The 57,671-nt window shown below is 69.6% G+C and carries 40 protein-coding genes and 2 pseudogenes (1 of these 42 cut by a window edge); 24 read left to right on the top strand and 18 right to left on the bottom strand.

What is annotated here, in order from left to right; genetic code table 11:
• The 3 genes from ACFYW3_RS01960 to ACFYW3_RS01950 form a co-directional block, all read left to right on the top strand.
• Positions 1 to 184, top strand: the 3' end of a protein-coding gene (locus ACFYW3_RS01960) for a TIM barrel protein (protein WP_351751428.1). Its footprint begins 650 nt before the window's first position; the window shows 184 of its 834 coding nt (coding positions 651-834); its start codon lies beyond the left edge, outside the window; the stop codon is at positions 182 to 184.
• A 75-nt stretch (positions 185 to 259) separates the two neighbouring features.
• On the top strand, positions 260 to 1,159 hold the full coding sequence (locus ACFYW3_RS01955; RefSeq protein ID WP_351751429.1) for a 2-hydroxy-3-oxopropionate reductase: 900 nt from the start codon (positions 260 to 262) through the stop codon (positions 1,157 to 1,159).
• Between the two features lie 219 nt (positions 1,160 to 1,378).
• Positions 1,379 to 2,836, top strand: a complete 1,458-nt coding sequence (locus tag ACFYW3_RS01950; protein ID WP_351751471.1) for a catalase — start codon at positions 1,379 to 1,381, stop codon at positions 2,834 to 2,836.
• 437 nt (positions 2,837 to 3,273) lie between these two features.
• On the opposite strand, the gene ACFYW3_RS01945 is transcribed toward ACFYW3_RS01950, so the two are convergent.
• Genes ACFYW3_RS01945 through ACFYW3_RS01915 form a run of 7 tightly spaced genes read right to left on the bottom strand, consistent with a single transcriptional unit; the run spans position 3,274 to position 10,543 of the window.
• A complete protein-coding gene (locus ACFYW3_RS01945; RefSeq protein WP_389385257.1) occupies positions 3,274 to 4,077 on the bottom strand; it encodes an ABC transporter ATP-binding protein in 804 nt (267 codons plus the stop codon).
• Entirely contained in the window at positions 4,074 to 5,006 is a 933-nt protein-coding gene (locus ACFYW3_RS01940; protein ID WP_389385256.1) for an ABC transporter ATP-binding protein, read from the bottom strand. Before ACFYW3_RS01940 ends, ACFYW3_RS01945 begins: the two co-directional genes overlap by 4 nt.
• Positions 5,003 to 5,866, bottom strand: coding sequence for an ABC transporter permease (locus ACFYW3_RS01935; RefSeq protein ID WP_351751435.1), 864 nt, complete (start codon positions 5,864 to 5,866; stop codon positions 5,003 to 5,005). The genes ACFYW3_RS01940 and ACFYW3_RS01935 overlap by 4 nt, the downstream gene beginning before the upstream one ends.
• A complete protein-coding gene (locus tag ACFYW3_RS01930) occupies positions 5,863 to 6,828 on the bottom strand; it encodes an ABC transporter permease (protein ID WP_351751437.1) in 966 nt (321 codons plus the stop codon). Before ACFYW3_RS01930 ends, ACFYW3_RS01935 begins: the two co-directional genes overlap by 4 nt.
• Positions 6,828 to 8,456: an ABC transporter substrate-binding protein gene (locus ACFYW3_RS01925; protein ID WP_389385255.1), complete on the bottom strand. Its 1,629-nt coding sequence runs from the start codon at positions 8,454 to 8,456 to the stop codon at positions 6,828 to 6,830. The genes ACFYW3_RS01930 and ACFYW3_RS01925 overlap by 1 nt, the downstream gene beginning before the upstream one ends.
• A 42-nt stretch (positions 8,457 to 8,498) precedes the next feature.
• A complete protein-coding gene (locus ACFYW3_RS01920) occupies positions 8,499 to 9,506 on the bottom strand; it encodes a nitrilase-related carbon-nitrogen hydrolase (protein ID WP_389385254.1) in 1,008 nt (335 codons plus the stop codon).
• Positions 9,503 to 10,543 (bottom strand): agmatine/peptidylarginine deiminase, encoded by a 1,041-nt coding sequence (locus ACFYW3_RS01915; protein WP_389385253.1) that lies wholly within the window; start codon positions 10,541 to 10,543, stop codon positions 9,503 to 9,505. The genes ACFYW3_RS01920 and ACFYW3_RS01915 overlap by 4 nt, the downstream gene beginning before the upstream one ends.
• Positions 10,544 to 10,771: 228 nt before the next feature.
• Between ACFYW3_RS01915 and ACFYW3_RS01910 the strand changes: the two genes are divergently transcribed.
• A complete protein-coding gene (locus tag ACFYW3_RS01910; RefSeq protein ID WP_351751444.1) occupies positions 10,772 to 11,356 on the top strand; it encodes a TetR/AcrR family transcriptional regulator in 585 nt (194 codons plus the stop codon).
• 216 nt (positions 11,357 to 11,572) lie between these two features.
• Here ACFYW3_RS01910 and gcl read toward each other — a convergent pair whose 3' ends face one another.
• Positions 11,573 to 13,360, bottom strand: coding sequence for a glyoxylate carboligase (gcl, locus tag ACFYW3_RS01905; RefSeq protein ID WP_389385252.1), 1,788 nt, complete (start codon positions 13,358 to 13,360; stop codon positions 11,573 to 11,575).
• A 256-nt stretch (positions 13,361 to 13,616) separates the two neighbouring features.
• On the opposite strand from gcl, the gene ACFYW3_RS01900 reads away from it, so the two are divergent.
• Both ACFYW3_RS01900 and ACFYW3_RS01895 read left to right on the top strand, forming a co-directional pair.
• Complete coding sequence (locus tag ACFYW3_RS01900) at positions 13,617 to 14,489, top strand: hypothetical protein (protein WP_389385251.1); 873 nt, start codon at positions 13,617 to 13,619, stop codon at positions 14,487 to 14,489.
• Between the two features lie 130 nt (positions 14,490 to 14,619).
• The gene (locus tag ACFYW3_RS01895) at positions 14,620 to 15,108 is read left to right on the top strand and encodes a glutathione peroxidase (RefSeq protein WP_351751473.1); all 489 of its coding nucleotides are present in this window, start codon (positions 14,620 to 14,622) and stop codon (positions 15,106 to 15,108) included.
• Between the two features lie 138 nt (positions 15,109 to 15,246).
• Here ACFYW3_RS01895 and ACFYW3_RS01890 read toward each other — a convergent pair whose 3' ends face one another.
• Positions 15,247 to 16,926 (bottom strand): AMP-binding protein, encoded by a 1,680-nt coding sequence (locus ACFYW3_RS01890; protein WP_389385250.1) that lies wholly within the window; start codon positions 16,924 to 16,926, stop codon positions 15,247 to 15,249.
• Between the two features lie 45 nt (positions 16,927 to 16,971).
• Entirely contained in the window at positions 16,972 to 18,249 is a 1,278-nt protein-coding gene (locus ACFYW3_RS01885; RefSeq protein ID WP_389385249.1) for a winged helix DNA-binding domain-containing protein, read from the bottom strand.
• A gap of 403 nt (positions 18,250 to 18,652) precedes the next feature.
• On the opposite strand from ACFYW3_RS01885, the gene ACFYW3_RS01880 reads away from it, so the two are divergent.
• From ACFYW3_RS01880 to ACFYW3_RS01870, 3 genes are all read left to right on the top strand, one after another.
• Complete coding sequence (locus ACFYW3_RS01880; RefSeq protein ID WP_351751450.1) at positions 18,653 to 19,666, top strand: magnesium and cobalt transport protein CorA; 1,014 nt, start codon at positions 18,653 to 18,655, stop codon at positions 19,664 to 19,666.
• Between the two features lie 596 nt (positions 19,667 to 20,262).
• Positions 20,263 to 21,000, top strand: a complete 738-nt coding sequence (locus tag ACFYW3_RS01875) for a hypothetical protein (RefSeq protein WP_389385248.1) — start codon at positions 20,263 to 20,265, stop codon at positions 20,998 to 21,000.
• 164 nt (positions 21,001 to 21,164) lie between these two features.
• Complete coding sequence (locus tag ACFYW3_RS01870) at positions 21,165 to 21,692, top strand: SMI1/KNR4 family protein (RefSeq protein WP_389385247.1); 528 nt, start codon at positions 21,165 to 21,167, stop codon at positions 21,690 to 21,692.
• A gap of 733 nt (positions 21,693 to 22,425) precedes the next feature.
• On the opposite strand, the pseudogene ACFYW3_RS01865 reads toward ACFYW3_RS01870, so the two are convergent.
• Positions 22,426 to 22,656 (bottom strand): annotated as a pseudogene (locus ACFYW3_RS01865) (hypothetical protein); the annotation flags it as partial.
• A 217-nt stretch (positions 22,657 to 22,873) separates the two neighbouring features.
• Here ACFYW3_RS01865 and ACFYW3_RS01860 point away from each other — a divergent pair.
• The 7 genes from ACFYW3_RS01860 to ACFYW3_RS01830 all read left to right on the top strand — a co-directional run bounded on the left by ACFYW3_RS01860 (position 22,874) and on the right by ACFYW3_RS01830 (position 33,997).
• Positions 22,874 to 24,232 (top strand): hypothetical protein, encoded by a 1,359-nt coding sequence (locus ACFYW3_RS01860; protein WP_389385246.1) that lies wholly within the window; start codon positions 22,874 to 22,876, stop codon positions 24,230 to 24,232.
• Between the two features lie 450 nt (positions 24,233 to 24,682).
• The gene (locus ACFYW3_RS01855) at positions 24,683 to 29,338 is read left to right on the top strand and encodes an AAA domain-containing protein (protein WP_389385245.1); all 4,656 of its coding nucleotides are present in this window, start codon (positions 24,683 to 24,685) and stop codon (positions 29,336 to 29,338) included.
• Positions 29,335 to 30,246, top strand: coding sequence for a hypothetical protein (locus ACFYW3_RS01850; protein ID WP_389385244.1), 912 nt, complete (start codon positions 29,335 to 29,337; stop codon positions 30,244 to 30,246). The genes ACFYW3_RS01855 and ACFYW3_RS01850 overlap by 4 nt, the downstream gene beginning before the upstream one ends.
• A gap of 132 nt (positions 30,247 to 30,378) precedes the next feature.
• Positions 30,379 to 30,921, top strand: coding sequence for a hypothetical protein (locus tag ACFYW3_RS01845; protein ID WP_389385243.1), 543 nt, complete (start codon positions 30,379 to 30,381; stop codon positions 30,919 to 30,921).
• Positions 30,922 to 31,578: a hypothetical protein gene (locus ACFYW3_RS01840; RefSeq protein ID WP_389385242.1), complete on the top strand. Its 657-nt coding sequence runs from the start codon at positions 30,922 to 30,924 to the stop codon at positions 31,576 to 31,578.
• A 155-nt stretch (positions 31,579 to 31,733) separates the two neighbouring features.
• A complete protein-coding gene (locus tag ACFYW3_RS01835; RefSeq protein ID WP_389385241.1) occupies positions 31,734 to 32,516 on the top strand; it encodes a hypothetical protein in 783 nt (260 codons plus the stop codon).
• 434 nt (positions 32,517 to 32,950) lie between these two features.
• Positions 32,951 to 33,997: a hypothetical protein gene (locus ACFYW3_RS01830; RefSeq protein ID WP_389385240.1), complete on the top strand. Its 1,047-nt coding sequence runs from the start codon at positions 32,951 to 32,953 to the stop codon at positions 33,995 to 33,997.
• 55 nt (positions 33,998 to 34,052) lie between these two features.
• Here the strand turns inward: ACFYW3_RS01830 and ACFYW3_RS01825 are convergent, their stop codons facing one another.
• Positions 34,053 to 34,691 (bottom strand): hypothetical protein, encoded by a 639-nt coding sequence (locus ACFYW3_RS01825; RefSeq protein WP_389385239.1) that lies wholly within the window; start codon positions 34,689 to 34,691, stop codon positions 34,053 to 34,055.
• Positions 34,692 to 34,693: 2 nt separating this feature from the next.
• The gene (locus ACFYW3_RS01820) at positions 34,694 to 35,605 is read right to left on the bottom strand and encodes a nucleotidyltransferase (RefSeq protein ID WP_389385238.1); all 912 of its coding nucleotides are present in this window, start codon (positions 35,603 to 35,605) and stop codon (positions 34,694 to 34,696) included.
• Between the two features lie 1,060 nt (positions 35,606 to 36,665).
• Between ACFYW3_RS01820 and ACFYW3_RS01815 the strand changes: the two are divergent.
• Positions 36,666 to 36,848, top strand: a pseudogene (locus ACFYW3_RS01815) (CorA family divalent cation transporter); the annotation flags it as partial.
• Positions 36,849 to 36,877: 29 nt separating this feature from the next.
• On the opposite strand, the gene ACFYW3_RS01810 reads toward ACFYW3_RS01815, so the two are convergent.
• From ACFYW3_RS01810 to ACFYW3_RS01800, 3 genes are read right to left on the bottom strand one after another with little or no spacing between them, the layout of a single operon-like run.
• Positions 36,878 to 37,912: an RHS repeat domain-containing protein gene (locus ACFYW3_RS01810; RefSeq protein ID WP_389385237.1), complete on the bottom strand. Its 1,035-nt coding sequence runs from the start codon at positions 37,910 to 37,912 to the stop codon at positions 36,878 to 36,880.
• 18 nt (positions 37,913 to 37,930) lie between these two features.
• On the bottom strand, positions 37,931 to 39,100 hold the full coding sequence (locus ACFYW3_RS01805; RefSeq protein ID WP_389385236.1) for a serine hydrolase domain-containing protein: 1,170 nt from the start codon (positions 39,098 to 39,100) through the stop codon (positions 37,931 to 37,933).
• Between the two features lie 54 nt (positions 39,101 to 39,154).
• Positions 39,155 to 40,393 carry a serine hydrolase domain-containing protein gene (locus ACFYW3_RS01800; protein WP_389385235.1) on the bottom strand — a complete coding sequence of 413 codons (1,239 nt, stop codon included), beginning with the start codon at positions 40,391 to 40,393 and terminating at the stop codon, positions 39,155 to 39,157.
• Positions 40,394 to 40,534: 141 nt separating this feature from the next.
• Here ACFYW3_RS01800 and ACFYW3_RS01795 point away from each other — a divergent pair, with 141 nt between their 5' ends.
• The 7 genes from ACFYW3_RS01795 to drmB all read left to right on the top strand — a co-directional run bounded on the left by ACFYW3_RS01795 (position 40,535) and on the right by drmB (position 56,087).
• On the top strand, positions 40,535 to 41,779 hold the full coding sequence (locus tag ACFYW3_RS01795) for a sensor histidine kinase (protein WP_389385234.1): 1,245 nt from the start codon (positions 40,535 to 40,537) through the stop codon (positions 41,777 to 41,779).
• 212 nt (positions 41,780 to 41,991) lie between these two features.
• Positions 41,992 to 42,633 (top strand): response regulator, encoded by a 642-nt coding sequence (locus tag ACFYW3_RS01790; RefSeq protein WP_389385611.1) that lies wholly within the window; start codon positions 41,992 to 41,994, stop codon positions 42,631 to 42,633.
• Positions 42,634 to 42,921: 288 nt separating this feature from the next.
• Positions 42,922 to 44,163 carry an erythromycin esterase family protein gene (locus ACFYW3_RS01785; protein WP_389385233.1) on the top strand — a complete coding sequence of 414 codons (1,242 nt, stop codon included), beginning with the start codon at positions 42,922 to 42,924 and terminating at the stop codon, positions 44,161 to 44,163.
• A 726-nt stretch (positions 44,164 to 44,889) separates the two neighbouring features.
• Positions 44,890 to 49,605 (top strand): sacsin N-terminal ATP-binding-like domain-containing protein, encoded by a 4,716-nt coding sequence (locus ACFYW3_RS01780; protein WP_389385232.1) that lies wholly within the window; start codon positions 44,890 to 44,892, stop codon positions 49,603 to 49,605.
• Positions 49,602 to 51,122 (top strand): NERD domain-containing protein, encoded by a 1,521-nt coding sequence (locus ACFYW3_RS01775; RefSeq protein ID WP_351760646.1) that lies wholly within the window; start codon positions 49,602 to 49,604, stop codon positions 51,120 to 51,122. The genes ACFYW3_RS01780 and ACFYW3_RS01775 overlap by 4 nt, the downstream gene beginning before the upstream one ends.
• A complete protein-coding gene (locus tag ACFYW3_RS01770) occupies positions 51,119 to 54,295 on the top strand; it encodes a helicase-related protein (protein ID WP_389385231.1) in 3,177 nt (1,058 codons plus the stop codon). The genes ACFYW3_RS01775 and ACFYW3_RS01770 overlap by 4 nt, the downstream gene beginning before the upstream one ends.
• Entirely contained in the window at positions 54,276 to 56,087 is a 1,812-nt protein-coding gene (gene drmB, locus ACFYW3_RS01765) for a DrmB family protein (RefSeq protein WP_389385230.1), read from the top strand. Before ACFYW3_RS01770 ends, drmB begins: the two co-directional genes overlap by 20 nt.
• A gap of 274 nt (positions 56,088 to 56,361) precedes the next feature.
• Here the strand turns inward: drmB and ACFYW3_RS01760 are convergent, their stop codons facing one another.
• Together ACFYW3_RS01760 and ACFYW3_RS01755 are read right to left on the bottom strand one after the other, a co-directional pair.
• Positions 56,362 to 57,096, bottom strand: coding sequence for a tyrosine-protein phosphatase (locus ACFYW3_RS01760; RefSeq protein ID WP_389385229.1), 735 nt, complete (start codon positions 57,094 to 57,096; stop codon positions 56,362 to 56,364).
• Positions 57,097 to 57,248: 152 nt separating this feature from the next.
• Positions 57,249 to 57,599 (bottom strand): nuclear transport factor 2 family protein, encoded by a 351-nt coding sequence (locus ACFYW3_RS01755; protein ID WP_389385228.1) that lies wholly within the window; start codon positions 57,597 to 57,599, stop codon positions 57,249 to 57,251.
• Between the last annotated feature and the right edge of the window lie 72 nt (positions 57,600 to 57,671).

Below are 57,671 nucleotides of genomic sequence, written 5' to 3'. Positions count from 1 at the left end.
GCACGTCCAGATCGCGGACAAGCCCGGACGCGGTGCCCCCGGCACCGGCGAGCTGCCCCTGGAGGAGCTGCTCGACCAGCTGAGGAAGGCCGGATACGAGGGCTACGTAGGCCTGGAGTACAAGGCCGCCGACGCCGCCGCCTCCTTCGCGTGGCTGCCGGCCGAGGCCCGCGCCGCGAAGTAGGCGGACCAAGTCCGGGCGATCAGCCAGGCACCTCACGCACTTTTCGTACAAGGCTTCAAGAGAAGGACCCTCATCATGAGCAACCCCACCGCGCTCCCGTCGATCGCCTGGATCGGTCTCGGCATCATGGGCTCCCCCATGGCCGAGAACCTCCTGAAGGCCGGCTACTCGGTCACCGGCTTCACCCTGGAGCAGGACAAGCTGGAGCGTCTCGCCGCCGCCGGCGGGACCGCGGCCGGCTCGATCGCCGAGGCCGTCAAGGACGCCGACGTCGTCATCACGATGGTGCCCGCCTCCCCGCAGGTCGAGGCCATCGCCTACGGCGAGAACGGCATCCTGGAGAACGCGAAGTCCGGCGCGCTGATCGTCGACATGTCGTCGATCACCCCGCAGACCTCGATCGACCTCGCCAAGAACGCCGCCGAGAAGGGCATCCGCGTCATCGACGCCCCGGTGTCCGGCGGCGAGGCCGGCGCCATCGAGGCCGTGCTGTCGATCATGGTGGGTGGCGAGCAGGCCGACTTCGACGAGGCCCTGCCGGTCCTGGAGGCCCTCGGCAAGACCATCGTCCTGTGCGGCCCGCACGGCTCCGGCCAGACGGTGAAGGCCGCCAACCAGCTCATCGTCGCGGTGAACATCCAGGCGTGCGCCGAGGCCGTCGTCTTCCTGGAGAAGTCCGGCGTGAACCTCACCGCCGCCCTGGACGTCCTGGGCGGCGGTCTGGCCGGCTCCACGGTGCTGACGCGCAAGAAGGACAACTTCCTGAACCGCGACTTCAAGCCCGGCTTCCGGATCGACCTGCACCACAAGGACATGGGCATCGTCACCGACGCCGCCCGCAACGTGGGTGCGGCCCTCCCGGTCGGCGCGGTCGTCGCCCAGCTCGTCGCCTCGCTGCGCGCGCAGGGTGACGGTGGCCTGGACCACTCCGCCCTGCTCCGCGCGGTCGAGCGCCTCTCCGGCGCCCAGGTCTGACCACGGGTCTGAACGCCCTTCCCCCCAGGGGGACCTGAGTTTCCGGATGGTGCCGGTGCTGACACCTGTCCTGTCGCGCCCAAGCGCCGGCACCGTCCGGATTTCCTCTCCACACTCTTTCTTTCAACAAACTGTTGACGTCGAGTTCACGCCGAAATTAGGCTGTTCCGCATGACGGAAGATGCATTCCGTCAGCAGTTCCCCGTACGGAAGGTCACCATGTCGAAGCGCACGCTGACGACCGAGTCCGGCGCCCCGGTCGCCGACAACCAGAACTCCGCCACCGCCGGCGTCGGTGGCCCGCTCCTGGTCCAGGACCAGCAGCTCCTTGAGAAGCTCGCCCGCTTCAACCGGGAGCGCATCCCGGAGCGTGTGGTGCACGCCCGCGGCTCGGCCGCGTACGGCCACTTCGAGGTGACCGACGACGTCACCGCCTACACCAGCGCCGCGTTCCTGAACACGGTCGGCAAGAAGACCGAGACCTTCCTGCGGTTCTCCACCGTCGCGGACTCCCTCGGTGGCGCGGACGCCGTCCGCGACCCGCGCGGCTTCGCGCTGAAGTTCTACACCGAAGAGGGCAACTACGACCTCGTCGGCAACAACACCCCGGTGTTCTTCATCAAGGACCCGATCAAGTTCCCCGACTTCATCCACTCGCAGAAGCGCGACCCCTTCACGGGCAAGCAGGAGCCGGACAACGTCTGGGACTTCTGGGCGCACGCCCCCGAGGCCACGCACCAGATCACCTGGCTGATGGGCGACCGCGGCATCCCCGCGTCCTACCGCCACATGAACGGCTACGGCTCCCACACCTACCAGTGGACCAACGCCCAGGGCGAGGCCTTCTTCGTCAAGTACCACTTCAAGACCAACCAGGGCGTCCGCAGCCTCTCCAGTGACCAGGCCGCCGAGCTCGTCGGCAAGGACGCGAACTCGCACCAGACCGACCTGCTCCAGGCGATCGAGCGCGGCGTGAACCCGAGCTGGACCCTCTACGTCCAGGTCATGCCGGCCTCCGAGGCCGCGGAGTACCGCTTCAACCCGTTCGACCTCACCAAGGTGTGGCCGCACGGCGACTACCCGCTGCAGCGCGTGGGCCGTCTGGTCCTCGACCGCAACCCGGACAACGTCTTCGCCGAGGTCGAGCAGTCCGCGTTCTCCCCGAACAACTTCGTCCCGGGCATCACCGCCTCGCCGGACAAGATGCTCCAGGGCCGTCTCTTCGCGTACGCCGACGCCCAGCGCTACCGCCTCGGTGTGAACCACACCCTGCTGCCGGTCAACGCCCCGAAGGCGACCACGGCCGACAACTACGGCCGCGACGGCGTCATGGCGCTGCGCAACGGCTCGCGCCACGACAAGAACTACGAGCCCAACTCGTACCAGGGCCCGGCCGAGACCGGTCTGGCGCTCGGCGCCCCGAAGGCCGTCTCCGGCTACACGGGCACCCACGAGGCCCCGGCCCACACCAAGGACGACGACTTCTTCCAGGCCGGTGAGCTCTACCGCCTGATGTCGGAGGCCGAGAAGCAGCGTCTGGTGGCGAACATCGCCGGCGGCCTGTCCCAGGTCACCATCGAGGACGTCATCGAGAAGAACCTGGCTCACTTCCACGCCGCGGACGCCGACTACGGCAAGCGCGTCGAGGAGGCCGTCCGCGCCCTGCGCGACGCCTGAGCCGATTGGCTGTACCGGGGGCCTGACGGGAGGTCATGCCCCTGGTGCTGAGCCCGCACCGCGGACCCGGATGAGGGGTGGTACGCGGTGGGGGCAGGACGAGGACCGTGGCGGGCGTGCGAGCCAGTGCGGTGGTAATGGGTTCCGAGGCCCGTCTCTCGACCTGAGGGAGACGGCGCCGGAGTTCTCGTCGCCGCCCGCCGCGGTCCCAGCCTCTTCCTTCCGTACGGGGGCCACACACGAAGTCCCCTGTACCCGAGGAGGAACACCCTCCCCCATGCTCCGCCCGGCGGTGCGAACGTCCTGTCGCGCCAGCCTCGCACCGTCGGGCGGTCACAGCCGAAGCGCCGGGTCACGGACGGTCCCGTGACCCGGCGCTTTGTCGTGCGCGGGGTGCGTCACCGCCCCGACCGCCCCCCGGCGACCGGGGCCGGCGCTCAGTGGCCCACAGCCGGTCGCCGCCGGGCCGCGATGGCGGCCGGGTCCCAACCGGGGCGGGGCACCGAGTCCAGCAGCAGCCGGGTGTACGCGTGCCCGGGGGCGGACAGCAGCGTGGCCGTCGCGCCCTGTTCGACGATCCGGCCGGACCGCATGACGACCAGCGAGTCGGTCACCGCCCGTACGACGCCCAGGTCGTGGGTGATGAACAGGTACGCGATGTCCGTGCGGGCGCGGATCTCCGCGAGCAGGTTCAGGATCTGCGCCTGCACGGAGACGTCCAGGGCCGCCACCGCCTCGTCCAGCACCAGCACCGCCGGCTCCACCGCCAGCGCCCGCGCGATCGCGACCCGCTGGCGTTGGCCGCCCGACAGCTCGCGCGGTCGGGCCGCCGCCTCCCGCTCGCCGAGGCCCACCTGTTCCATGAGTTCCGCGACCCGGGGCCGGGGATCGCGGTCGGGGAAGTGCAGCCGCAGGGTCTCGCGCACCGCCTCGCCCGCCGGGACCCGGGGGTCCAGCGACAGCAGCGGGTCCTGGAAGACCAGTTGTACCTCGCGGGCCCGGTGCAGTCGGGCGGCCCGGCCGCGCACCGACGGGGCCCGCAGCCGGCCCCGTACGAGGACCTCGCCCGCGTCGGCCCGCTCCAGGCCGGTCACGATCCGGGCCGTGGTGGTCTTGCCCGAACCGGACTCGCCGACGATGCCGAGCGAGCCGCCCGCCGGGACGGAGAAGGAGACCTCGTCGACGGCGCGCAGGGCGCCGTAGGCGCGACCCAGGCCTCGGACTTCCAGTACCGCACTCACGAGAGCACCTCCGCGTGGTGACAGGCCACGCCCGAGCGCGGGGTCGGGATCTCGGCGCCGCACAGGTCGGTGGCGCGGGCGCAGCGCGGGGCGAAGGCGCAGCCGGTGACGGTCGTGCGCAGGTCCGGCGGTCGACCCGCGATCGAGGCGAGGGGTCCGGGGGGCGCGTCGAGGCGGGGGGTCGCCGCGAGGAGCGCCTTCGTGTAGGGGTGCCGGGGGTGTTCGAAGAGGGCGGCGGCCGGGCCGGCCTCCACGATGCGGCCCGCGTACATGACGTGGACCCGGTCGCTGATCGCGGCGGCGAGTTCCAGGTCGTGGGTGACGAACAGGAGCCCGCAGCCCTCGCGTTCCCGCAGCCGGGCGAGGAGGGCGATGGTCTCGGCCTGGGTGGTGGTGTCGAGGGCGGTGGTGGGTTCGTCGGCGAGCAGCAGCCGGGGGCCGGGCAGCAGCGCGGAGGCGATCATGACGCGTTGGAGCATGCCGCCGGACAGTTCGTGGGGGTACTGGCGCAGGACCCGATCGGGCAGGCCGACCGCGTCGAGGAGTTCGGCGAGCCGTCCTTCGGGAACCTTGACGCCCGCGTGCCGCAGCCCCTCGGTGAGGAAGTCGCCGAGGCGACGCAGGGGATTCATCGCCGCGCGCGGGTCCTGGAAGATCATCGAGGCCGTGTGGGAGCGGAGTTCGCGCAGCGCTGCGGGGCTCATCGTCAACACGTCCCGGCCGGCGACCCGCACCGATCCCGAGACCCGCGCGCCGAACGGCAGCAGCCCGAGCGCGGAGCGGGAGGTGAGGGACTTGCCGGAGCCGGACTCGCCGACGAGGGCGACGGTCTCGCCGGCTTCGACGCTCAGGTCGACTCCGGCGAGCACGGGGCGAGGGAAGCCGGGCAGCGTCAGGTGGAGCCCTTCCACTTCGAGTACGGGGCTCATGCGGCGCGCCCCGAGACCCGGTCGGCGAAGCGCTCGCCGACGACGTTGAAGGCGACCACGGTGAGGATCACCGCGAGGCAGGGGGCGAGCGCGGAGAGCGGCGCCCCGTCGAGGATGGCGGACTGGCCGTCGTTGATCATGGCTCCCCAGTCGGGGGTGAGGGGCGGCACGCCGAGGCCGAGGAAGGACAGGGCGGCCAGGTCGAGGAGGGCGTAGCCGAAGTTGACGGTGGACTGGGCGAGGACGACGGGCGCGATGTTCGGCACGAGGTGGCGTACGCAGATCCACGCTCCGGAGAAGCCCTGCACCCGGTACGCCGCGAGGTACGGCTTGCCCACCTCGGACAGCGCGAGGCTGCGGGCGAGCCGGCTGACGAACGGCGTGTACGCGAGGGACAGCGCGACCATCGGGGCGACCAGCCCGCGCCCGTACAGCGAGACGAGCAGCATGGCGAGGAGCAGCCCGGGAAAGGCGAGCAGCAGTTCGCTCGTCCGGGAGAGCAGGGCGTCGACCCAGCCGCCGCGCCAGGCCGCGGTGACGCCGATGACCACCCCGAGGAGGGTCGACAGGACGACGACGCCGAGCGGGCCGAGGAGCGAGGTGCGCGCGCCGACGATCAGGCGGGAGAGGGTGTCGCGGCCGCTGATGTCACCGCCGAGCGGCAGGTGGGGCGTGGGGTTGGCGAGCGAGGCCCCGAAGTCGACGGCGTTCGGGTCGTGCGGCGCCAGCCAGGGGGCGGCCAGCGCGACCAGCACGACCAGAGCGGCGAAGCCGAGGCAGATCCGGTGGAGCCAGGCACCGCCGGCGGCCTTGCGGGCCTTGGTCCGCGCGGCCGCGGGCCGCAGCAGGAGTGCGGTCATTCGGAGCTCCTGGTGCCGAGCCGGACCCGGGGGTCGATGAGCGGGTGGGCGAGGTCGACGGCGAGGTTGACCAGCACGAACAGCGCGATGGTCAGCAGGGAGATCGCCTGGACGACGGGGAAGTCCTTGACGGTCACGGACTTCGCGAGGAACTCGCCGAGCCCGCCGAGGCCGAAGGCGGACTCCACGAGGATCGTGCAGACCATCAGCCCGGAGAGGGCCAGTCCGGCCTGGGTGACGACGGTGCCCAGCGCTCCGCGCAGTACGTGGCGGCGTACGACGGTGCGCTCCGGCACGCCGCGGCTGCGGGCGACGGTGACGTGGTCCTGCGCGAACTGCTCCAGCAGGGAGGCCCTGGTGACGCGTGCGAGCACCCCGACGAAGGGCAGGGCGAGGGCCACGGCGGGCAGGACGAGGTGGTGGAGGGTGTCGAGGAAGCCGTCTCCGCTGCCGAGCACGGGGAACCAGCCGAGCCGGACCGAGAACAGTGACAGGAGCAGGATCGCGGCGATGAAGGACGGGGTGGCGACGGCGACCGAGGTGGTGATCAGGACGGCCTGGTCGGTGCGGCGCCCGCGCACGGCGCCCAACAGGCCGAGCAGCAGTCCGCCCGCGATGACGAGGAAGGCCGACATCCCGATCAGGGCGAGGGTGACGGGCATACGGGAGGCGACCAGGTCGACGACGTCGGAGCGGTACTGGACGGAGGTGCCCAGGTCTCCCGTGACGACACCGCCGAGCCACTTCCCGTACTGGACGAGGAACGGATCGTCGAGGTGGTAGTGGGAGCGGATCGCCTCCAGTGCCTGGGGGCTCGCCCCGCGACCGCCGAGCAGGAAGGTCTCGGGCCTGCCCGGGGCGAGGCGGATGGAGGCGTGGACGAGGAACGAGGCGACGAGGAGGGTGGCGAGGAGTTCGCCGATCCTTCGCAGCAGGAAGCGGACGAGATCGGGTCTCGGCATCACGGGGCCCCCACTTCGGCCGCCCAGGGGGCGTACATGTACGAGATGCCGGTCGGCGCGCCGGTGATCCTCTTGTTGAGGAACATCGGACCGGGGTACTCCGCCACCGGCAGGCACAGGGCCGCGTCGGCGGCCATCCTGGCGAGCCTGGCGGTCAGCACTCCCCGTTTGGCGGGGTCGTACTCGGCCGTCGCCCGGTCGACGAGGGCGTCGTACTCCGGTGAGCTGTAGCCGGCGTAGTTCTCGAACTGGCCGGTGCGGAAGTTGCCGTACATGGCCAGCGGGTCGCTGAGCGACAGGTAGTAGGTGAAGGGGAACAGGTCGAGTCCCTTGCGTGCCTCGGGGTCGGAGAACAGCGCGGTGAAGGCGTCGGGGGCGACGGTGCGGATCTCCATGTCGAGGCCGATGCGGCGGCCCGCGTCCTGGACGGCGGTGGCGAGCAGGGCGACGTCCGGACCGAGCGGGCTGGAGGCGACGGTCACCTTCTTCCCGCGCGCGCCGGCCTCGTCGACGAGGCGTCTCGCCTCGGTCAGGTCCCGCTTGACGGGGGGCAGCGCGGCCAGTTCCCGGGCGACGGGTTCCTCGGGTGTCCCGCGCCAGATGTCCTTGACCACCAGGGAGTTGGTGGGGGTGGCGGCGCCGCGCATCGCACCCTTGGCGAAGCCCTCGCGGTCGAGGGCGAGCATCAGGGCGCGGCGCACCCGTACGTCGGAGAGGGTGCCGCCGAGGTCGGACACGGCGAGGTTGACGGTGGTGAGGCTCCGGCCCTGGTGGACGGTGCCGTTGTCGGCCGCGCGGAAGCGGGAGAGGGACTCCGGGGGTACGGCGAAGGAGCCGTCCACCTCACCGGTGAGCAGGGCGTTGGTGCGGGCGGCGGAGTCGGGCAGGAAGACGAAGTCGACGTGGCCGGCCCTGGCCCGCTTGCCCCGGTAGCCGTCGAAGCGGTCCAGGCGCAGCGAGGCACCCTGCTCCCACTTGCCCAGTGTGAAGGGGCCGGTGCAGTCGAGGCCGCCGTCGGCGGTGCCGAACCTGCGGCCCTGCTCGCGCATGGTGGCGGCGTTGGCGACCGTCCCGGCGGAGTTCGCCATGGCCTGCGGGAAGAGCGCGTCCGGGGACTTGAGGTGCACGGTGACCTGGAGCGGGCCGGTCTTCTCGACGGAGGCGACGTTCTTGAAGTCCTCGACCCAGTACGAGCCGAGTTCGGGGTCGAGGTGCCGGTTCAGGCTGGCCACCGCGTCGTCGGCGGTCAGGGTGGCGCCGGAGTGGAAGCGCACGTTCGGGCGGAGGTCGTAGACCCAGGTGGTGGGGTCGGGGTTGGACGCCTTCTCGGCGAGGCCGGGTTCCACGGTGAGCTGGGGCGTCCAGCGCATCAGGGACTCGCAGACGTTGGCGAGGACGGTGTTCTGCGGGTAGTCGAAGGCGTAGAGGTAGTCGAGCACGGGCGGTTCGGCGTACAGCGCCCAGGTGAACCCGTCGATGTCGCCGCGAGCGGCGGGTGTGGCGGTGGAGAGGTGTATTCCGGTGGTGTCGGCGTCGCCGGCCGGGGCCGCGCAGCCCGCGCCCGTGAGGATCAGGGCGAGGACCGCGGCGGCGGAACCGGCCAGGCGGTGCCGTGAGGGGATCGGCATGCACGCTCCTTGGCGGAGTTTGGCGCTGGGAGGACCTGCTGGTCAGCGGGCCTGCGCGTCGAGGGGCTCGGTGAGCCGGCCGTACAGCTCGGGGCGGCGGGTCTGCATCAGTCCGAAGTCGAGCCAGTCGCGGCGCTGGTCGAGGTCGAGGTCGGCGACGAGCACGGCGGGCCGATCGCGGGGGGCACGCAGCATGACACGGCCGTAGGGGTCGGAGATGAAGGAGGACCCGTAGAAGGTGGAGCGGCCCTCGGTGCCGACCCGATTGGGAACGATCATGAAGAGTGCGTTGGCGAGGCCGTTGGCGCTGATCGCGTGCTCCCACATCGGCCGGGTGTCGAAGTCCGGGAGGTCCACTTCGGAGCCGATGGCGGTCGGGTGGACGAGGATCTCGGCCCCGTGCAGGCCGTAGGCGCGCGCGAGTTCCGGGAACCACTCGTCCCAGCAGGTCGGGAAGCCGAAGCGGGCCCCTTCGAGGAAGGCCACGGGGAAGCCGCTGTCGCCGGGGCGGAAGCAGAGGTCCTCGCGGTAGCCGGGGAAGGCGGGGATGTGGTTCTTGCGGGTGCGGGCGACGAGCTTGCCGGCCGCGTCCACGCAGACCGCCGTGTTGTAGCCGAGTCCGCCGTCCTCGGCGCGCTCGTACAGGGAGGCGTGCACCGTGATGCCGAGTTCCCCGGCGAGTTCGGCGGCCAGGGCGACGGTGGGACCGCCCTCCAGGTCTTCGAGGTGGCGGGCGGCGCCGTCACCCATGGGGTCGTCGGTGTTGCAGAAGTACGGGCTGCGGGTGAGTTCGGGCAGGCACACGACCTTGGCGCCCTCGGCCGCGGCGATGCGCACGCCCTCGCGCAGGCGCTCGTCGTGCTCGTCCTCGTCCGCGTACCAGCGCATCTGTACGAGGCCGACGCGCAGCGGGACTCGCTCGGCGGCCTCCGTACGGGCCGGGGACCCGAGCGGGGAGCCGTCGCTGACGAGGAGTTCGTACCCGGTGGGGGTGCGGGTCGAGGCGGTGGGCTGGTGCGCGGTGGGGGTGCGGGGGGTGTCGGTGCTCATGCGTTCAGGTCCTTCGGGAGTTGCTGGGTGATGCAGTGGATCCCGCCGCCGCCGAACGCGAGGACGGGCGCCGGGACCCCGACCACCTTGCGGCCGGGCAGGGCCTCGGCGAGGACGGCGAGAGCCGCCTCGTCCTCGGGGGTACCGCCCACCGGCACCACACAGCCGCCGTTGGCGAGGTAGAAGTTGAGGTAACAGACCTCGACCGGGTTCCCCTCGACCTCGCCGTGGGTGGTCTGCGGAACGGCGACGACCCGCAGGGCCCGACCGCGGGCGTCGGTGGAGGCCTCCAGGACGGCGAGGTTGGCGCGCATCCGGGCGTGGTCGGGGTGGGCGGGGTCCTCGGGCAGGGAGAGGACCACCGTGCCGGGGGCGACGAAGGCGGCGACGCCGTCGACGTGCCCGTCGGTCTCGGTGTCCTCCAGCCCCCCGTACGGCAGCCAGATGATCTTCTCGACGCCGAGCCGGCGCTTGATCTCGTCCTCGATCTCGGCGCGGCTCATGCGCGGGTTGCGGTTCGGGTGCAACAGGCACTGCTCGGTGGTGATCAGGGTGCCCTCGCCGTCGACGGTGACGGCACCGCCTTCGAGGATCATCGAGGAGTGCGCGCGCGGGATGCCGAGGCGGTCCAGGAGGAGCGAGGCGAGCTTGTCGTCGGCGGTCCAGGGGTAGTGCTTCTCGCCCCAGGCGTTGAAGCGGAAGTCGACGCCCACCCGGTCGCCCTGCTCGTCGTAGGCGAAGATCGGGCCGGAGTCGCGCAGCCAGGAGTCGTCGATCGGCAGCTCGATCACCTCGATGCCGGGATCGTCGCCGAAGACGGCACGGGCCTCGTCCACCGAGTCGGCCGCGGCGATCATGATGACCGGCTCGAAGTCGGCGATGGCACGGGCCACTGTCGCGTACTCGCGCCGCGCCGCCTCGAAGGCCGGCCCCCACAGGGCGGGCCGGGTGGGCCACGCCATCAGGCAGGCCTCGTGCTCGGCCCACTCGGCGGGCATGCGGGGGTACGGCGGGCTCGGCGGACTCAGCGGACTCATGGGAGAGCTCCTTTGGTGCGGGTCGGGCTGGGTGGGGCGGCTTCTGTCCGTGGCTCGGGCGGGTATGCGGCACTTTGTTCGCCTCGTCGACCACCCGAGTGCATCCTGACTGAAATTTCAGTCAGGTGAACAGTGACTGAAAATCCAGTCAGCAACCCCGGTGGGAGCTATGGTGGGACCTGACTGAAAGGTCAGTCAAGAGGTAGGGACCGAAAGGTGCGAACAAGAGTGGCCGACCGCCAATCGTTGATCTTGGAAGCAGCCGTACGCGTGATCGCCCGCAACGGCGTCAGGGGACTGCGCGTCGAGGAGCTGGCGTCCGAGGCCGGGGTGTCCACGGCGCTGATCTATTACCACTTCAAGGACCGGGCCGGCTTGATCCAGCGGACCCTCTCCTTCATCAGCGACCGCGCCACCGGGTACACCGACGAGGCGCTCGACGACTCCGAGGACGCCCGGGGCGTACTGCTCCAGTTGCTGTTGAGCGAGCTCCAGGAGACCACCCGGGTCCGCGAGAACAGCATCGCCTGGGGCGAGTTGCGGGCCAGCGCGATCTTCGACACCGACCTGCGCGAGCCGCTGGCGGATTCCACCCGCTCCTGGAACCGGGACACCGCCGATTCGATCATGGACGCCCAGGTGGCGGGCCTCGCCGACCCCAAGGCCATCCCGCTGGACGTCGCCGAGCGGCTGACGGCGCTGGTGGAGGGGTTGAGCGAGCGCTGGCTCAGCGGTTCGCTGACCCTGGACCGCGCCCGCGACCTGATCACGGGCGCGCTGGACGCGGAACTGGGGCCACATCCCGGGAAGTGACGCGCCGCGCGGGGAGGTGACGCCCCCCGCGAGAGGTGTGACGCGCCGCGAGAGGTGTGACGCGCCGCGCGGGGTCGTTCGGACAGCCTCCGGACCGCCCCGGCGCCCGTACCGCACCCGCGCACCCGGCGACGGGAAGCGAAACGGCCCCCGCCCCTCCGACAGGAGGGACGGGGGCCGTCGGGGTCGTGGCGAGCACGACCCACCGCTTCACGCTCAGACGGTCAGCGGGCGGATCGCGGTCGGGGCGTGGCCCGGCTCGGTCGCGAGCTCCTCGAACTCGGTGACGTCGCTCATGTCGACCGTCTTGCTCATCGAGATGTTGGTGACGCGTTCCAGGATGGCCTCGACGACCACCGGGACGCTGTACTCGGCGGCGAGCTTCTTGGCCTCCTCCAGGGCGGCACCCAGCTCGTTCGGGTCGGTGACCCGGATCGCCTTGCAGCCGAGGCCCTCGACGACCTTGACGTGGTCGACGCCGTAGACGCCCAGCTCGGGGGCGTTGATGTTCTCGAATTCGAGGTTGACCTCGAAGTTGATGCCCAGGCCGCCCTGCGCCTGACGGATCAGACCCAGGTAGGCGTTGTTCACCAGGACGTGGACGTACGGGATCTTGTGCTGCGCGCCGACCGCCAGCTCCTCCAGCATGAACTGGAAGTCGTAGTCGCCGGAGAGGGCGACGACGGGGGTCTGCGGGTCGGCGGTGGCGACACCCAGCGCGGCCGGGATCGTCCAGCCGAGCGGGCCGGCCTGGCCGCAGTTGATCCAGTGGCGCGGCTTGAAGACGTGCAGCATCTGCGCGCCGGCGATCTGGGAGAGACCGATGGTGGTGACGTAGCGGGTCTCCGGTCCGAAGGCCTTGTTCATCTCCTCGTAGACGCGCTGCGGCTTCATGGGGATGTTGTCGAAGTGCGTACGACGCTGGAGCGTGCCCTTGCGCTCCAGGTGCGAGGCGACCCAGGCGCTGAAGTCGGGGAGCTTGCCCTCGGCCTTGAGCTCCTTGGCGACCTCGATGAAGATCTCCAGCGCGGCCTTGGCGTCGGAGGCGATGCCGAGGTCGGGGGCGAAGATCTTGCCGATCTGGGTGGGCTCGATGTCCACGTGGACGAACTTGCGGTCGCCGAGGTACGCGTCGAGGTTGTAGCCGGTGTGACGGTTGGCCCAGCGGTTGCCGATGCCCAGGACGAAGTCCGACTCCAGGAACGTGGCGTTGCCGTAGGGGTGCGAGGTCTGCACGCCGACCATGCCGGCGGCCAGCTCGTGGTCGTCGGGGATGACGCCCCAGCCCATGAGGGTGGAGATGACCGGGACGCCGGTCAGCTCGGCGAACTCGACCAGCAGGTCGGAGGCGTCGGCGTTGATGATGCCGCCACCGGCGACGATCAGCGGACGCTCGGACTCCAGCAGGAACCGGATGGCCTTCTCGGCCTGCTTGCGGGTCGCGGCCGGCTTGTGCACGGCCAGCGGCTCGTACAGGTCGGGGTCGAACTCGATCTCGGTCAGCTGGACGTCGATCGGCAGGTCGATGAGGACCGGGCCCGGACGGCCGGAACGCATCAGGTAGAAGGCCTGCTGGAAGACACCGGGGACCTGCGCGGCCTCCAGGACCGTGGTCGCGGCCTTGGTGACGGGCTTGGCGATCGAGGCGATGTCGACGGCCTGGAAGTCTTCCTTGTGCAGCTTCGCGACCGGGGCCTGACCGGTGATGCACAGGATCGGGATCGAGTCCGCGATGGCCGAGTAGAGGCCGGTGATCATGTCGGTGCCGGCGGGGCCGGACGTACCGATGCAGACGCCGATGTTGCCCGGGGTCGTGCGGGTGTAGCCCTCGGCCATGTGCGAGGCGCCCTCGACGTGCCGGGCGAGGGTGTGGTTGATGCCACCGACGTTCTTGAGCTCGCGGTAGAACGGGTTGATCGCAGCGCCGGGCACGCCGAACGCTTGCGAAACGCCCTCGCGCTTGAGGATCTCCACTGCAGCGGCGGCGGCTGTCATACGAGGCATCGAGTTCTCCTGCGGGTCTGGCGGTCAGGCTTTTCCGTAATCCGGAAGTTTTGTTCTGCTATACGGAACAAGCTAAGCGGCCACTCCGGGGCGCGTCAAGGCGCTCCGACACCCCGGAACCCACCAAAAGCCGCTTCCCGCTCGGTGACTTGTACGAATGACCATGACGCGACGGAAATTCGGGGACGCGCCCGCGCCGACCGTCGCCGGTGGTGGACCATGGACCCACGCACAGCGACGGAGGGGGTCCGGTCTCATGGCGGAAGCGGTACCGGTGCGCTGTCCGACCTGCCGGCGCGAGAACACGTACAGCGCGCCGGTCTTCCCCTGCGCCTGCGGGAGCCCTGTGGTGCCACCGCTGAACCTGGCGGCGCCGGCCGTGCCACTGACCCGTCGCACCTGGTCGGACAGTTGGGTGACGGTCCGCTGCGAGGCCTGCGGGCGGGAGGGCGAGTGGCCGCGCCCGGAGGTGGGGTGCGGCTCGTGCGGGACCGTGGCCCTGGTCCCCGTCCATCCGCCGGACTCCGGGGACCTCGACGCGCCCGACCCCGGCCCCGGGGAGCGGGGCACGTCGGACACGAGGGACGGCGTACGGGCCAACGCGCGCGGGCCCGCGGCGGCGGAGCACCCCCCGGCGGCGGACTCCGGGACACCGACGGGCCTCCCGGCCTCGACGGAATCACCGGCGGCGACGGACGTCACCGCGGCGGACGTCCCGGCGACGGACGTCCCGGCGGCGGATCGGGCGCCGTTCCGGCCGGTGACCATCCGGACGGGCGGGGACGCGGTGGTCACGGCCGCGCTGTACCTGCGCTGGCTCGGCTTCCGTGACGTACGCCGGCCCGACGGGTCGACGGTCCCCTCCGCGGCGGTGGACCTGCGGGCCCCCGGGGTCGTCGCACAGGTGGACCCGACGACGGCGCCGGCCGGCCTGCGGGCGGTGGAGTGCGTGTGGCTGAACGGGCTCACGGCCTCGGCGGCGAGCGTCTACTTCTCCCTCGCCGGGTACACGGCGCAGGCCCGCGAACGCGCGGACCACCTGGGGATACCGCTGTTCATCATGGACTTGACGGGCGTGCCGCAGCCGGTCAACGACCCGGCGGACCGGTTGATCGCGTCGGGAGCCTGAGCCTGCGGCCACCGGGGACGACGCTCGCCGGGGCACGGGCCAGGTGATCGACGCGACCGGGACGACGGCGATCGACGGCGTGGCACTAGGCTCGGAGACCTTGACCGCCCTTCCCGCCGAGGAGAGCCCGATGAGCCTGTACGACATTCCGCTGACCACTCTGGACGACGAGCCCACCAGCCTCGCGGCGCACAAGGGCAAGGCGATCCTGCTGGTGAACACGGCCTCGCAGTGCGGCCTCACCCCGCAGTACTCGGGCCTGGCCCGGCTGCAGTTCGCGTACGAGAAGAAGGGGTTCACGGTGATCGGCGTGCCGTGCAACCAGTTCGGCGGCCAGGAGCCCGGCAGCGCGGACGACATCCAGACGTTCTGCGCGACCGGCTTCGGGGTCACCTTCCCCATGCTGGAGAAGTCCGAGGTCAACGGCGAGAACCGGCACCCGCTGTACGCGGAGCTGGTGAAGACCCCGGACGCCGAGGGCGAGGCGGGGGACATCCAGTGGAACTTCGAGAAGTTCCTCATCTCCCCCGCCGGCGAGGTCGTCGGCCGCTTCCGGCCGCGCACCGAGCCCGAGTCCCCCGAGATCGTCGCCGCGATCGAGGCGCAACTGCCCGCGTAGCACCCCCTCGGCACGCCACGCCGCCGACACCCGCGCCCGCGGGTGCGGGGGCGGGGGCGGGGGCGGGTGCGGGTGCGCGGGCACGGGCACGGGGCGCCGGCCGGAGCGGGAACGTACCGGCCGGCGCCCCGGCCCGGCTCAGTCCAGGTCGGCCTCGTCGTACTCGGCGCCGGACCCGGCCTCGGTGAGCTCGCGGAGCTCGACCCGGCGGATCTTGCCGGACACGGTCTTCGGCAGCTCCCCGAACTCGATGCGCCGGACCCTCTTGTACGGGGAGAGCACCGCCCGGGAGTGCTCGAACAGCACCCGGGCCGTCTCCTTCCCCGGCTCCCACCCGGCGGCGAGGGTGATGTACGCCTTCGGCACGGCCAGCCGGAGCGGGTCCGGGGCGGGGACCACGGCGGCCTCGGCCACGGCCTCGTGCTCCAGCAGCGCGCTCTCCAGCTCGAACGGACTGATCTTGTAGTCCGAGGCCTTGAACACGTCGTCGGCCCGCCCCACGTAGGTGAGGTAACCGTCGGCGTCCCGCGCGGCGATGTCCCCCGTGCGGTAGAGCCCGTCCGCCATGGCTTCCGCGGTGCGCCCCGGGTCGTCGCGGTAGCCGGTCATCACCCCGGCGGGACGGGTCCGCAGGTCCACGCAGACCTCGCCCTCCCGCTCGGACTCCTTGCCGGTGACGGAGTCCAGCAGCACGATCTCGTAGCCGGGCGCCGGACGTCCCATGGAGCCGGGTTTGACGGGCACCCCCGGGAAGTTGCCCACCTGAAGGGTCGTCTCGGTCTGGCCGAAGCCGTCGCGGATGGTCACGCCCCAGGCCTCGCGGATCCTCTCGATGACCTCCGGGTTGAGCGGTTCGCCCGCGGCGACCGCCTCTCGCGGGGGATTCCGGAGCTTGGTGAGGTCGGACTGGATCAGCATCCGCCAGACGGTGGGCGGGGCACAGAAGGTGGTGACGCCTCCCCGGTCCATCTCCGCCATGAGCCGCTCGGCGTCGAAGCGCGTGTAATTGTGGACGAAGACGGTCGCACCGGCGTTCCACGGCGCGAAGAGGTTGGACCAGGCGTGCTTGGCCCAACCGGGCGAGGCGATGTTGAGGTGGACGTCGCCGGGGCGCAGCCCGAGCCAGTACATGGTGGAGAGGTGCCCGATCGGGTACGAGGCGTGGGTGTGCTCGACGAGCTTGGGCCGGGCGGTGGTACCCGAGGTGAAGTACAGCATCAGCGGGTCGCCGGCCAGGGTCTCCGCGTCCGGGCTGAAACTCCGGTCGGCGGTGTGGAAGTCGGCCAGTCGCAGCCAGCCCGCGGGGATCCGGGACCCGGCGGCGATCCGGGTGTACGCACCGGGCACCTCGTCGAACTTGCCGGTGTCCTCGGCGCGCGTGATGACGTGCCGCACCAGGCCCCGTTCGACCCGGTCGCGGAGGTCCGCGGGGCCGAGCAGCGGGGTGGCGGGGATGACCACGGCCCGGAGCTTCATCGCGGCGAGCATGACCTCCCACAGTTCACGCTGGTTGCCGAGCATGACCAGGATCCGGTCCCCCGCCGCGACACCTTGGACGCGCAGCCAGTTCGCGGCGGCTCCCGAACTCGCGCTCAGCTCCTCGAAGGACACTCCCTCGCTCGTTCCGTCCTCCTCGACGATGCGCAGGGCGTCGGCCGAGTTCCCCCGGGCGATGTGGTCGAACCAGTCGAGGGCCCAGTTGAACCGCTCGGGGCGGGGCCAGGTGAACCCGGCGTGGGCGGCGTCGTAGTCCCCGCGACGTTCGAGCAGGAAGTCCCGCGCGGCCAGGAAGGTGTGGGTGGCGCTGTTCTCCGTCATGAGAGGCATCGTGCCGCGCCGGACACGGACACCACCAGGCCGCCGTCAGCCCCGGATTGACCCGAAGCGCACGCGACGGGGACCGTCCGCGGGCGCGGGCACGGCCCCTGCGGAGGAGGTGACACCGGGCCCACCCGGGGGCACGGCACCGGTACCGGCACCGGCACCGGCCCCCGTACGGGCACTCGTACCGGCGGGCGTACCGGCGGGCGTGTCGGCCATGTCGGCGAGCAGCGCCTCCCCCTCGGCGACGATCTCCTCCTTCCGCGCCCGTGACGCCGGGCCGAGGAGTTCCACGGTGAGCACCCCGGCGTCCGCCTTCCACAGCCCGCCGAGGAAACCGTCGAGCAGCAACACCCGGTGGGCCTGGTTGCCGGTCCACGTACGGCCCTTCAACTCCGGTGCGATCACCCGGGACCGGTCGGCGTGGGAGAGCAGCAGGTTGTCGAACTCGGGGAGGAACCGCGGCGGGGCCGCCGTCCCGGCATCGGGCCGCGGCGCGTCGGGCAGGTCGAACAACTCGACACCGTTCTCGTCGCGGAAGGTGAGCAGCCGCGGCCGCAACCGCTCGAACGATTCCTTCAGCCGGGTCAGCCCGGCCCAGGTCTGCGTGTCCTTCACCGAGGCGGGCCCGAAGGCTCCGAGGTACCGCAGCACCACACCGTCGACGCTCCGCGCCTCACCCACGCTCCGCACCTCACCCACGCTCCGCACCTCACCCACGCTCCGCGCCTTCCCGACCGGCCGCTGGAGCCAGTTCTCCACGGTCGTGAGCCGTACCTGCCCGCTGCGCCCCCACACCCCGCGCGGGGTGACCTGTACGAGCGGCAACAGACAGCGCGCGGCGACGGACAGGGATTGCGGGTCGGCTTCGGGCCACTCCTTGAGGAGCTCCTCCCGGATCTCCCCCATGGTGCGCGGCTCGGCCTCCACGAAGGCGCGCGCGTCGAGGGCCAGCCGGTCCAGGTCCACCCCGACGAGACCCTTGCGGAACTGGTTCACCTCGCGGTCGCGCGCCGCCTGGACCAGCGGCCGGAGGGTCAGCGCGTCGTCCGCGGTGTGGGTGTGGATGGTCGAGCGCATGGTGACCATCCGCACCACCTGGCGGGATTCCATCAACCCGGCCAGCTCGGCGGGCCTGAACCCGGCGAGCCGGGCGTGCAGCTGGAAGTACGGCGGTTTGACGTTCTGCGCCTGAAGTCCGAGGAGGTGCGCGACGGCGTCCCCCGCGGACATCTCGGCGCGGCTCAGCAACAGCTGGCGGGCCAGCGTGGCACGGTTCAGTGCGCGGGTGTCGAGTACGGGAGCGGTTCTGGAGGCCATGGCAGCACGCTAACCCCGCTTGCGGACAGGAACGGTCCGCAACGTCAAGGACCATTCCTCCCTATATCCTTCCCCTCGCCCCCAATGCACGCGTCCGACCGACCACGGGAGCTGAGCTGCGATGCCGGAGCGCCCACACCGCCGTCCCTCCACTCCGTCGGACGCCGCATCCCCTCCCTCGGGGCCCTCGCGGTCACCCGGCCCATCGGGCTCGTCGCCCTCACCCGGTTCGTCGGGCTCCTCGGGCTCATCCGGCTCATCGGGCTCATCGGGCTCATCGCCGAGGCGTACGGGGTGGCTCCGCCCCTCCTCCCCGACCGGCGCCCCGCCCACCACTCCCCCGGCGTCGGCTTCCACCCCGGACCCCGCGTCGCCGGAACCGACGCCCCCGAACCACCGCAGCGTGATCGACTCCGCCGTCTACCGCGACGGCCGCCGCGCCGCGTCCCCCGCCACCCTCGCCGACACCTTCCGGCAACTGCGCGAACAGCCCGACGGCATGGCCTGGATCGGCCTGCACCGCCCGACGGAGGCCGAACTACACTCCCTCGCCGCCGAGTTCAACCTCCACCCGCTGTCCATCGAGGACGCGCTGGAGGCACACCAACGCCCCAAACTGGAACGCTACGGCGACACCCTCTTCGTCGTCCTGCGCGCCGCCCGGTACCTGGACGCACTGGAGGAGGTCGACTTCGGCGAGCTCCACGTCTTCGTCGGCCCGGACTTCCTCATCACGGTCCGCCACGGCGCGGCCCCCGACCTCTCCGCCGTCCGCCGCCGCATGGAGGAAACCCCCGACCTCCTCTCCCTCGGCCCGGAAGCCGCCCTGTACGCCATCCTCGACGCGGTCGTCGACGGATACGCCCCCGTCGTCGAGGGCGTCCAGATCGACATGGACGAGATCGAGACCGAGGTCTTCCGCGGCGACCCCGAGGTCTCCCGCCGCATCTACGCGCTCTCCCGCGAGATGGTCGAGTTCCAGCGCGCCACCCGCCCGCTGGTCGGCATGCTCCACAGCCTGATGGCCGGCTTCGCCAAGTACGGCACCGACGAGGAACTCCAGCGCTACCTCCGCGACGTCGCGGACCACGTCACCCACACCAGCGAACGCGTCGACGGCTTCCGCCAGGCCCTGACCGAAATCCTGACGGTCAACGCCACCCTGGTCTCCCAACAACAGAACGCCGAGATGCGCGCCCTGGCCGAAGCGGGCTTCGAACAGAACGAGGAGATCAAGAAGATCTCCGCCTGGGCCGCCATTCTCTTCGCCCCCACCCTGGTCGGCACCATCTACGGCATGAACTTCGAAACCATGCCCGAACTCCAGTGGGCAGCCGGCTACCCCTTCGCGATCCTGCTGATGGCGGTGGTCTGCGTCAGCCTGTACGTCATCTTCAAGAAGCGCGACTGGCTCTAGCCAGCACATCGCGACGGTTGATCCACTTAGCTCTCGCGAACGTCGAGAAGTAGTCCGCCCGCCCCCCTAGGGACAATCTGGGGAGAATGCGCCAGCCATCCGGCAGGGCACTCCCCCGCACCCGGGCTCCGAACCCCTGGTGCCGCCATCCACCCTCGGCCGCGCGCCTGCGGAGGATAACGAGTCGACGGACAGACGGCGATCGGCCGTGATGCCGGGAGCAGCATGTCCGCGGCACGAATCGCGTCGGGCTCGCGAAGCCAGAGTGCATGCAGCCCGTCGCCCACTGGCCAGATACAGGGCGGGGAAGACGGGCAGGACCGCTGTCAGGGGCGGAGGCTAACGTCGGCGGCATACGACTACCAGCAGCGGGAGACTCCATGCCGTCAGAGCACATACAGCAGGAAACCGAGCAAGCTCGGCCGACCGGACCGCGGCTGCTGGCGCCGATCCCGTTCGAGGTCGAGTCGGTCTTTCCGGAGCTGGCCGGTACGGCCCGCGAGGTCACCCTTCTCTACCCTCGGGCCGGGCAGCCGGGCCCAGGCGACAGCTCCATCGGCGGGCCCCTGCTGTGGCCGGCTGGCGAGCCTTGGCCTATGTGCGCCGAACCGGACCACTACAAGCCGCTCGCCGCACCCGTCGGGCCCGACCCGGTCGCGATGGTCCCGGTGGTCCAGCTGTACGCACGCGACGTGCCCGGCCTCGCCTTCCCCACCGGCACCGACCTGTTGCAGATCGTGTGGTGCCCGCTCGTGCACGAGGACGACCAGTACGCGGCCAACCCCCACCTCCACTGGCGCAACACGGCGCTGACAGCCGCTGACGCCTCTGCCGGCAAACCGCCCCGCCCGCACACCGCGGAAGAGGACTACCTGCCCCGGCCCTGCACGGTGTCCCCCACACCAGCCGTGGAGTACCCAAACTGGGACCTGCCGGACGAACTCAGCGAGCAGCTCGGCGAACGCTTCGAGACCCTGCAGCAGGAACGCGGCTTCGACTACTTCGAGGTGGCCACCACCCAGCAGAGCAAGGTCGGTGGCTATCCGAGCTGGACCCAGCCGCCGAACTGGCCTGACTGCACGGGCTGCGGCACGCGCATGGAGCACCTGCTCAGCATCACAGCGACCGAGGCGGGCATGGGCCGATGGCTCCCCCTGGACGAGCGGAACCCCAGCCAGGACCAGGCCGCGACCCCATCCTGGCGAGCCGAGGCGGACCCCGCCGCCCTTGACGCATTTGGGCACCACATGGGCCTGGGTGACCTTGGTGGCATGTACTTCTTCGTCTGCCGCACCTGCCCAAACACCCCCTACACCCACCGCTACGACTGCTGAACCCGGCCTGAATGGCCGAGGGTGGCACAGCATGTGCCGTGCCACCCGCTCGTCGCGTTCACGCTGCCCTTTCTCACCAGACAACTACAAACCGGCAGTCGTCCAGCGACCTTGCACGTTGCTCGTAAACCACCGATGTCCGACCCCCTGTCTAGCCTGTCCCCGTGAAGCCCACCGATGACCGCCAGTTCCCCGCCGCACTCGCCACTGCGATGGCCGTTCGATCCGAGTACGCAGACGGGAACGCGATCGACTTCGAGCCCTTCCCCGCCTTCCTGTCCGCTGCCGAGACCACCGACTGGTTCCAGGCGTGGACCGGGAACAGTGAGCTGAACGGCAGCGACTTCCGCGTGTTCGGGCAGGACGGCACGGGCGGGTACGCCGCGTTCTGGCTGATCCGCCCGAGCCGGCCGCTGTCCGACCAGCCCGTGGTCTTCCTCGGCTCCGAGGGCGAGACCGGTGTCGTCGCCCGCGATCTGGGCGACTTCCTGTGGCTACTGGCCGACGGCTTCGGCCCCTTGGAGGCTGCCACCTCGTACGAGCCCGACTGGAAGGCGCACCCCAACCCGGAGTTGGCAGCCATCGCCGAAGGATTCGCACCGCACCAGCGCCGGTCGGCGGCAGCCGTGATCGAGCTGGCGGCCCAGGAGTTCCCCGACTTCGACGACACCATCATGGAGATCTGCCGCTGAATCCGGCGTCGTCACCTGCACGACCAGCCGGAATCACTGGACAATCCTCGACCTCACGCGAGTGATCACCGCCGAACTCGCCCCTTCGGCACGGTCCCCACGGCAGGGGAATGGGGGCCGCTTACTCAAGTCACCAAGCCCCTCTGCCGCGTTCGAGCATCGCTGCAGCCTCCGGCCATGAATCATGAGGGGGCGAGGATGCGCTGGTTTGGGAGGCTCGCGAGATGCCGGCCGCCGGACAGAGCGAGGAGGAGGTCTTCGCCGAACTGGCCGCGCACACCGGTGAGTGTGACGCCTGCGCGTTGGCCCTATGTCTGGCCATGGGAGTGCCCCGGCCGGACGCCGAAGTCCGGTTCGGCGCGCGTGGCCTGGAAAACGGTGTCCTGTTTGACCCGTGTGAAGGGGCGCCTGTCGCTGCGAAGCCATAGCCGCCCCGAGTGCGCTCAACGCCGCGGCCGTCCGCCAGGAGGGCTATGCCGTGGAAGCCCTCACCGAGCTCGTCCTGTCGTACGTTGCCCAGCACCCCGAAGCCCGCGTGGTCCCGGACGTACTCCCGCAATAGCCAAGGGAAACCGGCACCGAATACAGGCGCCTGTGCGCCACAGTCGCTCCGGACGGCGGCATATACCTCCCCTACGAGGACTGACAGGCCCCAGCCCAGAGCCCTGCGCCCGGTGGTGGGTACCTCCCGGCCACCGGGCGGCGGCACTCCTCGTGTGGAACCCGCCAGGCCCTACCCACTGGCCGTCACAGATCCGTGGCGAGCGTCGCCTGCCGCGAGGAACGGGGCCAAGAGGTCGACGGCTTCCTCCCAGCGGAAGCGGTCGGCGCCGCCGCCGGACTTCGGGCGGTGCGGCTCGTAGCTGCCGACCAGAACGCCCATCTCGCGCAGCTCGGCGAGGCTGCGCTGATGCGCGCGCTGGGCCGCGAGGACGGTGTTCAGCAGTCTGGGCAAGACGACGGGTGCCAGAAGGGGCGCCCGCCGGCCATGGCTCGTTCCCTGTGACCTCCCGGGATGCGGCCGAGGCCACCGAGGCGGCCCTGAGAGCCCGTTGCCGGCGGACCACTCCCGGCGGCGGGGACCTGCATCGTCATGTGCCCGCGTACGCCCTGTGTGCGCCCCTCCTGCAGCACGTAGCTTGCGACGTTGGTCTGACCGTGGAAGCCGTAGGGGGAACAGGTTGAAGCCAGCCGCTGACGTACTCAAGGACCTCGTCCAGCCGTCGAACATCTCGATCCACTCCAGTTCGGCCTTGGTCGGCAGCGTCGACGACGCCGCAGCCGAGGACGACAAGGCACGCGAGGAGAAGGAACTCGACCAGCTCCGGCGAAAGCCCGAGCTCCGGCCCATTCCCGCGAAGGAGCTGGACCGGACCGTCCAGCTGACGCCCTGGGACGTGCTGCACACCCTCGGTCAAGGCATCGCCCTCTCGCGGCGGGGCGCCAGCCGTGGACTCGCCGAGCACTGGGGTTCCCTGAAATACAGCCAGGCTCTGGCCGGCAGCATCAACTCGTTCATGACCCTCTCCGCGGAGGGGCGGGAGACAGCTGACTACTACAAGGCGATCCAGTCCGGAGAACTTGGAACCGGCTTCGCCCTGACCCTTGCCCGGCAGCTCCTGAGCCGCCGCTACCCGGACCACTCGGTCTCGATCGTCCCCGCGGACACTGCACTGCGGGCAGGCTGGGCTTTGACCAGTCGCGACGCGGGCCATCGATCCGGCTACCGTTACCGGCCACAGTTCTTCGCCGAGATATGGAAGCCCGGAGAGGCGCCGAGGATCCTTCCGATCGCCTGCAAGGGCAACCACAGTAACGCCGCCGCCTCTCACATCCAGCTCGCGTCCGCTTCTGCGCACGTCGAGGCGGTCCACATCGGCCCGTGGGACGAGACACCGGCCCTCGTGTTCAGTACGGAACTCCCCACTGAGGGCGTGCTCACGGTGCACGCCTTGCAGGCCCGCGGAACCGGTGGTCGACTGACCGGCTCGATGGATGCCCCCGGCACCCGCCTTGACCATCGCCTCGAGGACGCGAACATCTTCCCGGGCATCCAACCGCCGGCCGAGGGTAAGCCGAAGCCGGAGTCACAGCTCGGCTTCCACGTACAGCCGGAGCACTATGCCTGGTTCCGGCAGGTCCTCGCCCGAACCGCGGCGGCCGGGCTGACGGCCTTCGCCGGCGACGGCGCCGCCACAGCCCAGTACCTGACCAAACGGCAGGGCCGGCGCCACTTCACCGACCCCACCCACGCCGCCACCAACAGCATCCAGGACGCGAACCAACGGCTCCTCGGCATCGACTTCGTTGGCACCGACCATGTGTTCCGCCTCAATAGGACGCGGGTCGAGGCATTCTCCGGGGTCGCGAACGACCTCTTCCGCCACCTCGCGGAAGGCTGTGTCGAGCAGTACCGCACGGAGATCCACGCCCAGCGCAGGAGCTGGCCCCTCCTCGCCTGGGATTCGGAGTGGGACGGACCCGTATCCGTCCACCAGGACGGCTCTGTACTCGCCATGCGGGTATTGCCACAGGCCTGAGGGCCGCATGGCCGGTGTCGCTCCCTGCAAGCAAGGGGGCGACACCAAGGTGTGGGATGACGCCGACGACGCTTCGCGTCCTGCAACCAGCCCTCGAACGCTCAGAGTTCCGCCCGCCGCCTTGGTGAGCGCCCAGAGGGTCCTACTCCGTCAACCGAGCCGCCTTACGCCCTGTCATCCCCACCCATGCGCCTTTGGATGGACTACGCCATCGGGGCCGCCTGAAACTCGCTCGCGCAACCGGCTCTCCCGAACTCCCGGCTTGATTGCCCCAGATACCTGGAGCGTCACACGGGTACCGAAGGTCGGCGGATCTCCACGAGGTACTCGCCGGAAACAAGGCGATTCAGCCCACATGAAGCTCATATTTCGCCATTTTCCCGAGACAGGTTGCCCCCGCTACTGCTCATCCCGATCCTGGAACGTTCGCCACCAGCCGGGAGGAGAAAAGTGAACGTACCGCGACGTCACGCGAAGAACCCCGACGTCATCGGCCAGACTGCCAGTCTGATCGGCTTCCTCAAGGAGGTCGTTCAGAGCAGCAACCAACGACTTCGTGATGACCGCCGCTCAAGGGAGCGGTTGTGGCTGGTCGCCATGCCCCCCTCGGTACGACGCCCGTCCGACCGACTCGACGGGCTGCTGTTCACGCTTGACCACGTTCCGCAGACATCGCCGCCCCCACTCCCGGATCTGCTGGACGGATGGGTCTCCACGGAACGCTGCCAGGACGCGGACGGCGGTGACCCTCCGCTCGAAGCTGAGGGACCGGGGCAGGAACTGGTGCGAGCTGCGGATGGCAGCCAGTCCTGGGAACAGGCGGCGGAGCAGACCGTCCGCCGAGAGGATTCCGACGAGGTACTCCGAGACTACGGTCCCTGGCTGACGCGCTGGAGGAAGTGGGCGGAGAGGGAGCGCGCTGAACGCGCCCTTCGGGACCTGTACGACCAGGTCTACAGCTGGCACCAGAAGCTGACCCAGCAGGATGATCAGCTAGAACTCGTGCTTGCCACAGGGCTCTTGACGTGGAGCGATCCACGCGGTGACGCCATCCATCGTCACCTGCTCACCCACCGCGTGGAGACCGTGGTAGACCGAAAGACCGCCAAGCTCACCGTGCGGCTCATGGCTGAGGGGGCCGTGCGGCTGGAGGATCAATCATTCCTCGACACCGATGACGGCTGGGCGCCCGAACGCTCCGCCGCGCTCACCGAAGAGATCGCGGCCCAGTCACTGCACCTGCTTGGTTCGGAGGCCTTGGAGCAGTTGGCCCAGTGGCAGGAGCGGGTGCTGCAACGGCCTGTGTCCTTCAGTGCCGAGTGGCAGCCGCCCCGCGAGCCCGAGGCAGGCGCGCGCCTTACGTACGCTCCCGCACTGGTACTGCGTCCACGGGACCGCAATGCTCTGCTGGGCTTCTACGACCGGATCGCCGACAGCGTGTCCTCCGAGGCACACGCACCTCTGGGTCTCGCCCAGCTGGTGCTGCCGCTGAACTCCGAGGAGCGCGTGAACTGGGACGGTCGAGGGATTCCACCCCTGCTCGGGGACAACCCGCTCTTCCCAGGAAAGACCAACGAACGTCAACGCAGTGTCCTGCGGCGGCTGGAGCACGACACGGGCGTGGTGGTCCAAGGCCCACCTGGCACCGGAAAGACCCACACGATCGCCAACCTGGTCTCCGCGCTGCTGGCGCAGGGGCAGAGGGTCTTGGTGACCAGCGCCCGCGACCAGGCCCTGACAGTCCTGCGGGACAAACTTCCTCCCGCGGTACGGGACCTGTGCGTCCTCCTGCTGAGCTCGGCACGGCAGGACGGGGCCGATGAACTGGAACGCACGGTCAACGCTCTCACCGATCAGGTCGCCGCGAGTGATCCCGAGCAACTGCGGGACGAGATCCATCGGCTCTCCGCCCGCCGGGAGGAGGTACGGGGAAGGATCAGCGCGCTCACCGAACAGGTGATCGCGCTGCGGGAGGCCGAGGTCTACCGGCACCCGGAGATCGCACCGGGATACGCCGGCACTCTCGCCGCAATTGTGCAGCGTGTGCAAGAAAACGCCGGACACTCCTGGATCGGTCTTGTGCCGGCTGACAGCCCGACCCTGTCTGTCCCGCCGCTGTCCCCCGCGCAAGCGGTGGAACTGCTGAGCCTGCTGCGCGACGGTGCGGCTGAGCCGCGCGCCGGTGGCACTCTGCCGGACCCCGACGGCCTCCCCTCCCCCGAAGCCTTGGCCCAGGCACTCTCAGTCAGCCGCGTCACCGATGAGGGCCTATCCTCCGGAACGGTCCGCATCCGCGGCGATCTTGCCAGGCTCGACAGCTCTGTCACCGATGAGCTGACCTCTCTCGTGGATTCCTGCCGTACGGCTCTGCACCACCTGGGTCTGTCTCCGCAGGCCACACAATGGGATGAGGGCAAGTGGGCCACCAAGGCCCTCAGCGACCGACTCTCCCGTGAGAACCTCGCGCTGTGGCGTCGCGTGTCCGAACATGCCGATCAACTCGCCTCGATCTCCGAGCGGCTGAACGAACAGGGGATGACGCGCGTCACCGTGCCCGGGCAGCTCTCCACAGAACAAGGGGATGCGATGCTCACGGCGGGTTCTGCGCTGCGCGAGCACCTCGTCTCGGGTGGCAAACTGCGAGTCCGCGGCAGCTTCCGCGCCTCGCGGGCGCAGAAGGCCGCGCAGAACCTCCTCGACTCGTGCACGGTGAACGGCCACTCACCCGAAACCCTGGAGGATCTCGACGCCGCCCTTGCTCACCTCCGCGCCCGCTCCGCCGTTGCCACACTTGCGGAGCGGTGGGGCCAAGTGCAGGTGCCCGTATCCGAAGGACCGCTGGAAGTTCGGCTCGCGTCGATGACGGAGGCGTACGCACGCCTGAACCATGTCGACACTTTCGGCGCCGGCCGCGAGCGCATCGACGAGCTGCTCGTACATCACGGGGTACACATCGCCCTCACTTCCAGGTCGGCATGGCAGGACTTCACCGGCGCCCTCTCTTCGGTCTCCGGCCGACGAGCGGCGGACGAAGCTACGGCCCAGTTGCTTGCTTGGGAGGAACAACTGCGCACACCGGTGGACAGCTCCCACCCCACCACCGAAGCCGTGGCCGCCGCCCAAGCCGTTCGGGAGCAGGACATCGACCGATACGCCAAGGAACTTGAGGCGCTGCGCGAGGCTCATCGGCGTGAACACCGCCGGCGTCGATGCGCCGTGCTGCTCGAAGGCGTCCGCCGGGCCCACCCGCTGCTCGCTGACCAGCTGACGCACCACCCTGATGACCGGGCATGGGAAGCTCGCCTGGGCTCGCTGGCGGAGGCGTGGTCCTGGGCGGTGGCTTCTACCTTCGTCCACCGTCAGCGCACACCGGGACGCGAACGTCAGGTCGAAGGCGAACTGGCGCAGTGTGAACGTCACCTGGAGGACATCACCGGTGAACTCGCTGCCACCTGGGGAAGGTGGCACTGTCTGCACCGCATGACGCAAGAGCAGCGGTCGGCACTCCAGGCGTACCGCAACCACATGTCCTCGTACGGCAAGGGCAAGGGGCGCGGTGCGGGCCGATACCGTGCCGCGGCGTACGACGCCATGAAGACGGCGCAGGAAGCAGTCCCCGCGTGGGTCATGCCCATCTCCCAGGTCGCCGAAATGGTCCAACCCAAGCGGGACGCGTTCGATGTCGTCATCGTCGACGAGGCCAGTCAGGCCGGCATGGACGCCCTGTTCCTGCTGTGGCTGGCGCCCCGCGTCATCGTCGTGGGGGACGACAAGCAATGCGCGCCCCCGCTCAGCGGCATGGGCCGGCATCAGGCGATCCATGACCGGCTCGTCTCCCACTTGCCGGACATGCCTCCGAGGCTGCGCACGCTCTACGGACCCTCCACCAACCTCTACCAGTTGCTGTCCACCTTCTTCCCGAAGGTGATCCGGTTGGAGGAACACTTCCGTTGCATGCCGGAGATCATCGGCTGGTCTTCGCAGACCTTCTACAACAACAAGCTGCAGCCTCTGCGCCAGTACGGCGGTGAGCGCCTCGACCCCCTCGTGGCCCAGTTCGTTGAAGGGGCCGTTACCCAGGGGCGCGACAGCAGGATCCGCAACCCGAAGGAGGCCGAGGCCATCGTCGACTGCCTGGCCAGGCTCGTAGCGGACCCTGACTACCGCGACCGGACCATGGGCGTCATCACCCTTCAGGGGTCGATCGGTCAGGTCAAGCTCCTGGAAAAGCTCATCCAGGAACGTATCCCGGCGCCGATGCTTGAACGCCACCAGATCCGTGTGGGCAGCCCGGCGTCGTTCCAGGGAGACGAACGGCACGTCATCCTGCTGTCGATGGTCGTCACCGATCCGCCGCGCATCACGGGAGGGGCCCGCAGCGAACGACAGGCATACAACGTCGCCGCGTCCCGGGCACAGGACCAGATGTGGCTCTTCTACTCGGTACCGCCGGACCGATTGAAGAGGGAGGACATGCGACTCAACCTCCTGTCCTATATGGAGAACCCGCCATCCGCGCTTGCCGGCTCCGAGGACATCGGAGAGGTAGCTGGCGATGTGCCGCAGAAGCCCTTCGAATCGCTCTTCGAGCAGCAGGTCTACCTGCACCTGAAGGCCCGCGGATATCACGTCGTCCCACAGTATCCGGCAGGGAACAAGCGCCTCGACCTCGTCGTCGTAGGGGCACGTGGGCGCCTGGCCGTGGAGTGCGACGGCGACCGGTATCACTCGACACCCGAGCAGATCCGTCATGACCAACGGCGCGACCGTGAACTCCAACGTGTCGGCTGGACGTTCTGGCGGATTCGCGAAAGCGAGTTCCGATTCGACCCTGAGGAGGCATTGTCCGGCCTATGGGATGAGCTCGGACGACTTGGCATCCATCCGGCCACATTCGAGGGGACCAGTGACCGGACCCGTTCGTCCGCCACACCCACCAGCGTGCAGTGGACCCCCTTCGACCTCTCATCCGACGATGGCCTGGCCGACGACATGGCGGAGGCACCTGAGGACCCGGGTACGGACGATCTGGCCAACACGCTCTACAAGGCAGAAGACAACGAAGTAGACGACGAAACCGACGACAGCACGGAAGGCTCGGCATGACTGCGCAGTCCCCACTCGGCATCCTCGACGCCAACACCCTGGAGGAGCTCGCGCGCGTCATCTGCGGCGACGACCACCTCTACCACCGCAAGGGTTTCGAGATCGCGCGCTTCCTGGAACACGCCGGCTGGCAGCGGGTGCCGGAGTACAACGGCGAGTACAGGATGGAATGGACGCTCGCCCGGCTCAGCGAACGCCGAGAAGAGCCCACCGAGCTGGAACGGGTCCTGCTTCGCCTCGCCGACCCTCGCGAATACCTTGACGAGCCAGACCAGCTCCCCGCTGTCGTCTCCGCGGTCAACGCGTTCCTGGTCTACGAGGGAGCACGCCTGGAGAATCCTGGCGGCCGCCCCCGTCTCGTCGCCTGCGACCCCTCCCTTGCCCACCCGGGTAGCCAGGGTCCTGCCGAACTCAGCGCAGCCATGACCGATCTCATCAGTGACCGGAAGATGGCCGCCCTGCTCCAACACCGCTTGGACGAGGCACGCACCTGCTACGCCAATGGCGCTCACGTGGCCGCGATCATCATGCTCGGCAGCCTGCTGGAAGGCGTCATGGTCCATGTGGTGCGCGAACGCGACGCCTCACGACTCGGCAGTACGTCAGCGGATAGGGTCACCCTGGACACTTTGATCAAGACCTGCCACGACGCAGGATGGATCGGTGCCGACGTAGAGCGCTTCTGTCACGAGCTGCGCAAGTACCGCAACTTCGTCCATCCGCGAGCAGAGATCCGCGAGGCCCACACCCCGGATCGCGACACGCTGGACATGTGCTGGCCCGTGGTCAACGCAGTCCTGAACGACCTCGCCGCCTCCCAGCCGAAGACGTCCACGCCAAAGCCAACCGCCGCGCCTGTCCGACCCGTGCCCCGGCCATCGCCAGCGCGACCAGCACGTCGGCCCTGACACCAGGGCGCGGTTGGTTCGGCCACCGCCCTGCGCTCAAGAGCAGGGCGCAGTGGCCGAACCAACGCCTTGCCCGGCGGCTCATCGAAGTCCATCCAGGAAATCGGCTCCGGTGGCCTGTACGTCGCGATCGTGGACGCCCCGATTCCGGGCAGTGGTTACACCGTCCGCTGGGAAGCCACCGAGAGCTTGCCGACCCAGGACGTCGGCAAGCTCGTCGATGGCAGCGGGCTTGGTGGGGTCGAAGTCCGCTTCTTCCTCGTGCAGCAGCACGTCACCTCCTCCAAGGCCTACGACTGGGATCACCTGGCGCTGCTCTGGCAGGAGTACCTCGCCTACGAGGGCTGGATTCCGTGGCGACTCCATCCGCCGCGCAAGAAGTTGCAGTGGGAGAAGGATGGCGTGGCTCGGCTCAAGGAACTCGGCGCTCCGGCGTTCCTCGGCTATGGCTTCGGCGAGGGGCAGGCCAAGCTCAGCGGTGAGGTCAGGTTCGGCGCGCGCTTCGTGCTGCCGCCTTCAACCGAACTCAAGGAGGCCGCCGAGGTGCTCAGTAGGATGGCCGTGATCGGGTCCCGGATGGCACAGCACGCGACGCAGCCGCAAGCCAAGGAGGCTGTGATCGCGCTGATCGACGGAGAATCTCATGGCAGCGGCGATGCAGGGGTGGACGGATAGATGACGGGCGACTTCGGACCGGACCGCTTGCGGCAGCTCTTCGGCGACCCGAACGAGGACGGGGTCTACCTCGTCGGCGTGGTGGAATTCTCCGACGATGCGAGCGAGGACCAGTGGTCGTACGTCGGGAACACTCAGATGGGGACCCTGGAGTCAGTTGTCAGCAGACTCGGCTACGAGCGGCGTGACATCAGGATCGCGGAGCCTTACCGAGAGCCCGGCCGGGGGGTGCTGCCGGACGGCACAGAGCTGGCGGTCACGTCGACCACCGTGCGAGGGAGCGCATCCTGGCATCGGATCAGCAGGGAGCCAACGCCGGAGGAACGCCTCCGGTGGGCAGGGCATCCAGTGCCACCGCCACTTCCGCCCAAGCCTGTGCCGGTCGGTCCCAACATGGAGACGGCGAGGCCTCGGATCGAGGAGCACCAGGGAGAGGTCTTCTACACGAAGACCGGCAAGCCCTTCACCTACCGGACCGACCGCTACACCCTGGTCATCGTCGAGAGCCGGCGCAACGTGCAGTGGCACGAGATCAGGTCCGCACTGGAGGCATGGCCGATCGGGGGGCCGTCGGAGATTCCACGATGCCCCGAACGTTCTGGGCGCTACGTCTACGGGATCGTGTCCGACGAGCGGATCCGGCGAGGGGACTGGTGACAACCTTGTCCCTGAGGCTCTGTGACGCCTGATGCGATGCTCGCCGAACCTGCCGAATTGTCGGACGCCAAAGCTACGGTGGCGAGTGAGGTTCCACTACCGCGACTTCCTCGTCGACCGAGCGCCGAGGAAGCCCCGAGCACTGACGAGGACGCATGGCCGAGGACCCGGAGTACGACGAGGTCAACGCAGTTATTCGCATCCCCAAGGGCGAGCGTCTCGCCGACTCGCGGAAGAGCCCAGGCTGGAAGCGTGGGTTCACTCCCAAGACGAGTGACAAGGGACCCGAGCACGTCGAGATCCGTCTGAAGGCCGAAGACGAGTCAGGTTTCGCAGACAAGCTAGAGGTCGTCTACGTCACCAAGTACGTGAAGGAGCAGCGTCCTCAGCTCACCCCCGCCCAACAGTTCGCGGCTGACATCGCGGGCCAGATCATCGAAGGCCTCGTAGAAAGCGCAAAGCCTGTCGTTGCCCAGTTGTGGCACACCCGGGCCGTGCCGGCCCTCGCTGCCAAACGCGAAGCCTTCGTGCTGAAGCAGCAGGCCCGCAGAGCCCAGAAAAAGGCCTTGCGGGCCCGGGTCACGACGACAACTCCTGTTGCTGTGCCGGGGGTCGAGGCTGACGCGGCCTCCCAAGATGTGGCCACCGCCACCGCGTCCAGCGACCCGAAGGTCACTGTGTCGAGCGAGCAGTTCCAGCAGATGTTCATGACGTGGCTCGCTCGTGAGAACGCCCAGCAGGTGCTCTGGAGCCTCATCGTGAATGCCGAGGTCGAGGACGGCGGTGCTGCCGCCCTGGCATGGCAGCAGGAACTGAAGGAGCTTTCGCCTGAGCAGCGAACCGAGCGGGCCATGGAGTTCCTCGCTGCCAACCCCTCGATCCTGGAGGACTTCGCGCGTCAGCTCATGGGCAGCATGGCCCTCGGGCTCGGCGAATAGATCACCCCCCGCCACAGACCTTGAGCGCACGGTCCATGGCCGGGCTTGGACTGCCAGGCGAAACAGCCGCTGGCGCAGGTCATAGCGCGATCCGATGTCCTCCCCCGGCCCCTGTTCGGAGCCGGGGGAACCGGCACTCGTCGCCTGGCTCGTACGACCCCTCGACACGCGACTGGACGTCCTCACCAAAGCCCTCCCAGCCGCACCTAGCCCTCAAGGGCAGCAGCCCAGGACCCCAGGGCCTACACACACTCCAGTTCGCCGCTGCCGCCTCTGACACAGGGTCTTGCCTTCTCGCCGCAGATCCCAACCACTCGGCAGCACCACGAACTGAGTGGCCGCTTCGTCGCCACCATCGCGGACCGGTAAACGGAAGGCCCATTGTCGGACCCGCTCCGTACCCTTGGCTGAGGTACCTGAGACAGGAGGCCAACGTGGCCCGCATCAACCAACGGGCGATCGACAAGCACCTCAAGGACATCGTCAAGGGCTATGAGCGCGCAGCCAAGCGGAACCCCATCCGGGTACCGATTCAGACCGAGGCGACTGGCACAGGAGGAACCATGCCTGGTCTCGACACCGCCGAAGGCGACCCGACCTTGGCACGGCTCCTGGTGTGGCTCGACGAGCAAGCCCAGCAGAACCCCTCTCACTACATCGACCTGACCCGGTTCGTCGAAGAACAGCAGCTGCCGGACGAGGACCCGGCCGTGCTCGCGTTCGAGCTGGAGCAGCAGGATCTGGTCACCGTCGTGCGCGGCATGGGCGAGCTTCCCCAAGTCCACCTCACGGACGCTGGCCGCGCCGCGATCCACCGGCTGAAGAAGCTACGCCTGGACCGCGCCGCCCGCCTCCGCTACACCATGGACGCCTTCCACCGGTGGCTATTCGACACCGCCGGCGACCAGAAGCCCATTAACCCGGTGCTGTTCCTCGCTACGCCCGCCGCCTACTTCGCCGGATCCGAGATCACCGGCACCGAGCTGTTCGAGGCACTCGCCCACCTGGCACAGCACCAGCTGATCGAGCACATCGACACCGAGCCCCCCACCGTCGCCATCACGCCCCAGGGTGTCAGCTGCGCCCTGACTGGAGGAAGTGTGCAGGACCACGTCAGCCAACCCCGCCCCGGCACCACGTACAACAACTACATGCCGAATGCCAAGGGCGTCATCATCGGCGAGCAGCAGCACTTTGCCCAGAACGTCACCGAAGGCATCGACCCGACGCTGTTCGTCCAGCTTGCCGGGTACATCGGCCAGGTCAGTCCCATCCTGGGCATGCCCGATGACAACCGCGTAGAACTGGAGCGCGTCGCCGAAGACCTCCACGCCGAGGCGACCTCGGGGAACCCTGAGCCGGGCCGCCTGCGCCAGTTCGCCACCCAGCTCAGAGACAAGTTGCTGGAGGGCGCCTCGACCATGGCGGCAACGCAGGGCATCCAGATGGCTGAGCAGGCCCTCGGCGGGCTCATGCAGTAGCTCGTCCAGCAACACTACGGGCCCCGGCGTACCAGCCCCCGGGGCCGCTTAATCTTCAGCGGCTGGTGTGCGCCGGGTCGGCGGCCTGAGCTTCGGCGAATGTGCCGTAGTCGGTCGATCGGCCGAGCAGGGTGAAGTCCATATCGCTGGCAGTAAACCGGCTAGTGAAGTAGTGCCCGGTCGCGGCCTTGGGTTGGAGGCCGGTGACCGCGATCCGGCAGGCCCCTTCGTGCCGCGGGCTTCGAGGCTGGTGTTCCACGCGGGGCGTGTTGTCGTACAGGAACCCGATCTCGGCGGTTCCCGAGTTCTCGGGGGCGCCGATGGTGGCGTTGCTCGACCGCGAGGTGCTCTCCTTCGTGCGGAGCGTGGCGTGCAGGCTCCAAAAGGTTTGCTCGATGGTCATGTACGTGGTGATCGGGCCCCGGTTCCCTCCCTCCGGTATGTGGCTCTCCGGGCTCGGGACAAGCACGACCCGCCAGGTGCCCGTGACCCAGGCACGGCCGGTGAAGCGGTGGATCACGGGCCAGCGCCAGGCCCACTTGTCGAAGACGACGGTGCCGTAGCCCACGAGGGCCGGGATGTACGCGAAGAGGGACCGGAACTCGGACGGGTACAGGCCCAGGACGAGCAGGACGACGGTGTAGAGGGTGGCGGCGATGGTGGCGCCGGCGCGGATGGTAGTCGCGGTGTTCATCGTCAGCCTTCGTAGTTGAGGTAGTGCCACGCGCCCTCGACCAGCTCGCGGGCGTCCTTCTCCGTCCACTTCTGACCCTCACCGAACACCTTCTTGATCCCGTTCGGCTCCACCATGTGCTGGGAGCTGAACCAGGCTCCCGTGAGCTGCCGGTAGACCTCCCGCAGACTCTCGCGGACCACAGCGTCCAGGCTGCCGTCGAGACCCAAGACGTCGTCCGGGACGTTGTAGATCAGGCACTCAGAGAAGTACGACGGCAGGGCCGTGATCACGCCGTCGGCGGCGAGGACGTTCTCCACGTTCTTCAGCACCCGCACCACGAACTTGTACCGGTACTTGGTGGCGTTGTTCTTCGCCTTGCCGTTGGCCAGCTGGAGCTCGGGCCAGTTGATGACACGCTTCCCGTTACGCCCGTAGACGACGCTGCCCACGTACTCGCCGCCAGGCACCGTGCTGTCGCAGGCCACCCACTTGAAGCACGGCACCACGTCGATGCTGGGACGGCTGCCCACAACCTCCGGAACGTACAAGGCGAGGTTATGGTCCGTGTCCACCGAGCCGAACTGGTTTGTGAGCGCGTCCTCGACCTCCTGGCGGAGCTTCTGCCGGGTCCACGGCCCCGCGTAACTGGCCTGCTGCCCAAACCACCAAGCCGCCAGTCCCTCCGTATGGAAGGGGTCGTTCAGTTTCACCATGATGTCGACATCGCTGTCACCGCGAACGTTAGTGTTGTTGGGGTACGAGCCCTTCGACGCCACCGTGATGTCGAGCCCCTGGAACGGCTGGTGCCGGAGCACCGCCTGTTTCACCATGCGCTCGGCGCGCTCGAGCCGGAGCTGTTCGGAAGCACCCGGGGGGTTCTTCCATTTGTTGATCAAAGCGATCCGCTGTTCATACGTCAGCTGTCGTGCCATGAATGCCTCCAGGCTCCGGCGCGCCTGCGCCGGCCACAGCGTACGAGCGGGCACCGACAGCGGCACACCCATGAATCCACATGGCCGCCCGAGTCAGAGGCGACCAGGGCGGGGCTTGCCACCACGACGTAGACAGGGGAGCGGCTCGACATCCCAGGGCGCAGTGCCCCGACCAGGGTCAGCGAAAGACCCCGGGCCGCCCAGCGCGCCCGGGGTTCCGCCTGCCAACGTCGCAGCGTCACCAGTCATCGGCGTTGACCACCCACGCGGCCGGCCCTCGCTATAGCGGCCCCAATGCGGTTCCTCCATCGAGGTCTCGTGATCGTCGGACAGGACGCAGATCCGCCCCCAGCGGCCGGTGCTTGCCGGGACAGATCCCGGTGAGCCGAGCCGCGTCGCCGTCGCGCACGGCCTGGTCGTGGCGGTCTTGGAACGGCTGGAGCTGGGCGCACAGCTCCATGCCGAGCTCCGTCTCCGCCGCCTCGCCCCTCGCCCTCGCCTCCTCCTCCCCCCTGGGGGATCGGACAGCACGAACGAGACGACGTCCTGCGCCTCCGCGCGGTCACCAGTCACGGTCCTGCTGCTCTCCTTCGAAAGGGGCGCCAGTGGGTCCGCCGCGGCGGACTGGTCCTCGGCCATGAGCCGGTTGTGGAGGATCTCCCCACCGATCAACAGGACTTGCGCTGCGGCTCCGTCACGAGGCGCTCCCAGTCGACAGCTGAAGTGGTGGAGCTCTGCCAGCGTGCGACGGCGGCCCAGGGCAACAGCAGCCTCGCCGAGCTCCTCCAGCCCCGCTGCGCCTCTTGCCCCGCCCCGCCGCCACTCCCCTGAGTAACCTGTCGTGAGCGACGGAGGACGGCCCCCGGACCTGCGGCGCCCTCTTGGCGAGACAGTCCCGCTGGGGGGAATCTGGGGGAATGAGGCCTCGTTGGGATGGGCAGGTGGGGGGAACCGGCTGCACAAACGCGGAGCAGGGTGAAAGACTCTGAAAGGTCGATTGCTGCAGGTCAGACCGCCCGCACTACCGATTCCCGCAGGTCAGACGTGTGAGGGTGACGACTTCAAGAAGATCTCCGCCTGGGCCGCCCTCCTCTTCGCACCCGCACTCGTCGGAACCAGCTACGGCATGAACTTCGAAACCATGCCGGAACTCCAGTGGGCCGCCGGCTACCCCTTCGCGGTCCTGCTGATGGCAGTGGTCTGCGTAAGCCTGTACGTCATCTTCAGGAAGCGCGACTGGCTGTGGCAGCCCGTCCGACCCCCGTGCACCGGCTACATCACCGGCGTCCCGGTCCGCTTGGGCGGCGAACTCGTCCGATCCGTACCGTCGCCGGGCGCGGCGCCGGTGTCCACGCGGAAGGCGAGCGCCCGCCCGGCTGCCACGGAGATGCCGAGCAACGTCTCGTGGCTCGCGACAGGTACGGAAAACGCATGCTCGGCGGCGAAGGAGACGAACTCTCCGGGCAGTTCGAGATTGTACGTGTCGACGTACTTGGGGAGATCGGCACGCCAGACGAACCGCCCGTCGGACAGCAAAGAGGAACCGCCGGCCACCGTGAACGATCCTCCGATGACGCCCCGCGTCGTTTCCATGATGTCGAAAATGGGGTAGCCGGATTCGAGGTACTTCTTGATCCCCGCCTTGGGGTACGGAGCCTCGCTTCTCGCCTTGTCTCGAATGGACTCGTGAAAGACACCCTGAGGTTCACGCTGCATCTCACGATAAAAGCCGACCATCTCCATCAGGGTCTGCCCTTCGAGCATCGGGGGAAACACCATCCAGTAGCCGCCGTTGTCAACCTGCGGCACCTGCCCGGGCCCCAGGAGCGGGTTCGTTCCGGCCCTGTCCGCCGGCGCCCCCACCGTGGTTCCGAGCTCGTTGGCTATTCGCTGGGCGGTCCATGCGGCGTCCGAACCCGAGTGGCACACCATGAGCCTCAGAGGCCCACCAATGTAGTAGGGGTTGTTCCTCACGGCGTCCACGAGCCGGCTTGCATTGACGTCACCATGGGGATTTTCCAGGAACCCGCTCCTGCTGCCATGGGCCACGACGTCGTGTTCGCCGGCGTTCAGGACGTTCTGGAAGTTGCGCGTGCTCGGCCCGTCGGACCCGAAGGTGATCTGCTCCACCACGGTCGTGCCGTCGTCGGTGAGGCGCCGCTTGGCGGTGCGGCGGCCCAGCGCCTCGTAGGAGTACCGCCAACGCGTTCCGTCGGGGGTGGTGACCGCCGTGCGCGACTGGCTGTAAGCGTCCGAGGCCGAGGCCGATGGGGCCGACGTCAGGTCGGGCCCATCGGTGGTTTTCACGGAACGCCCCGGTGGGGTTCAGCGGCACAGGGCGGTGTCCACGGCGCGTTCGAGACTTCTCCGGCCGGCCTCGTCGGTGAGCTGCATGGTGACCGCGACGTTGGTGGCACGGCCGTCGTCGGTGGCGCCGCCCCGGGTCTCGTACCCCGGGAAGCTGCCGCCGTGGCCCCAGGAGAGACCGCCGCACGGCAGCGGCCTGCTGAGGAGTCCAAGTCCGTAGCGGGCGCCGGGGCCGAAGGTGGCTTCGGCGGGGACGGTGGTGCGCATCTCGGCGAGCTGGGCCGAGGGCAGGAGACGGCCCGCCAGGAGTGCGCTGAAGAAGCGGTTGAGGTCGGAGTTGGTGGAGACCATCTGGCCTGCCGCCCAGCCCCAGGAGGGGTCGATCTCCGTGATGTCGCGCAGCGGTCCGTCCGGCGCGTCGCGGAGGTATCCGTGGGGGTGGGGCTCCCGGATGCTCGCGTCTCCGGGGGCGGGGAAGTAGGTGTGGCGCAGCCCGATGCGCTTGATGACACGCCGGTCGATCTCCTCGGCGAGGGGACGGCCGGTGACCTTCTGGACGATCAGGCCGGCGAGCACGTAGTTGGTGTTGCTGTACTTCCAACTCGTCCCGGGGGCGAAGTCGGCCGGGTGCTGGAGGGCTGTGTCGAGCAGTTCGCGGGGGGCGTAGTACCGCACGTCGTCCCCGAGGTGGTTGCTGTAGTCGGGGAGTCCGCTGGTGTGCTGGAGGAGCCGGCGGACCGTGATGTGCCGTCCGTCGATCCCCTCACCGCGGACGAGTCCGGGCAGGTAGGTGTCCACGGTGGCGTCGAGGCCGATCTTTCCTTCGCCGACCAGTTGCAGGACGACGACCGCGACGAAGGTCTTGGTGTTGCTGCCGATCCGTACCTGGCCGTCCCTGGGCACCTTCGAGCCGGTGGCCAGGTCGCCGACTCCTGCGGTGTAGGTGCGGGTGCGGCCGTCACGGTCCTGGACGCTCGCCAGCGCGGCGGGCGTCCCGTCGTCGCGCACCAGCGAGTCCAGGGCCCGCTCGACGGCATCCGGCCTGCCGGCGGCGGAAACGGAGGGCGGGGCGAGGGCGCCCAGTGTCATGACGCCGATGGCCACCGCGGTTGCGGCGGTCAGTGCTCGTCGCCGCGTGCCCTGTCGCCTGCTCGGCGAGCCAAGCCCTTGCCGTGTCTGTCCACGCATGAGTCAACTCCTGAGGAATCGTCGGATCATCGTTCGGGTCGCCGGGTGCCCGATTCATCCGCACAGGGCCCTGTCCACGGCGTCCTTCACGTGCTGCGTGGCCGAATCGTCCGTTGGGATGCTCGTGACCGCGACGTTGACTGCGCGACCGTCGTCGGTGACACCGCCCCGTGTCTCGTACCCCGCGATGTCGCCGCCGTGGCCCCAGTAGACGCCGCCGCACGACAGCGGCCTGCTCGTGAGCCCCAGCCCGTAGCCGAGTCCCGCGGTCCCGACCGGGACCGTCGTGCGCATCTCGGCGAGCTGGGCCGCCGGGAGGAGGCGGCCGGCGAGGAGCGCGGTGAAGAAGCGGTTGAGGTCGGAGTTGGTGGAGACCATCTGGCCTGCGGCCCAGCCCCAGGAGGGGTCCATCTCCGTGAAGTCGCGCAACGGTCCGTCCGCCGGGTTGCGGTGGTAGCCCTGGGGGTGCGGTTCTCGGATGGTCATCTCTCCGGGGGCGGGGAAGTAGGTGTGGCGCAGCCCGATGCGCTTGATGACGCGCCGGTCGATCTCCTCTGCGAGGGGGCGGCCCGTGACCTTCTGGACGATCAGGCCGGCCAGGACGTAGTTGGTGTTGCTGTATCCCCACGTCTCCCCCGGAGCTGCGTCGGCCTTGTACCGGAGGGCGATGTCGAGCAGCTCGCGGGGTTCGACGTACCGGTTCCTGATCTCGTCGTCGTCGATGTGGACGCCGTAGTCGGGGAGTCCGCTGGTGTGCTGGAGGAGCCGGCGGACCGTGATGTGCCGTCCGTCGATCCCCTCCCCTCGGACGAGGCCGGGCAGGTAGGTGTCCACCATGGTGTCGAGGCCGATCTTCCCTTCGCCGACCAGTTGCAGGACCACCACCGCGGTGAACGCCTTGGTGTTGCTGCCGATCCGTACCTGGCCGTCCCTGGGCACCTTCGAGCCCGTGGCCAGGTCGCCGACTCCTGCGGTGTAGGTGCGGGTGCGGCCGTCACGGTCCCGGACGCTCGCCAGCGCGGCGGGCATCCCGTCGTCGCGCACCAGCGAGTCCAGGGCCCGCTCGACGGCATCCGGCCTGGCGGGGGCAGCGGCGGGGTCGGCTGAACCGGAGGCGGAGATGGAGATGGAGGCGGAGGCTGAACCGGAGGCGGAGGCGCTGGGCGGGGCGAGGACGCCCGTGGTCATGACGCCGATGACCAGCGCGGCCGCGGCCGACACGGCTCGTCGCCGCCCGCCGCCCTGCTGCTGCCGAGTCGGGGAAGGAAGGCCCTGCCGGGTCTGAGCTCGCATGAGTCAACTCCTGGGGAATCGTTCGGTCGGAGCACGAATCCTGGTTTCCAGAGCCCTCTGACCGCATCGCGGGAAGACGGGAGAAATCGCTCCCCCGATCGGGGGAGGCCGCCGGTGCGCTGCCCCGCGATACTGGCGACCATGATCAGGGGAATTCGGCCGCTGCTGCGCGGCTCCACGTATTCGGGTGTGCTGTTCGCCTATTGCGGTGCTCTGGCAAGCCTTCCGCTGCTGCCTTTCGCCCTGTTACCGGCGCTGTCGTGGCGATCCGCTCCCGAGAGCGTGCAGATCGTCCTGGTCCTGCTGGTCTGGGCGGTACTGGTCGGCGTGGCCGGACTCGCGCGCCCTGTAAGGCGGGCGCTGGTCGTGTCCGCCCGCCGGCTGCTGCGGGTGCCGCTGCCGGATCCGGTGGCCGGTCCCCGGACTTCTGGTTCCCCCGGCCTCGACCACTGGCGGACCCCGCTCTGGCTGGTGCTGCACGTGACCGTCGGGTGGGCGGGGGCGCTGGCGAGCGGCGTGCTGTTCATCATGGGCCTCTCCCTGCCGGGGAACTGGCTCGGCGGCGAGGCACGAGCGAGTCTGTTCGGCACGTCGGTCCGGGTGTCGGGCGGGTGGAGCGGCTGGGTGGTGGCGGCAGTGTGCATGCTGCTGGCCGCGGCCGTCTGCGTACTGGTGACGAAGACCCTGCGGTGGTCGGCGCCACGGCTGTTGGGACCGTCGGCAGCCGAACGGCTCGCGCTGGCTGCCGAACGGGAACTGATGCTGGCCGAACGCAACCGGATTGCCCACGAGTTGCACGATTCGATCGGGCACACCCTGACGGCGGCCACCATCCAGGCGGCGGTGGCCGGTGAGGTGCTCTCCGCCGACCCGGCGGCGGCGCGGGCCGCCATGCGCAGCATCGAGGAGTCGACGCGGGCCGCGCTGGAGGACCTCGACTACGTGCTCGGAGTGCTGCGCGAGGAACAGTCGGGGACGGCGCCGGCCCGGACCCTGGCCGACCTCCACGAGTTGCTGGACCGCCTGCGGCACGCGGGGGCGGTGGTGGAACCGGAGCTGTCGGGCGCTCTGACGCAGGTGCAGGGGACGCTCTCCCGGGCGGCGTACCGGATTCTCCAGGAGGGGCTGACGAACGCGCTGCGCCACGGGGCGGACGGCCCGATCGAGGTCCGGGTGGCGGCCGGGCCGGACGGACTGGATCTCACGGTGGTCAACCGGACCGGGGCACGGACGGGCCCGGGCCCGGGTACCTTCCCGACTTCCGGCCACGGTCTGCCCGGACTGGCCGAGCGCGTCAGACTGCTGCACGGTGAGTTCCGGTCCGGCCCGGACGGGACCCAGCACTGGCGGCTGACCTGCCGGCTGCCGGCCCAGGTGTCGGCGTGAGCGGATCCGACGCGGGCGACGGCACGGCCCTGCCTTCCGTCACCGGACCTTCCCGGACCAGCCCTTCCCTCACCGGACCTTCCCAGACCGGCCCTTCCCTCACCAGACCTTCCCCGACCGGCCCTTCCGCCACCGGACCTTCCCCGACCGGCCCTTCCGCCACCGGACCTTCCCCGACCGGCCCTTCCGTCGTCAGCCCCCACGTCACCCTCCTGATCGCGGACGACGACGAGGTCACCCGCAGCGGCCTGCGCCTGCTGCTCGCCGCGCAGCCGGGGATCACGGTGGTCGGCGAGGCCGCCGACGGGGTCGAGGCGGTCGAACGCGCGAGGATCCTGCACCCGGACGTGGTCCTGATGGACGTCCGGATGCCACGTCTCAACGGGATCGAGGCCACCCGCCGGCTCCTTGCCGAAGCGGCCGAACCACCGAAGGTCGTGGTGATCACCACCTTCGAGAACGACGGCTACGTCACCGCCGCCCTCAGCGCGGGCGCCAGCGGCTTCGTCCTCAAGCGGCTCCCGGTCCGCCAGATCGCCGAGGCGGTCCGGGTGGTGGCGGCGGGCGAAGCGGTACTCTTCCCGGCCGCACTGGGCCGCATGGTCGCCCCCCGCCCGCTGGGCTCCGCGGAGGCCCTGCCGCGGGCCGCCCTCACCGGCCGGGAGGAGGAGGTGCTGCGTCTGATGGCCACGGGGCTCTCCAATCCGGAGATCGCGGAGTCCCTCACGGTGAGCCTGGAGACGGTCAAGACGCACGTCGGGAATGTGCTGACCAAGCTCGGCGCGCAGAACCGGACCCATGCGGTGGTGATCGCCTACGAGTCCGGCCTGGTCGTCCCGGGCTTCGTCGGCTGACCGGCTTCGGTACGGGCCCCGACACGGCTCCGCCCGGCTGCGTCCGCGACCCCCTGCCGCCCGCCCTGGCGAAGGGCGCGACCTGGCCGAATACGAGCGGGCGGGCGTGGACGAAGTTGTCGTCAACGTCGCGGGAGTGTATTCCGAGCATGGCCGACCGGACGCCGTACGGGACCTCCAGGAGATCGCGGCCTGCCGGGAGGCGACGAACTGACCCGGGAACGGGTGCGGAAGGCCGGGGCGCGCCCGCGTGCCGCCCTCCCGCGCGCGGTGAGGAGAGGCAAGACGGTGCCCGACGACATCGCCCGATGGCTGAACGAGCACGCCAACCCCTTGAGTACCCTGACCCCCGGCGCGCCGGTGGAGGACCTGAAACCCCTGGGCGAGGCACTGCGGGGGACACGGATCGTCGGTCTGGGGGAATCCACCCACGGCACGCGCGAGTTCTTCCGACTGAAGCACCGCATCGTGGAGTTCCTGGTCCGTGAGGAGGGGTTCACCGGCCTCGCGATGGAGGCCGGCCAGTCCGCGGCACGCGCGCTCGACGCGTACGTCCGGTACGGCACGGGCTCCCCCGAACGGCTCGTCGCCAGACTGGGCTTCTGGACCTGGCGCACCCGCGAGATGGTCGACCTCGTCGAGTGGCTGCGCGCCCACAACCGCCACCTGCCCGAAGGGCGCCGCATCCGATTCGTGGGAATCGACCCCCAACTCTGCGCCGACTCGGTCGAGCCCGTCGCCGCCTTTCTGCGCCGGACGGCGCCCGATCAGGCCGGTCGCGTGGGCACCTTGGAGGTACTGGCGCGGGCCCGCCCGGGCTCGCTTCCGGACCCGGACAAGGCCCTGCTGCGGCGCGCCGAGGAGATCGCCCGCCTCGTCGCGGACCACGTCGAGCGGTCGGGTCCCGGCGACGACGCCGGCGAGGCCCTGGAGCACGCGCGGATCCTGGTCCGCGCCGCCGACCTGGTGACCCGGCCCTTCGGGGCCTCGGCCGGCGAGGACGGCGTACTCGCCGCGCGTGACCGCTACATGGCCGAGGCCGTCGCACGGCTCGTGGACGACGACCCCGAGGCGCGCGTCATGGTCTGGGCACACAACGGGCACATCGCGAAGGGCACGTACGGGGACCAGGTGCCGGCCCTCGGCAGCAGACTCCGCGAGCGCTACGGCGACGCCTACTACGCGCTGGCCCTCCTCTTCGGCAAGGGTTCCTTCCTGGCCCGCCGCGGCAACGACCTTCAGCGTCCGCCGGCCCGCCACCGCATCGGCACCGGCATCCGTTCCCTGGAGGCCAGACTCACTCACGCCGTGCCCGGCGACTACTACGCGGACTTCCGCGCCGCGGGTTCCCCCGCCGACGCCGCGCCCTGGCTGCACGCCCCGCACGCGCAGCGCAGCTTCGGCGCCAACGTCCAACGGTTCCTCTACCGCTTGAACACCGCCCCGCTCGTCCCGGCCGAGGACTACGACGGCATCGCGTTCGTGGCACGCTCGACCTGCTCCCACCCGCTGCCCCCGGTGGAGGGCTGATCGTCTTTCACGGCCACAGGTCGAGCGCGGCGTTCAGAGTGAGCTGCCACATCGGTTCGGTTCGCGGATCGATGCGGTGATCGAGCAGATCCACCGCCGGCATCCGCCGGCATCCGCCGGCATCCGCCGGTATCGGTACGGCTCGGCATTCGGCCCCGCCCGCCTGCGCCTGCGCCTGGCCACGTGAGATCCGTGATGTCCGCGACGCGCGCGCACCACCATGCGAGGCCGTCGACCTCACCGGCCCGCCGACGCGGGTCCGGATGCTCCGGCGCATCGAGCGCTGCCGATGTGACGGCAACCAGCATGGGGAAACGGCCTCGTGACCGATCCACGTACCTGATCAAATCGGTGTCGGAACACCTCTGGACAACGATCGCCTCGGACCTGTCCGTTGATCCGGATTCACGCCGTCTACGTCGGTCACATCGTCTAGATTCGTGTGCAGTCGGGGTGCGCCGGGTTGCACGCGTCCCGCCACCGAACGACGACGACGTAGGGATCAAGGTTGCGACACTGGGATGGGGCCGGGCCGAGAGGCGGCCTCGGCGCTGTCGAGCGCACCGACGGCCGCACGCACGCCCGTCCTGCGCATGGTTCTCCCCGCACCGCTCGAGAGGCGATATCGCGCCCGACCGGGCTTGATCCCATAGGAGTTCGAGCCGCTCCGAGCAGGCCTGCGCCGACCGGCGGCTCGGATGCCTTCGACATGAGGAGCGGTCGCCCGTGACGATCACAGCACAGTCCTGGACGCCGGACGCGGGCCTCGTTCGGGAAGTGGGTGGCCAGTTCGACAGGGCCCTCGCCTCCTACCGGGCCAACGCGCACCTCGTTTCCGAACACGCCAATCACGAGGAGTCCATCCGGGTCGGCGGGTACGCCAATCGGACGCTCCTGGAGCTCGTCCAGAACGCCGCCGACGCGATGTCGGGGGGCGGTGACGATCAGAGTGAATGCGCGGGCCGGGTCGAGATCGTCCTCGACCCGGAGAATCAGACCCTCTACTGCGCCAACGCCGGTCGCCCGTTCTCCAGGAACGGACTCACCGCGATCACGCACGCGCACCTCAGCGGCAAGCGGGGCGACGAGATCGGGCGCTTCGGGCTGGGGTTCAAGTCGGTCCTGGCCGTGTCGGACGCGCCGCAGGTCTTCAGTCGATCGGTGTCGTTCGAGTTCAACTCCCGCACGGCGCGCACCGAGATCGGCCGGATCGCGCCCACCGCGAAACGCCGTCCGATCCTGCGCACACCCACCGTCATCCACCCTCTCGCCGTGTTCGCCGAGGACCCGATCCTCGCGGGGCTCGCCGAGTGGGCCTCCACCGTCGTGAGGCTTCCGCACGCGTCCAACCTCGTCCGGCTCCGCGAGGAGATCGCTTCGTTCGCCTCGGAGTTCCTGCTCTTCGTCGGCGCTGTGCGGCAGATCAGGCTCAGGGTGCTCGGCGCGGACGGCTTCGAGACCAGCCACACCTCACGTGACTTCGGCGGCGGTGTCTTCACGATCGAGACCCCGGACGGCGACGGCGAAGAGTGGATCGTCGCGGACCGCATGCACACACCATCCGCGGCGGCGCGCAAGGAGGTCGGGGAGGCCGTTTCGCGTACGGAGGTCAAGGTCACGGTCGCGATCCCGAAGCGGCACGCCAAGCAGCGCGTCGGACGGTTCTGGTCCTACTTCCCGCTCCAGGACCAGACGTCGGCGTCCGCCCTCTTCAACGCTCCGTGGAGCGTGAACGACGACCGGACCACGCTGCTGGAGAACGACTACAACCGGGAAATCCTCGCAACGCTCTCGGACATGTTCGTCGACGCGCTGCCGCAGGTGACGCAAGTCGATGATCCGGCCGCCCACCTCGACTACATGCCCGCACGAGGGCGGGAGCCGTTGTCGTTCGGCGACAGGCTGCTCTGCGCACACGTGCCGGAGATCGCGGCGGGCGTCGACCTGGTTCCCGACGCCACGGGGACCCTGGTGAACGCCGACGCTCTGCGGCCCCTGGACTTCGCCGTCCAGGCTCACCCGGACGTCCACCGCGCGTGGAGCGTCTCCGCGCACACTGCCACCAACGTGCCGCATTGGCGCTGTTACACGTCACCGCAGCGCATCACTCGTCTGCGCCGGCTGTTCACGGCCGCAAGCCCGCAGGGGGGCATCGACGCCACGGACAGGGACATGAGACGGGCCCTCGAGGAGCTTCCGAAGCGCGGACTCCTCTCCTGGCTGCGTGAGTGGGCCGACGGACCGGACCTGGTCTCCTCCGCCAACGCGTTCAAGTTCGCACTCGGGCACAAACCCCAGTCCGAAGTCGAACGGGCCAAGGTCGTCCCGACCACCGACGGCATGCGATCGCTCGCGGACAGAAACGTCGTCTTCCTGCAGCAGGAGGACGGCGTCGAGATCGAGGGGGCGGTCTTCGTCTCCCCCGGTTTCCTGGCCCGGCCCGGTGTCGACGAGGGCCTCCGGAGGGTCGGCTTCCGGGATCTGGACCCGCGCGCGATCCTCAACGCCCGCCTCGCCACGCTCTCGGGCTCCTCGGGCGACGACGAACTCTCCAAGCTCTGGGACGCCGTTCTCGGTCTGTCTCCGCGCGACGCGGGCAAGGTGCTGGCCGGCCACTCGACCACGGTCAAGGTGCCCACTCGTGATGGCGGTTGGGCCTGGCCCCGCACGGTCTTCGACCTCCCCGAGCCCTTGGGCGACGAGCACGCGGCAAGGACGCTCGACCGCGGGCGCTGCATGCCCGAGGTGGCGCACGAGCTGGGTGTGGTCCGTGCGCCCAAGAGCCGGTATTCCGCCGAGGACGAGCCGGCACTCGCGCAGTACCGGGAGTGGGTCGTGGCGGCGCTCAACGCGGCTCAGGGCCCCGGTGAACGGCCGATCGAGAACATCGACCTCCTCCCCGGTGAGGGCCCGGGCCCCTTCTCCATGCTGTCGATCCTGCTCGAGTCGAACGCGTCGCCCAAGTTGCGCGAGACCTGGACCGTCGGCCTGCTGGAGAGCGGCGACCTCGAGTGGACCTGCGAGGACCTCGACACGGGCCGAACCCATTCGGTGCCGTCCCCGGTTCGCTGGGCGGTGGATCGCGCAGGTCTGCTGCACTCCAACCGTGGGTACCGCGCACCGGCCGAACTCGTCGCGCCGTCCCTGGTCAAGTACGAGAAGCTCCTGCCGCTGTTCCGCGGACCGCGCCAGGTCGCCGAGGCACTGGGCCTGCCCGACGAGCTGGAAGCCGTACCCGCTCCCGTCCTCAGGGAGGCCTTGGAAGCGGAGCTGTTCCCGGCGACCATCGAGGACGCCCTCCTCGTCGAGTTCATCACGACGGCATGCCGCATCGCCCACCCGGGCGGCTATCCCCCGAGCATCCCCGCCCGGGTGAAGCGCGCCACCGAGTCGCGTTCGCCCGCCTCGGTCTACCTTGCCACGACGGACGAGCAGCAGGAGTTCCTCTCCTCGCGTCAGCGCCCGTACCTGCGTGTGACGGACGCCCAGGCACTGGAACTCGTGGCCTCGGTGGGGTGTCGCCGATTCGAGGACAGCTTCGCGTTCTCGATGGTGATCGACGGGGAACAGGAGAGCGAGCGGGTCGTCGACGTCTTCACCGGGCTGCGCAGCACGCACGTCGCCGACAGGTTGACCAACGCAACGGTCGCCCGGGCGATCCAGGTGGTCAAGCGCGTGACAACGGAGGACGGCGTCGAGGACCAGCCGCTGCCCTGGCACCTCGACGGGTCGGCCCTGTTCGTCCGCGGCGATGCCGACGAGCGGCGTCTCCTCGGCTGCGTCAACGAGGCATTCGAGCTTCGCCTGACCAACGCCGAGCTCGATCGCGTCCTCAGGACGGGTCTCGACCACCGGCTCCAGGGACTTCGGCAGGAGGCCAGGGCGGCCGCCACCGACGCCGAACGGCTCGACGTCTACTTCGGGCCGGACGACCTGAGGGAGGCCCTGCCCAAGGGACTCTGGCAGGCGTTGGAGACGCAAGGACTGCTCGATGACAACGCCTCCGTCTCCGAGCTCTTCCTCACGGTGTACGGATCGGACTCGATCAAGCTGCTCGCCGGCCTGTTCCAACAGGAGGGCTTCCCCGACGTCCCGAGTTCGAACGCGTGGGGAGGAAGTGCCGCGACCATCTCGTGGCTGCGGAAGATGGGCTTCGGGGCCCAGTACGCGGGCCGCCGCAGCGAACCCCAGAAACACGAATTCGTCGTCCCCGGAGCCGTGAAGCTCGATCCCCTCCACTCGTTCCAGGAGAGGATCAGTCAGCAGCTCAAGGACGTGCTGGTGCTGCGTGACGCGAACGGCCGTCATCTGAAGGCGATGATGGAACTCCCGACGGGTGCGGGCAAGACGCGCGTCGCGGCGGAGACCGTGCTCAGGCTCTTCATCGAGGGAGACCTGCAGGGACCGGTCCTGTGGATCGCGCAGTCGCTGGAGCTGTGCGAGCAGGCTGTTCAGACCTGGACGACGGTCTGGCGGGGCCTCGCCGACGAACGCCCGTTGACGGTGGGCCGCCTCTGGGAGGGCAACACCGTGCACGAGCCGGACACGGAGTTCAGCCTCGTCGTGGCGACGGACGCGAAACTCGACGTCATCCACGGCAGGCCGGAGTACGCGTGGCTGGCCGACGCGTCGGCCGTCATCGTCGACGAAGGGCATCGTGCGGGCGGTTCCGAGCGGTACACACGCGTCCTCGAGTGGCTCGGTGTGGCGGGGCGCGGATGGGCCCGTCCACTGGTCGGTCTGTCCGCGACGCCGTTCAAGGGGAAGTCCGACGCGGCGAACAAGGCCCTCGCGAACCGGTTCGGCAACCGCAAGCTCGACGCCTTCGGCTCGGACGCGTACAAGCAGCTGACGGAGATCGGGGTGCTCGCACGGGTCGAGCACCAGGTGCTGGACGGCATCGACGTCCAGCTCCGGCCCGAGGAGATCACCGAGGCAACGGAGCAGCGCAGGGTCAGCCCCAGCGTCCTGGAGCGCATCGGCCGCGACCAGGCCCGGATGGCCACCCTCGTCAACCACATCATGGGGCTGGACGAGGACTGGCCGGTGCTGGTGTTCACCCCGAACGTCCTCTCGGCCCAGGTGCTCGCCGCGACGCTGAGGTACCGCGGGGTCGAGGCGGCGGCGGTGAGCGGACAGACCGGAAGGCAGGAACGCCGCGACATCATCACGAAGTTCAAGAGGAACGAGATCCGCGTACTCGCCAACTGCGACCTGCTGATCCAGGGGTTCGACGCCCCGGGCGTCCGCGCCCTCTACATCGCCCGCCCGACCTTCAGCCCGAACGCCTACATCCAGATGGCCGGACGCGGTCTGCGCGGCCCCGCCAACGGTGGCAAGCCCGAGTGCCTCATCGTGGACATGGCGGACAACTTCGGTGACGTCAACGATCTGCTCGGGTACCGCGAGTACGAAGACCTCTGGAAGGAACAACACGCGTGATCCTCGTTCCCGATCTTGCCGACATCGAAAGGAACGCCGGCAGCGACGCCGAACGCAGGGTCGCGCGTCTGCTGCGGGACATCGAGGGCGACCCCGACGCGGTCGCCTTCCATTCGGTGAAGTTGCGCTCCCACGCCTACAAGCAGCAAGCGGAGGCGGATTTCGTCATCCTGTGGAAGAAGGTCGTCATCCTCGTCGAGGTGAAGGGCGGGGGCGTCAGGAAGTACGACGGGGCCTGGTACAGCGTCGACCGTCGCGACGACTGGCACAAGCTGTCGGGTTCCCCGATGGAGCAGGCCCGCTCCGCCATGCACGCGCTGCGGGACATCCTCCAGGAGGAAGGCATCGGCTGGTTCGCTCACGAGGCCGTCGTCGTCACGCCCGACACCGAGCCGCTCCCGCATTCGGTCGAATGGCAGCCGACCCATTGGCTGGCCAAGGACGCGATGAGCGTCGAGCGCTTGACCGGTGCGCTCGACACCATCGCGGCGGCCTCGCGGAAGCCTCCGATCGGCCGGAGGTTCACGAGGATCGAGGATCTCCGGGCCCGGCTGTTCGGCGAGTTCACCAGGATGCCCGTGATCGACGCGCAGCGCGGGGCGGTCATCGAGGAGCAGAACCGTGCGACGGCGAGCCAGGCCAGGGTCCTCGCCTCCCTGGCGCGCAATCCCCGGGTGATGGTGTTCGGGGGTGCCGGGACGGGCAAGTCGCTCGTCCTCGTGGAGGCGGCCAAGCAGGAGGCGGACCAGGGCAGGTCCGTGCTGGTCACCTTTCGTTCACCGGCGCTCGTCCGCTTCTTCGCCGCGCACGTGACCGGTCGGGACATCGACGTGGTCCCGTTCGACGACCTGCGGCCGACCAAGGTCTACGACGCGGTGTTCGTCGACGAGGCGCAGGACCTGATGACGGCGGAGGCGATGGACACGCTCGACGCGGTCGTCGCCGGTGGGAGGGCCGTCGGTCGGTGGCGGATGTTTCTCGACATGAACAATCAGGCGCACGTGGACGGCGGCTTCGACGGGGACGTCTTCGAGCTGATCGCCCCCGAGGCGCTGTCAGTCGACCTGGACCTCAACGTCCGCAATACGCGGGCGATCGTGCACATGGTGCAGGAGTACCTCGGGGCGGACGTCGGGGACCCGGGCATCGTCCACGGGGAGCGGGTCCAGTGGCACACTCCTGATGCGGCGGCCGACCTCGTCGCGGCCGATTCCGTGGCGCGGGGGCTGCTGGCCGACGGGGTCCGCGGTGAGGACGTCTGGATCATCAGCACGACGTCGAGCGCTGCTCCCCGCGAGATGCCCCGCGGGCACATCGTGACGAGCCCGAGGTACGCGAAGGGTCTCGAGGCGGAACACGTCGTCGTCTGCAACCTGCCCGGTACCTACGATGACGCCGGGACCGCGGCCTTCTACGTGGCGGTCACGCGCGCACGTGTCTCCCTGCACATCGTCGCGTCCAAGGAGGACCGGCGGCGGCTCCAGCAGTTGCTCCCCCAGCGGGCGGTGACCGAATGAGCAGGACCAGGGCGCAGGACCTCGCGCTGGAGCACCTTCGCAAGGCGTACGTCGGGCCGGACGGCGGCGAGGACGAGGTGGTCACCAACATGCCGGACCGGCAGTACGCCGTCGGGATGTTGTTCCCCACCGGATCGTCGGCACCCGCCGCCGGGGATGCCGACGATCCGGCGGAGATCGGGGGCGATGTCGTCGAGGGTGAGGTCGAGGAGTCCGACGCGGGCGTGCCGCTGGCCGAGGACTGGCGCCCCTCCTCGGTGGCGATCTCCTTCGTCACGGACCGGGACACCGTCTCGTGTGACTTCTCCGGGGCCACCTACCAGCCGGTCACGGGTGACGGACCTCCGCGTTGGCAGCGCCTGCCCTTCCGGTTCGACGGGGTCGAGCTGTCCGGCAAGCGGCCCCCGCACGAGCTCCGCGCGGGAGAGGTGGAGCTCGCGATCGGATCGAGATGGCGTCCGTACGGCGATCTGCATCTCGTGACGGTGCACGCGCGCGTGCTGTCGACGTCGACGGGCAACGACCGGTCCGACATCGCCTTGATGCTCTTCCAGATCGCCCTCGCCGTGAAGCCCGCCCGCGACGGGAAGATCTTCGAGTACGACGGCGCGCGGACCCTCGACCTGGACGGCGAGTCCGCAGAACTGCGGCTGCGCTACCGGGACAAGAAGGTGTATGCGGTGGGCCACGGCATGGCCGCGGACTGGGACCTGCACGACGGCGCGTGCACGCGTGTCTTCCTCGATCCCGTGCCGGCGTACGTCGTCCCCGCGGTCGAGACCACCGGGTTCGCTCCCGGATCCGAGGCGGCGAAGGCGCTCCGCCTCGAGCTCCTCGAGCGGATCGACACGGAACCGGCTGAGGTCCTGTCGGCACTGGACGCGTTCGTCGAGTCCTTCGCCGACTGGGTCGCGGAGCAGGAGGGCCGCGTCGGTGAGCACGGGGAAGACGCCCCGGTCGCCCGATCGATCACCGACCGGGCGCGCATCGCCGTGCGGCGCATGGAGGCCGGTGTGGACCTGCTGCGCGGCGCGGACCATGACGCGTTGAGGAAGGCGTTCGCGCTCGGCATGGCCGCGATGCGCCTGCAGCTGCGCCAGACGGTGATCAAGAACGGCAAGGACCCGGCCGCGGTGGAGGAACCCCGCTGGCGCCCCTTCCAGCTCGGCTTCCTGCTGGTGTCCCTCGCGTCGACCGTCGACGAGGGGCACGACGACCGGGAACTCGTCGATCTGATCTGGTTCCCGACCGGCGGTGGGAAGACGGAGGCCTACCTGGGGCTGGCGGCGATCGAGATCTTCCATCGCCGGATCGTGCACGGCGTTGCCGGTGCCGGTACCGCGGTGATCACTCGGTACACGCTCCGTCTCCTGACGTCACAGCAGTTCCATCGCGCGGCCTCCCTCGTCTGCGCGATGGAGGTCCTGCGTCGCAACGACCCGCGGGTGAAGGGCATGGCCCGGTTCTCCATCGGCCTGTGGGTCGGCAACGAGGTCACCCCTGCGACGAGGGACGAAGCCAGGCGCGCCTTGGAGCGCCTGCACAAGGCGTCCCGGCCCAAGGAGGCGAACGAGTTCCAGGTCGAGAGCTGTCCGTGGTGCGGCGCCGCGCTCCTGCCCGAGGCGAAGGCTCACGACCGGGCTCGGTACGGCTTCCGGCTCGTCGGCCAGGATGTCCTCATCCACTGCACCGGTGGGGACTGTCGGTTCCGCGACGAGCTTCCCGTGGGGGTGGTCGACGAGGTGCTCTACGAGGAGCCGCCGACGATCCTGCTGGCCACGGTGGACAAGTTCGCTCGTCTCCAGTTCAAGCCGAAGGCGGGCAGTCTCCTCGGGCTCGACACGTCGTTCCGACAGCCGTCACTGATCATCCAGGACGAGCTGCACCTGCTGTCGGGACCGCTGGGCACGACGGTCGCCGTCTTCGACGCCGTGATCAAGATGCTCCTGGGCAAGAACGGCTCGGCTCCCAAGATAATCGCCTCGACGGCCACGATCCGCGCGTCGGACGAGCAGGTCCGGGGGTTGTACGGGCGCAGCGTCGCCCTGTACCCACCGACAGGGCTCGACGGCGACCGGACCTTCTTCTCCCGTCCCGTGGAGAGCGGCGAGGGCCGCCTGTACGTCGGTCTCATGCCGCAGTCCCTCTCCCAGGTCTCCGCGGTGATCGCCGCGACCGCTCCGATGGTCGAGATCCCCGAGGTGCTCGCCGGAGCACCCGATCCGGGGACGACGCGGGACTCCTACTGGACGGCCGTGATGTACCACAACAGTCTCCGTGAGCTGGGCCGCTCGGGGTCGCTCGTCGTCGATGACGTGAACGGGCGCCTGGAACCGCGTGCGGAGCGCTTGGGCCTGCCGTTGCGGCGGATCCAAGCCGACCGGGTCCTGGAGCTCACCAGTCGGCGGGGTCCGGAGGAACTCCCCAATGACCTGCGCGAGCTGAGCCGGAGCGTGGACGACGGTGACGGGGCCGTGGACGTCGTCCTGTCCTCCAACATGTTGTCCGTGGGCATCGACATCCCGCGGCTGGCACTGATGCTGATGGTCGGCCAGCCCAAGACCACCGCCGAGTACATCCAGGCCACCAGCCGGGTCGGTCGCGGGCGCAACAACGGCATCGTCACGACGCTGTTCCGCTCGAACCGGGCGCGCGACCGTTCGCACTTCGAGACGTTCCGCGGCTATCACGAAGCGCTGTACAGCAGCGTCGAGCCGACGAGTGTCACCCCGTGGTCGGTGGCGTCCCGCGGGCGATCGCTGGCCGGCGCACTCGTGGCGTTGCTGAGGCACTCGTTCTTCGACCTCGCCGACAACGACCGCGCGTCGTGTCTCGACCTCTCCGACGATCGGATGCGCGAGGCGATCGACGGGCTCGTCGCGACGTTCCTCGACCTGGTGAGCAGCTCCGAGGGGACAGAGGCCGAGGAGACCGCGGAAGAGGTCCGGCGGCTCCTGCGCGACTGGGACCGCCGCGCGCGCCTGGCGCGGGAGGCCGGCTCCACGCTGTTGTACGACCGCCGGAAGTCGGACGACGACGCGTTGCTGAAGCGGTTCGGTCAGCCGGGCGAAGGATGGCTCGTCGCCGACTCGATGCGGTCGGTCGAGCCGAACGTCGCCGTACAGGTCCGTGAACCGATGGAAGGAGGCGACCGTGGAACGCATCCTGCATGACCTGCGGTTGTCGGAGACGCTCTCACCGTTCGGTGTGGGGGCCATCGTCGATGTGCTCGGGGAATCCTTGATCGCACCCGACACCTCGTGGTGGGACCGACGGTTCGCTCCCGAGATCAGTTGCGAACGGCTCCTCGCCCGGCTGGGCGCCGGCGTCCTGCGCCAGGCACCGGCCCACTCCGGGCGCGCGGCCAAGGGGACCCCTCACCTGCTCTACTGGCGGTTCCCGGCCTGGCGGTTCTGCGAGAGGTGCACCAGGCTCTCCCAATTCACCGGCAGGAACAAGGGCCGCTTCACCAACAGTTGCGAGTGCGGCGGGACGCTCGTACCCATGCGTTACGTCGCCGTGTGTCAAAAGGGCAGTCACATCCAGGACATCCCCTGGTTCAAGTGGGCTCATCGTGGCAACGACGGGGGCGTCAGCGACGCCGTGCGCTTCTGCCGCGCCTACAAGGAACTGAAGTTCGTACGTTCGTCCCGGCTCGGGGAAGGGCTGGGATCGCTCCGCGTCCAGTGCACCGCGTGCGACCGGTCCCGTCCGCTCTCCGAACTGGTCGGCGGCGAGTCGCTGCGCCGGGACGGCATCCGTTGCGAGGGCACCCAGCCGTGGGAGGACCCGAAGCCCGATCACGTCTGCGATCACCACCTCGTCGCCGTTCAGCGCGGCGCCACCGGCAACTACATCGCCGATCGACTCTCGGCGCTCGACATCCCGGAGGAACGCCCCCGGTCCGAGCGGACGACGGACCTGGTCCGCGGCCATGTGTACTTCGAGAAGGTGGTGGCCGACAACGGTGGTCCGCAGGCGGAGATGGTGGCCGGATGGATCGCGGACGAGATCGAGGGGGTGTCGCCGGAAGACGTCCTCGCCCTCGCGGCCGGCGGTGGCGACTGCGGTGAGACCCCGCTCCTCGACCTCAAGGACGGCGAATGGGCTGCCTTCGTCCAGAAGCTCGACGGCGGTAGGGACCACGGTGCGGGCGACTTCGTCGTCGACGGCCGACGGCTGACCGACACCTCGGATCGGTTCTCGGCGCTCACCAGCCGGCTCGTCGGTGTGGGCCAGGTACGCCGCGTCCGTGAGGTCAGAGCACTGCGGGGGTTCCGACGCCATGACGCGGACGCCGACTTCATCTCCGCCGATCTCGGTCCCGACCAGCGGCGGAATCCCGTCTATCCCGCCGTCGAGACGTTCGGCGAGGGGATCTTCCTCCGGTTCGACGAGGAGCGGGTGTCCGAGTGGGAAGTCCTGCCCGAGGTCCGCGCTCGGGCCGACATCCTGGCGCGCCGTCGGGACCTGAGCCCGTGGGCCCGGCGACTGGATGTGCCCGAGCCGCGGTTCGTCGCGCTCCACACGATCTCCCACCTGCTGATCCGCAGGCTCGCGTTCGCGAGCGGCTACGCGTCGGCGGCCCTCCAGGAGCGGGTCTACGCGCACTCCGATCGGCCGGACCGCACTGCGGGCATCTTCATCTACACGGCGTCCGGGGACGCGCAGGGGACCCTCGGCGGGCTCGTCCGAATGGGCGCGCCGGACAAGATCCTCCCCCTGCTGCTGGCCTCGTTGAGCGACGCGGATGTCTGCTCGAACGACCCGGTGTGCATCGAGAGCGACCGTCAGGGCTCGTCGCAGCTCAATCTGTCGGCCTGCCACGGATGCGCCCTCGTCAGCGAGACCTCGTGCGAGACGGGAAACCGGCTGCTGGACCGGCAGCTCGTCCTGGGCGGAAGGAACGTGCCCGGTCTCCTCGACCACGTGCTCGGTCAGGTTCGGCACAGGACGGACCCGTAGGGCGAAGGAATCGTGGGTTCCGGGGCCGCCGGGCGGCCCGGAGGTCACGCTCGTGAGCGCGCGGCCGGCCGGGTTCGTCGGGCCGCCGCCCCCGCTGTACTGGATGCACGGCGGCGCGTCGGGCCGAACTCCATGTCCGGCCCGACGCGTACCACGGCTCGACGGCCCGGCGCCGAGGGCGGCGCTCACCCGGGACGCCCGTGACGCCCGTGACGCCCGCACCCGCCGGCTCCGGCGTCTCCTCGCCTGATCCGCTCCCGGGGGCCGTGGCGGCCTACGGCGTCAGCAGTCGGGCGCGCAGCCGGGTCACGGTCTCCGGGGTGATGCCGACGTGGTCCGTGAGGTAGGCGGTCGGGGATCCGTGGCGGTCTCTCAGGTCCGCGAGGACGAGTTCCATGATGGTGGCCGGGGCGCGCCCGTACGCGGGCCAGCGCATGGTGCGGCCGGGGTTGGCGGTGTGCCAGTCGGCCGCGAGGCGTTCGGTCGCCAGTTCGGTGAGGGCGAAGTCGGCCAGGATCTCTTTCTCGGGCACGTCGAGGAGGGTCAGCACGAAGGCCGCGATCAGGCCGGTACGGTCCTTGCCGGACGTGCAGTGGAAGACGGTCGGTCCCGGTTCCGCGTCGGCGATCAGCTCGATGGCCTGTCGGATCTCCTCGACGCCGTCCTCCGTCACCTCGGCGAAGCGGTCGGCGAGGTAGCGCCAGGGGTCGATGTCGGGGTCGATCTGCGCCTGGTCGTAGGGGCGGTGCTCGATGCTGAGGTTGGCGTACGTGAAGCGGTGCGGCTCGGGCACCCGGCCCTTGGCGTCGGCTTCCCAGGGGTAGCGCAGGTCGATGACGGTACGGATGCCCAGTGCGAGGAACCGGTCCCAGTCGGCTCCCCGGAGTTTGCCGAGCGAGTCGGACCTGTACAGGGCGCCCGGGATGACGGTGCGGCCGTCGGTGGAGCGGTAGCCGCCCAGGTCACGGAAGTTGTGCAGGTACTCGAACTCGATGTGGCGGACTGTCACTCGACTGCTCCCTCGGGTGCGGTGGTCTTCCGGCCGCCAGCATGCCTCAGGTGATCGACTCGGGATCGTGCGGGTGTGGTGGGCGCGGCCCGGAGCGGGACGTACCGGTGCGGAGGGGGTCGAGCGTCATGTCCCGCGCGGAGAGGCCGTGTTCAGCGCCCCGACAGGCTCTGGCGCGGCGGGCCGCCGTAGTAGCGGCTGCAGGCGCGCAGCATGCCCTCCGCAGAGAGGGTGAACACGTCGACGAAGTCCCGTTGTTGGGGGTCGAGTCGGCCCATCGCCACCACGCAGTCCCCGTCGGCGACGATCCGTGTGATGTGGTGGCGGGTGCCCGGTACCGGCGGACGTTCCAGATCGGCGCCCAGGGCTCCCGCGTGCAGCAGTGATCCGTAGCCGTCGAGGTCTCCGGTGTCGAGGTAGTGGTAGGCCAGGCGTACGTGATCGACCCCGGAGTCGGTGACGACGCGGCTGGGCGGGACCCGCCCGGCGTGCCGACTGTTCATGGGAAGTCCTTTCATGCGGCCGCACCCCGACCGGTGCCGCAGGTCCACGGTGCCCGGGGGCCATAACCCGGT

The organism is Streptomyces sp. NPDC002602, from assembly GCF_042889445.1.
Classification (GTDB): domain Bacteria; phylum Actinomycetota; class Actinomycetes; order Streptomycetales; family Streptomycetaceae; genus Streptomyces.
Note: the sequence above shows the minus strand (reverse complement) of the source record. Positions and strands in the feature narration are given on the sequence as shown.

Bases quoted from the DNA above. Each gene is read 5' to 3' on its own strand.
- ACFYW3_RS01955 (WP_351751429.1), top strand. From the start codon at position 260: ATGAGCAACCCCACCGCGCTCCCGTCGATCGCCTGGATCGGTCTCGGC.
- ACFYW3_RS01950 (WP_351751471.1), top strand. From the start codon at position 1,379: ATGTCGAAGCGCACGCTGACGACCGAGTCCGGCGCCCCGGTCGCCGAC.
- ACFYW3_RS01940 (WP_389385256.1), bottom strand. From the start codon at position 5,006: ATGAGCCCCGTACTCGAAGTGGAAGGGCTCCACCTGACGCTGCCCGGC.
- ACFYW3_RS01935 (WP_351751435.1), bottom strand. From the start codon at position 5,866: ATGACCGCACTCCTGCTGCGGCCCGCGGCCGCGCGGACCAAGGCCCGC.
- ACFYW3_RS01930 (WP_351751437.1), bottom strand. From the start codon at position 6,828: ATGCCGAGACCCGATCTCGTCCGCTTCCTGCTGCGAAGGATCGGCGAA.
- ACFYW3_RS01925 (WP_389385255.1), bottom strand. From the start codon at position 8,456: ATGCCGATCCCCTCACGGCACCGCCTGGCCGGTTCCGCCGCCGCGGTC.
- ACFYW3_RS01920 (WP_389385254.1), bottom strand. From the start codon at position 9,506: ATGAGCACCGACACCCCCCGCACCCCCACCGCGCACCAGCCCACCGCC.
- ACFYW3_RS01915 (WP_389385253.1), bottom strand. From the start codon at position 10,543: ATGAGTCCGCTGAGTCCGCCGAGCCCGCCGTACCCCCGCATGCCCGCC.
- gcl (WP_389385252.1), bottom strand. From the start codon at position 13,360: ATGCCTCGTATGACAGCCGCCGCCGCTGCAGTGGAGATCCTCAAGCGC.
- ACFYW3_RS01900 (WP_389385251.1), top strand. From the start codon at position 13,617: ATGGCGGAAGCGGTACCGGTGCGCTGTCCGACCTGCCGGCGCGAGAAC.
- ACFYW3_RS01895 (WP_351751473.1), top strand. From the start codon at position 14,620: ATGAGCCTGTACGACATTCCGCTGACCACTCTGGACGACGAGCCCACC.
- ACFYW3_RS01890 (WP_389385250.1), bottom strand. From the start codon at position 16,926: ATGACGGAGAACAGCGCCACCCACACCTTCCTGGCCGCGCGGGACTTC.
- ACFYW3_RS01885 (WP_389385249.1), bottom strand. From the start codon at position 18,249: ATGGCCTCCAGAACCGCTCCCGTACTCGACACCCGCGCACTGAACCGT.
- ACFYW3_RS01875 (WP_389385248.1), top strand. From the start codon at position 20,263: ATGTGCGCCGAACCGGACCACTACAAGCCGCTCGCCGCACCCGTCGGG.
- ACFYW3_RS01850 (WP_389385244.1), top strand. From the start codon at position 29,335: ATGACTGCGCAGTCCCCACTCGGCATCCTCGACGCCAACACCCTGGAG.
- ACFYW3_RS01840 (WP_389385242.1), top strand. From the start codon at position 30,922: ATGACGGGCGACTTCGGACCGGACCGCTTGCGGCAGCTCTTCGGCGAC.
- ACFYW3_RS01835 (WP_389385241.1), top strand. From the start codon at position 31,734: ATGGCCGAGGACCCGGAGTACGACGAGGTCAACGCAGTTATTCGCATC.
- ACFYW3_RS01825 (WP_389385239.1), bottom strand. From the start codon at position 34,691: ATGAACACCGCGACTACCATCCGCGCCGGCGCCACCATCGCCGCCACC.
- ACFYW3_RS01820 (WP_389385238.1), bottom strand. From the start codon at position 35,605: ATGGCACGACAGCTGACGTATGAACAGCGGATCGCTTTGATCAACAAA.
- ACFYW3_RS01805 (WP_389385236.1), bottom strand. From the start codon at position 39,100: ATGCGTGGACAGACACGGCAAGGGCTTGGCTCGCCGAGCAGGCGACAG.
- ACFYW3_RS01800 (WP_389385235.1), bottom strand. From the start codon at position 40,393: ATGCGAGCTCAGACCCGGCAGGGCCTTCCTTCCCCGACTCGGCAGCAG.
- ACFYW3_RS01795 (WP_389385234.1), top strand. From the start codon at position 40,535: ATGATCAGGGGAATTCGGCCGCTGCTGCGCGGCTCCACGTATTCGGGT.
- ACFYW3_RS01770 (WP_389385231.1), top strand. From the start codon at position 51,119: ATGAGCAGGACCAGGGCGCAGGACCTCGCGCTGGAGCACCTTCGCAAG.
- ACFYW3_RS01755 (WP_389385228.1), bottom strand. From the start codon at position 57,599: ATGAACAGTCGGCACGCCGGGCGGGTCCCGCCCAGCCGCGTCGTCACC.